At 63.7% G+C, this 53,157-nt stretch carries 46 protein-coding genes and 3 tRNA genes (1 of these 49 only partly in view); 31 read left to right on the forward strand and 18 right to left on the reverse strand.

Going from position 1 to position 53,157, the window contains the following annotated elements:
- On the reverse strand, positions 1–874 hold the 5' portion of the coding sequence (dnaA, locus tag CEY09_RS19220; protein ID WP_088589883.1) for a chromosomal replication initiator protein DnaA. Its footprint begins 578 nt before the window's first position; the window shows 874 of its 1,452 coding nt (coding positions 1–874); it begins with the start codon at positions 872–874; its stop codon lies off the left edge, out of view.
- A gap of 404 nt (positions 875–1,278) precedes the next feature.
- Here dnaA and rpmH point away from each other — a divergent pair, with 404 nt between their 5' ends.
- From rpmH to CEY09_RS19245, 5 genes are all read left to right on the forward strand, one after another.
- Positions 1,279–1,413 (forward strand): 50S ribosomal protein L34, encoded by a 135-nt coding sequence (gene rpmH, locus CEY09_RS19225; RefSeq protein ID WP_006228069.1) that lies wholly within the window; start codon positions 1,279–1,281, stop codon positions 1,411–1,413.
- Positions 1,414–1,524: 111 nt separating this feature from the next.
- Positions 1,525–1,896 carry a ribonuclease P protein component gene (locus tag CEY09_RS19230; protein ID WP_088589884.1) on the forward strand — a complete coding sequence of 124 codons (372 nt, stop codon included), beginning with the start codon at positions 1,525–1,527 and terminating at the stop codon, positions 1,894–1,896.
- Positions 1,896–2,168 (forward strand): membrane protein insertion efficiency factor YidD, encoded by a 273-nt coding sequence (gene yidD, locus CEY09_RS19235; protein WP_081534447.1) that lies wholly within the window; start codon positions 1,896–1,898, stop codon positions 2,166–2,168. The genes CEY09_RS19230 and yidD overlap by 1 nt, the downstream gene beginning before the upstream one ends.
- Positions 2,169–2,216: 48 nt before the next feature.
- Positions 2,217–3,896 carry a membrane protein insertase YidC gene (gene yidC / locus CEY09_RS19240; protein WP_006228066.1) on the forward strand — a complete coding sequence of 560 codons (1,680 nt, stop codon included), beginning with the start codon at positions 2,217–2,219 and terminating at the stop codon, positions 3,894–3,896.
- Positions 3,897–4,164: 268 nt separating this feature from the next.
- Positions 4,165–5,610: a catalase gene (locus CEY09_RS19245; RefSeq protein ID WP_088589885.1), complete on the forward strand. Its 1,446-nt coding sequence runs from the start codon at positions 4,165–4,167 to the stop codon at positions 5,608–5,610.
- Positions 5,611–5,827: 217 nt separating this feature from the next.
- On the opposite strand, the gene CEY09_RS19250 is transcribed toward CEY09_RS19245, so the two are convergent.
- The 10 genes from CEY09_RS19250 to CEY09_RS19295 all read right to left on the reverse strand — a co-directional run bounded on the left by CEY09_RS19250 (position 5,828) and on the right by CEY09_RS19295 (position 16,781).
- Positions 5,828–6,706 carry an ABC transporter permease gene (locus CEY09_RS19250; RefSeq protein ID WP_006228064.1) on the reverse strand — a complete coding sequence of 293 codons (879 nt, stop codon included), beginning with the start codon at positions 6,704–6,706 and terminating at the stop codon, positions 5,828–5,830.
- A gap of 16 nt (positions 6,707–6,722) precedes the next feature.
- Positions 6,723–7,565, reverse strand: a complete 843-nt coding sequence (locus tag CEY09_RS19255) for an ABC transporter ATP-binding protein (RefSeq protein WP_088589886.1) — start codon at positions 7,563–7,565, stop codon at positions 6,723–6,725.
- A gap of 1 nt (position 7,566) precedes the next feature.
- A complete protein-coding gene (locus CEY09_RS19260) occupies positions 7,567–8,610 on the reverse strand; it encodes an ABC transporter substrate-binding protein (protein ID WP_035214318.1) in 1,044 nt (347 codons plus the stop codon).
- 46 nt (positions 8,611–8,656) lie between these two features.
- Complete coding sequence (locus CEY09_RS19265; protein WP_088589887.1) at positions 8,657–9,565, reverse strand: TauD/TfdA dioxygenase family protein; 909 nt, start codon at positions 9,563–9,565, stop codon at positions 8,657–8,659.
- Between the two features lie 199 nt (positions 9,566–9,764).
- On the reverse strand, positions 9,765–10,964 hold the full coding sequence (locus CEY09_RS19270; protein WP_088589888.1) for a M20 aminoacylase family protein: 1,200 nt from the start codon (positions 10,962–10,964) through the stop codon (positions 9,765–9,767).
- Between the two features lie 278 nt (positions 10,965–11,242).
- On the reverse strand, positions 11,243–12,262 hold the full coding sequence (locus tag CEY09_RS19275; RefSeq protein ID WP_006228059.1) for an ABC transporter ATP-binding protein: 1,020 nt from the start codon (positions 12,260–12,262) through the stop codon (positions 11,243–11,245).
- Positions 12,259–13,269, reverse strand: a complete 1,011-nt coding sequence (locus CEY09_RS19280; protein WP_088589889.1) for an ABC transporter ATP-binding protein — start codon at positions 13,267–13,269, stop codon at positions 12,259–12,261. Before CEY09_RS19280 ends, CEY09_RS19275 begins: the two co-directional genes overlap by 4 nt.
- 11 nt (positions 13,270–13,280) lie before the next feature.
- Positions 13,281–14,201, reverse strand: coding sequence for an ABC transporter permease (locus tag CEY09_RS19285; protein WP_088589890.1), 921 nt, complete (start codon positions 14,199–14,201; stop codon positions 13,281–13,283).
- Positions 14,198–15,172 carry an ABC transporter permease gene (locus tag CEY09_RS19290; RefSeq protein WP_006228056.1) on the reverse strand — a complete coding sequence of 325 codons (975 nt, stop codon included), beginning with the start codon at positions 15,170–15,172 and terminating at the stop codon, positions 14,198–14,200. Before CEY09_RS19290 ends, CEY09_RS19285 begins: the two co-directional genes overlap by 4 nt.
- Before the next feature lie 22 nt (positions 15,173–15,194).
- A complete protein-coding gene (locus CEY09_RS19295; RefSeq protein ID WP_035214317.1) occupies positions 15,195–16,781 on the reverse strand; it encodes an ABC transporter substrate-binding protein in 1,587 nt (528 codons plus the stop codon).
- Positions 16,782–16,897: 116 nt separating this feature from the next.
- Here CEY09_RS19295 and mnmE point away from each other — a divergent pair, with 116 nt between their 5' ends.
- Positions 16,898–18,250, forward strand: a complete 1,353-nt coding sequence (mnmE, locus tag CEY09_RS19300) for a tRNA uridine-5-carboxymethylaminomethyl(34) synthesis GTPase MnmE (RefSeq protein ID WP_006228054.1) — start codon at positions 16,898–16,900, stop codon at positions 18,248–18,250.
- Positions 18,251–18,360: 110 nt separating this feature from the next.
- Here the strand turns inward: mnmE and CEY09_RS19305 are convergent, their stop codons facing one another.
- Positions 18,361–19,737, reverse strand: coding sequence for a ClcB-like voltage-gated chloride channel protein (locus tag CEY09_RS19305; protein ID WP_088589891.1), 1,377 nt, complete (start codon positions 19,735–19,737; stop codon positions 18,361–18,363).
- 489 nt (positions 19,738–20,226) lie between these two features.
- Between CEY09_RS19305 and CEY09_RS19310 the strand changes: the two genes are divergently transcribed.
- The 5 genes from CEY09_RS19310 (at position 20,227) to CEY09_RS19330 (ending at position 25,571) form a co-directional block, all read left to right on the forward strand.
- On the forward strand, positions 20,227–20,904 hold the full coding sequence (locus CEY09_RS19310; RefSeq protein WP_088589892.1) for a response regulator: 678 nt from the start codon (positions 20,227–20,229) through the stop codon (positions 20,902–20,904).
- Positions 20,894–22,378 (forward strand): sensor histidine kinase, encoded by a 1,485-nt coding sequence (locus CEY09_RS19315; RefSeq protein WP_377785529.1) that lies wholly within the window; start codon positions 20,894–20,896, stop codon positions 22,376–22,378. Before CEY09_RS19310 ends, CEY09_RS19315 begins: the two co-directional genes overlap by 11 nt.
- Positions 22,379–22,517: 139 nt before the next feature.
- Positions 22,518–23,492, forward strand: a complete 975-nt coding sequence (locus tag CEY09_RS19320; RefSeq protein ID WP_234818348.1) for a Bug family tripartite tricarboxylate transporter substrate binding protein — start codon at positions 22,518–22,520, stop codon at positions 23,490–23,492.
- 118 nt (positions 23,493–23,610) lie between these two features.
- The gene (locus CEY09_RS19325) at positions 23,611–24,048 is read left to right on the forward strand and encodes a tripartite tricarboxylate transporter TctB family protein (protein ID WP_006227190.1); all 438 of its coding nucleotides are present in this window, start codon (positions 23,611–23,613) and stop codon (positions 24,046–24,048) included.
- Positions 24,045–25,571, forward strand: coding sequence for a tripartite tricarboxylate transporter permease (locus CEY09_RS19330; protein WP_088589894.1), 1,527 nt, complete (start codon positions 24,045–24,047; stop codon positions 25,569–25,571). Before CEY09_RS19325 ends, CEY09_RS19330 begins: the two co-directional genes overlap by 4 nt.
- A gap of 128 nt (positions 25,572–25,699) precedes the next feature.
- On the opposite strand, the gene CEY09_RS19335 is transcribed toward CEY09_RS19330, so the two are convergent.
- Positions 25,700–26,866, reverse strand: a complete 1,167-nt coding sequence (locus CEY09_RS19335) for a pyridoxal phosphate-dependent aminotransferase (RefSeq protein ID WP_088589895.1) — start codon at positions 26,864–26,866, stop codon at positions 25,700–25,702.
- An 84-nt stretch (positions 26,867–26,950) separates the two neighbouring features.
- On the opposite strand from CEY09_RS19335, the gene CEY09_RS19340 reads away from it, so the two are divergent.
- The 8 genes from CEY09_RS19340 (at position 26,951) to CEY09_RS19375 (ending at position 37,318) form a co-directional block, all read left to right on the forward strand.
- Positions 26,951–28,015 (forward strand): AbrB family transcriptional regulator, encoded by a 1,065-nt coding sequence (locus CEY09_RS19340; RefSeq protein ID WP_088589896.1) that lies wholly within the window; start codon positions 26,951–26,953, stop codon positions 28,013–28,015.
- Positions 28,016–28,249: 234 nt separating this feature from the next.
- A complete protein-coding gene (locus tag CEY09_RS19345; RefSeq protein ID WP_006216596.1) occupies positions 28,250–28,456 on the forward strand; it encodes a cold-shock protein in 207 nt (68 codons plus the stop codon).
- 2,638 nt (positions 28,457–31,094) lie between these two features.
- Positions 31,095–33,014, forward strand: coding sequence for a tRNA uridine-5-carboxymethylaminomethyl(34) synthesis enzyme MnmG (gene mnmG, locus CEY09_RS19350; protein WP_088589897.1), 1,920 nt, complete (start codon positions 31,095–31,097; stop codon positions 33,012–33,014).
- Positions 33,011–33,724, forward strand: a complete 714-nt coding sequence (rsmG, locus tag CEY09_RS19355) for a 16S rRNA (guanine(527)-N(7))-methyltransferase RsmG (protein ID WP_088589898.1) — start codon at positions 33,011–33,013, stop codon at positions 33,722–33,724. Before mnmG ends, rsmG begins: the two co-directional genes overlap by 4 nt.
- Complete coding sequence (locus CEY09_RS19360; protein WP_006227953.1) at positions 33,721–34,521, forward strand: ParA family protein; 801 nt, start codon at positions 33,721–33,723, stop codon at positions 34,519–34,521. Before rsmG ends, CEY09_RS19360 begins: the two co-directional genes overlap by 4 nt.
- Before the next feature lie 8 nt (positions 34,522–34,529).
- Positions 34,530–35,354 (forward strand): GNAT family N-acetyltransferase, encoded by an 825-nt coding sequence (locus CEY09_RS19365; RefSeq protein ID WP_088589899.1) that lies wholly within the window; start codon positions 34,530–34,532, stop codon positions 35,352–35,354.
- Positions 35,355–35,397: 43 nt separating this feature from the next.
- Positions 35,398–36,321 (forward strand): ParB/RepB/Spo0J family partition protein, encoded by a 924-nt coding sequence (locus CEY09_RS19370; protein WP_006227955.1) that lies wholly within the window; start codon positions 35,398–35,400, stop codon positions 36,319–36,321.
- Entirely contained in the window at positions 36,314–37,318 is a 1,005-nt protein-coding gene (locus CEY09_RS19375; RefSeq protein ID WP_088589900.1) for an asparaginase, read from the forward strand. Before CEY09_RS19370 ends, CEY09_RS19375 begins: the two co-directional genes overlap by 8 nt.
- Here CEY09_RS19375 and CEY09_RS19380 read toward each other — a convergent pair.
- A complete protein-coding gene (locus CEY09_RS19380; protein ID WP_006227957.1) occupies positions 37,312–38,205 on the reverse strand; it encodes a LysR substrate-binding domain-containing protein in 894 nt (297 codons plus the stop codon). The two genes, CEY09_RS19375 and CEY09_RS19380, sit on opposite strands and share 7 nt — an antisense overlap.
- A 117-nt stretch (positions 38,206–38,322) precedes the next feature.
- Between CEY09_RS19380 and CEY09_RS19385 the strand changes: the two genes are divergently transcribed.
- The 4 genes from CEY09_RS19385 to CEY09_RS19400 all read left to right on the forward strand — a co-directional run bounded on the left by CEY09_RS19385 (position 38,323) and on the right by CEY09_RS19400 (position 42,895).
- Positions 38,323–38,910: a cysteine dioxygenase family protein gene (locus CEY09_RS19385; protein ID WP_088589901.1), complete on the forward strand. Its 588-nt coding sequence runs from the start codon at positions 38,323–38,325 to the stop codon at positions 38,908–38,910.
- Positions 38,911–38,912: 2 nt separating this feature from the next.
- Positions 38,913–40,103 carry a cystathionine beta-lyase gene (gene metC / locus CEY09_RS19390; RefSeq protein WP_088589902.1) on the forward strand — a complete coding sequence of 397 codons (1,191 nt, stop codon included), beginning with the start codon at positions 38,913–38,915 and terminating at the stop codon, positions 40,101–40,103.
- Positions 40,100–41,698, forward strand: coding sequence for a rhodanese-like domain-containing protein (locus CEY09_RS19395; protein WP_088589903.1), 1,599 nt, complete (start codon positions 40,100–40,102; stop codon positions 41,696–41,698). Before metC ends, CEY09_RS19395 begins: the two co-directional genes overlap by 4 nt.
- 195 nt (positions 41,699–41,893) lie before the next feature.
- Positions 41,894–42,895: a Bug family tripartite tricarboxylate transporter substrate binding protein gene (locus tag CEY09_RS19400; protein ID WP_088589904.1), complete on the forward strand. Its 1,002-nt coding sequence runs from the start codon at positions 41,894–41,896 to the stop codon at positions 42,893–42,895.
- Between the two features lie 27 nt (positions 42,896–42,922).
- Here CEY09_RS19400 and CEY09_RS19405 read toward each other — a convergent pair whose 3' ends face one another.
- Genes CEY09_RS19405 through CEY09_RS19420 form a run of 4 tightly spaced genes read right to left on the reverse strand, consistent with a single transcriptional unit; the run spans position 42,923 to position 47,473 of the window.
- The gene (locus CEY09_RS19405; protein ID WP_088589905.1) at positions 42,923–43,684 is read right to left on the reverse strand and encodes a DeoR/GlpR family DNA-binding transcription regulator; all 762 of its coding nucleotides are present in this window, start codon (positions 43,682–43,684) and stop codon (positions 42,923–42,925) included.
- Between the two features lie 17 nt (positions 43,685–43,701).
- Positions 43,702–45,384, reverse strand: a complete 1,683-nt coding sequence (locus CEY09_RS19410; RefSeq protein WP_088589906.1) for an ABC transporter permease subunit — start codon at positions 45,382–45,384, stop codon at positions 43,702–43,704.
- A gap of 22 nt (positions 45,385–45,406) precedes the next feature.
- On the reverse strand, positions 45,407–46,414 hold the full coding sequence (locus CEY09_RS19415) for an ABC transporter ATP-binding protein (RefSeq protein WP_088589907.1): 1,008 nt from the start codon (positions 46,412–46,414) through the stop codon (positions 45,407–45,409).
- A gap of 48 nt (positions 46,415–46,462) precedes the next feature.
- On the reverse strand, positions 46,463–47,473 hold the full coding sequence (locus CEY09_RS19420) for an ABC transporter substrate-binding protein (RefSeq protein ID WP_208625070.1): 1,011 nt from the start codon (positions 47,471–47,473) through the stop codon (positions 46,463–46,465).
- Positions 47,474–47,622: 149 nt separating this feature from the next.
- On the opposite strand from CEY09_RS19420, the gene hisN reads away from it, so the two are divergent.
- From hisN to CEY09_RS32570, 8 genes are all read left to right on the forward strand, one after another.
- Entirely contained in the window at positions 47,623–48,429 is an 807-nt protein-coding gene (gene hisN / locus CEY09_RS19425; RefSeq protein WP_088589909.1) for a histidinol-phosphatase, read from the forward strand.
- A 58-nt stretch (positions 48,430–48,487) separates the two neighbouring features.
- Complete coding sequence (locus CEY09_RS19430) at positions 48,488–49,873, forward strand: glutamine synthetase family protein (protein ID WP_088589910.1); 1,386 nt, start codon at positions 48,488–48,490, stop codon at positions 49,871–49,873.
- 29 nt (positions 49,874–49,902) lie between these two features.
- A complete protein-coding gene (locus CEY09_RS19435) occupies positions 49,903–51,291 on the forward strand; it encodes an aldehyde dehydrogenase family protein (protein WP_088589911.1) in 1,389 nt (462 codons plus the stop codon).
- Positions 51,292–51,315: 24 nt separating this feature from the next.
- Positions 51,316–52,479, forward strand: a complete 1,164-nt coding sequence (locus CEY09_RS19440) for an iron-containing alcohol dehydrogenase (RefSeq protein ID WP_088589912.1) — start codon at positions 51,316–51,318, stop codon at positions 52,477–52,479.
- 112 nt (positions 52,480–52,591) lie between these two features.
- Positions 52,592–52,678, forward strand: a tRNA-Tyr gene (locus CEY09_RS19445).
- A gap of 144 nt (positions 52,679–52,822) precedes the next feature.
- A tRNA-Gly gene (locus tag CEY09_RS19450) sits at positions 52,823–52,896 on the forward strand.
- Between the two features lie 12 nt (positions 52,897–52,908).
- Positions 52,909–52,983: transfer RNA gene (locus tag CEY09_RS19455), tRNA-Thr, on the forward strand.
- On the forward strand, positions 52,974–53,157 hold a 184-nt coding region (locus tag CEY09_RS32570), incomplete at its 3' end, for a GTP-binding protein (protein ID WP_234818343.1). The genes CEY09_RS19455 and CEY09_RS32570, both read left to right, overlap by 10 nt.

Below are 53,157 nucleotides of genomic sequence, written 5' to 3' on the forward strand. Positions count from 1 at the left end.
CCGACAGTTCCTTCGGATACGTATCGCTGGTGATGATGATCTGCTTGCGCTGGGCCACCATCGCCTCGAACGCGTAGAAGAACTCTTCCTGCGTGCGGTTCTTGCCGGAGAAGAACTGGATATCGTCGATCAGCAGCAGATCCAGCGAATGGTAATAGCGCTTGAAGTCGTCGAATGCCTTGCGCTGGTACGCCTTCACCACGTCAGACACGTATTGGTCGGCATGCACATAGCGCACGCGCACCCCGGTGCCTGCCGCGACCATGGCGTTGCCGATGGCGTGGATCAGGTGGGTCTTGCCCAGGCCCACGCCGCCGTACAGGAACAGCGGGTTGTACGAGGTACCGGGGTTCTCGGCCACCTGCAGCGCGGCGGCGCGCGCCAGCTGGTTGGCCTTACCCGTCACGAAGTTCTCGAACGTCAGGTCCGTGTTCAGCCGCGAGCGCTCGTACACGATGTTGGCCGCGTCGGCCGTCACCGCCTGCGCCGCCACGGTCGTGGCGGGAGGGGCGGGCGGTGCCGCGGCCTGCATGGGCGGCGCGCCGCCTGAGGGCTGAGCAGCGGACAGGTGCGTTTGTTCCGGCGGCTGCGCACGCACGGGAGCGACCGGCATGCGCGGCGCGGCTCCGTGGGACGGCAACTCGAACAAGACCTGTACCGGTCGCTTGAACCACTCCGCGGCCAACGCTTCGATCTGGTGGGAAAAGTTCTTGCGCACCCAATCCAGCTTGAAGCGGTTGGGCGCGGCAACGCGCAGCACCGCCTGCGTTTCGTCGTACGCAAGCGGGACCAGCGGTCGTATCCACGCGCTGATTTGTTGGGGGGGGAGTTCCTGCTCAAGACGACTGACGCAGGTCTGCCAGAATTCTTTCATGTCGCTCTTATTCAAACCTCGATTCTACCTTGCCTGAGCACGGGTTATCCACAGGGTAGGACATAAGCGTCTACACTGCCCAGGCTTAACTGTTTGACAAGACAGGGAAAACTTGCTGAAATGGTGGGCTTTTCCGAATTCTGTCTGTCAGAAGGTTTCACAGAGAGCTTAGCCGGAGTTGTGGCAAGACCCCTCCTTTCATAGGTCGGGCGCTTTTCCGCACTGTCCGGTTTTTAGCTTTGCTGAATAGGTCGCCTGGGAAGAAATTCCCAGTCCAGAGCCCCGTCTACGAGTTGTTTTTGCACCTGTTGCAAAAATGCTCACTAGATACCCGCTTCTGAATGCGCGACCTGGAACCCTCCGGGCAGGTCCCTTCTGACTTTTGTTCTTTTTGTGGATCGTCCATGAAACGTACCTACCAACCTTCCGTTACCCGCCGCAAGCGCACCCATGGCTTTCGCGTGCGCATGAAAACCCGCGCTGGCCGCGCCATCCTGAGCGCCCGTCGCGCCAAGGGCCGCAAGCGTCTGGCCGTCTAAGTCCGGGATTTCCGGTTTTTCCGGAAACCTGACTATTTGCACGGACCGGCCATATTGCAAGACCTCTCGCAATCTCGTTCCGGTTCCGCGCAAACGCCTGACCCGCAGTCCATGCCGCGCTCCACGCTTCCCCCGGAGGCGCGGCTGCATCGCCCCTCCGAGTTCGCCGCTGCCCTAAAAGGCCGGCGTCTTGCCCGAGGGGCGTTATTCATTGTGACTTCAGCTCCCAATGATCTGCCCCCCGGCCAGGATGCCTGTGCGCGCTTGGGACTCATCATCGCCAAGCGGTTCGCCGCCCACGCCAGTACGCGCAACGCCATCAAGCGGGTCATCCGCGAAGCGTTCCGCCACCGGCGCCTGGCGCTGCCCGCCAAGGATTACGTCGTGCGCCTGCATAGCAAGGTCGCTCCCACCACGCTTACCTCGCTTAAACGCTTGGCTAGAGCCGAAGTGGATGCTCACTTTGAGCGGATCGCGCGATGATTTTCAAAGCACTGCTCATCGCCCCCATCCGGTTCTACAGGTTCTTCCTGAGTCCCTGGATAGGCAGGCAGTGCCGCTTCACCCCGACTTGCTCGGCGTACGCGATTGAAGCAATCGAACGCCACGGCGCCTGGCGCGGCTTCTGGCTGGGCGTCCGGCGCATTGGCCGATGCCATCCGTGGTCGCCCGGCGGCTGGGATCCGGTTCCACCGGCCCCGGGAACCAAAGGCACCCCGTGCTGCTCCCACAGCCACCGCACCGAGCACGATTGACGCTAAACTGGCGGGCTTTGCTGGCCCGTATTCACTTCAGTAGGCACCATGGATATCCGACGTACCGTCCTCTGGATGATTTTTTCCTTTTCGCTGTTGCTCCTTTGGAACAACTGGCAAATCCATAACGGCAAGCCGTCGCTGTTCGGGGGCCCCACGCCCGCGGCCAGCACGACGGATCCGCAGGCCGGCGCCAATAACGCCACGCCTTCGGTGCCTAGCGCGCCCGCAACCGCGGCCACCGCGCCGTCGGCGGTCCCTGGCGCCGCCACGCCCGCTGCCGCGCGCTCGGAAGAAGTCGTCATCACCACCGACGTGCTGCGCCTGACGTTCGACACGATGGGCGCCCAACTGGTGCGCGCCGAACTGCTGAAGTACCCGGCAACCGGCCAGCCGGACAAGCCCACGGTTCTGCTGGATCGTTCGGCCGGCCTGAACTACGTCGTGCAGTCCGGCGTGGTTGGCGCGCCTAACGGCCAGAGCTTCCCCACGCACCAGACGCCTTTCCGCCTGGTGACGTCGGAACGCCAGCTGACCGGCGACAACCTGGTCGTCTCGTTCGAAGGCGAATCGGGTGGCGTGAAGGTCACCAAGTCGTTCACCCTGCATAAGGGCCGCTACGACATCGACGTGCGCCACGACCTGGCCAACGTCGGTTCCGCCCCCGTGACGCCCGCGCTGTATCTGCAGCTTGAGCGCGACGGCAACGACCCGGCCGACACGTCCAGCTTCTATCACACGTTCACCGGCTTCGCCGTCTACTCCGAGCAGGACAAGTTCCAAAAGAGCACGTTCAGCGATATTGAGAAGAAGAAGGCCAACTACATCAAGCAGGCGGACAACGGCTGGATCGCCGTGGTGCAGCATTACTTCGCCACCGCCTGGGTACCGCCGCAAGGCAAGCCGCGCACGAACGAACTGCTGGAAGTACAGAAGAACCTGTACGCCGCCCGCAGCATCGAAGCCGTCGGCGAAATCGCCCCCGGCGCCGCGTCGCGCGTTGACTCGCACCTGTGGGTCGGTCCGCAAGACCAGAAGGCCATGGCGGCGCTTGCCCCTGGCCTGGAACTGGTGGTGGACTATGGCTGGCTGACCATCATCGCCAAGCCGCTGTTCACGCTGATGACCTGGCTGCATTCGCTCCTGGGCAACTGGGGCTGGACCATCGTTGCGCTGACCGTGCTGATCAAGGCCATCTTCTACCCGCTGGCCGCCGCGAGCTACCGCTCGATGGCCCGCATGAAGCAAGTGGCCCCGCGCCTGCAGGCCCTGAAGGAAAAGTACGGCGACGACAAGCAGAAGCTCAACGCCGCCATGATGGAGATGTACCGCACCGAAAAGATCAACCCGCTGGGCGGCTGCTTGCCGATGGTGGTGCAGATCCCGGTGTTCATCTCGCTGTACTGGGTGCTGCTGGCCAGCGTGGAAATGCGCGGCGCGCCGTGGATCCTGTGGGTGCATGACCTGTCGATCCGCGACCCGTTCTTCATTCTGCCCGCCATCATGATGGCCACCATGTTCCTGCAGATCAAACTGAACCCGACGCCTCCGGACCCCATCCAGGCCAAGGTCATGATGATCATGCCGCTGGTGTTCGGCGGGATGATGTTCTTCTTCCCGGCCGGCCTGGTGCTGTACTGGTGCGTCAACAACACGTTGTCGATCGCCCAGCAGTGGTCCATCACCCGCGCCATGCAGCGCAAGACGGAAGCCTTGGCGAACCGCTGAGCCTGACGTTGCAAGCATGAAGAACCGGCCCTCAGGGGCCGGTTTTTTTTCGCCCGCGGCGCCAGCGCGCCTCGCATCCTGCTGCCGCATCGAGCCGTTGATAATAGATAAATACTATTGAATTTGACGTATCAATCAACTTCACAAGTGCAACCATGACCCCTATGATGTGTCGGACATATTCCCCAGGCGGCAACGCGGGGGTATGCACGACACGGCGCGGGCCTACCAGGGCACGCGCATTCCAGAATCACGTAGGGAGTGTGCTATGACCGACAAGAAGCATCTGACCACCGCAGCAGGCGCGCCGGTGGCGGACAATAACAACACGCTGACCGCCGGCCCCCGCGGTCCCGCGCTGTTGCAGGACTTCTGGCTGATTGAAAAGCTTGCCCACTTCGACCGCGAACGCATCCCGGAACGCGTCGTCCACGCCAAAGGCTCGGGCGCTTACGGCACGTTCACCGTCACGCATGACATCACGCGCTACACGCGCGCCAACATCTTCTCGCAGGTCGGCAAGCAAACTCCGCTGTTTTTGCGCTTTTCCACCGTTGCCGGCGAACGCGGGGCGGCCGACGCCGAACGCGACGTGCGCGGCTTCGCCATCAAGTTCTACACGGATGAAGGCAACTGGGACCTGGTGGGCAACAACACCCCCGTCTTCTTCATCCGCGATCCGCTGAAGTTTCCCGACTTCATCCACACCCAGAAACGCGACCCCAAGACCAACCTGCGCAGCGCCACCGCCGCCTGGGACTTCTGGTCGCTCAGCCCCGAATCGCTGCACCAGGTGACGACCCTGATGAGTGATCGCGGCATCCCGGCCAACCTGCGCCAGCAGCATGGTTTCGGCTCGCACACGTTCAGCTTCGTCAACAGCAACAACGAACGCTTCTACGTGAAATTCCACTTCAAGTCGCAGCAAGGCATCGCCTGTCTGACCGACGAGGAAGCGGCGCAAGTGGTCGCTCACGACCGCGAAAGCTCGCAGCGCGACCTGTTCAACAACATCGCGCAGGGCAACTTCCCGAAGTGGACGCTGAAGGTGCAGATCATGCCCGAGGCCGAAGCCGAGACCTATCACATCAACCCGTTCGACCTGACCAAGGTCTGGCCACACGGCGACTACCCGCTGATTGAAGTGGGCGTGCTGGAACTGAACAAGAACCCCGAAAACTATTTCGCGGAAGTGGAGCAAGCCGCCTTTACGCCCGCCAATATCGTCCCCGGCATCGATTTCTCGCCGGACAAGATGCTGCAAGGGCGCCTGTTCTCGTACGGGGACACGCACCGCTACCGCCTGGGCATCAATCACCACCAGATCCCGGTGAACGCTGCGCGCTGCCCCGTCCACAGCTACCACCGCGACGGCGCCAGCCGCGTGGACGGCAACGCCGGCGGCACGCTGAACTACGAGCCCAACAGCGCGGGCGAGTGGAAGGAAACCCCGTCCGCCGGCGAACCGCCGCTGGCCCTGGACGGCCAGGCCGCCGCGCGCTGGAACCACCGCGTGGATGACGACTACTACTCGCAACCGGGCGCCTTGTTCCGCCTGATGACACCCGCCCAGCAGGAACTGCTGTTCGGTAACATCGGCCGCCACATGGCGGGCGTGCCCGAAGAAATCCAGCGCCGCCAACTGGAACACTTCAGAAAGGCCGACCCCGCCTATGCCGCCGGCGTGGCAAAGGCGCTGGGACTGAAGATCTAGGCGTCTCGTCGCTCGAAAGGAAAGCGGCCCCTTCTTGGGGCCGCTTTTTTTTTGGGTGGTTCGGGTGATGGGTTGCGCGCGCTGGGCGGCCGCTTGCGGGCAAACACTGCCGTGCGCTCCACCCATCCTACGACGCACGATCATCCTTCGTAGGATGGGTGAAGCGCGGCAATGCCGTCCAAAGCCGGCAAACGCCCAGCGCGCGCAACCCATCACCTCAACGCTGCATCCCCCAGCGCCTCACCGTCAAACGCTCCAGATTGTCGAATCCCAGGTTTTCCACAAGCAGGCCGATGATGACCACCGCGGCCAGTCCCGCGAACACGCGGTCTGTGTATAACTCGTTGCGGTTCTGGAAGATGTACCAGCCGAGACCTCCCTTGCCGCTGGACGCCCCGAACACCAGTTCCGCGGCAATCAAGGTGCGCCAGGCGAAGGCCCAGCCGATTTTCAAGCCCGCCAGGATGGCCGGCAGCGCGGCCGGCACCAGGATCTGCAGCACGTAGCGCAAGCCCGTCAGCCCATAGTTGCGGCCCGCCATGCGCAGGGTTTCCGACACGCCCAGGAAACCCGCATACATGTTCAGCGCCAGCGCCCACAGCACGGAATGGATCAGCACGAACACCAGGCTGCCTTCGCCCAGCCCGAACCACAGCAAGGCCAGCGGCAGCAGGGCGATAGCCGGCAGCGGGTTGAACATGGCGGTCAGCGTGGACAGCAGGTCGCGGCCAAAGCGCGTGGATACCGCTAGCGTGGTCAGTACGAACGCGAGTGCGACGCCGGCCAGATACCCCTGCACCAGCACACGCAGCGACTGTCCGGCGCGCGCCGGCAGTTCGCCATTGGCGATACCCTGCACAAAAGCCTGCGCCGTCTGCCAGGCGCCCGGCAGCAACAGGTCATTGTCGGTGTAGCGCGCCGCCAGCTCCCACAAGGCAGCCAGCAGCGCCAGGATCACCAGCTTGCGCAGGCTGGCGTGCTGCCACAGCCGTTCGTGCCACGGTAACGGCGTTTCCGCCGCCTGCGCCGGCAAGGGCGGCAGCTCGTACTCGACTTCGGGACGAATGGGGGGCGAGGCGGGGTAGGCGGTGCTCATGGGGGGATACTCATACTCAAGCCGCCGCGCGCTCGGGCTGTGCGGAATCGGACAGAGGCAGAGGCGACTCGAACAACAGGTCATGGATGCGCTTGGCCGCCGATTGGAAGGCGGCGGATCCCTGGCTGTGCAAGCCGAAGGCGTGCGCGTTCAGTTCGGCGCGCACGCGGCCGGGATGCGGCGACAGCAGCAACACGCGGCTGCCCAGCACCAGCGCCTCTTCGATCGAATGCGTGACGAACAGCAGGGTGAAGCGCACGTCTTCCCACAAGGCCATCAGCTCTTCCTGCATGCGGCGGCGGGTCAGGGCGTCCAGGGCGGCAAAGGGCTCGTCCATCAACAGCACGCGCGGCTGCATGGCCAGTGCGCGCGCAATCGCCACGCGCTGCTTCATGCCGCCGGAAAGCGTGTGGGGATAGGCGTCCGCGAAGGCGGCCAGGCCCACCTTGTCCAGATAGTGCATGGCGCGCTCATCCGCTTCACGCCGGCCCAGCTTGCGCGAGGCCAGCAGCGGAAACGCCACGTTCTGCCGCAGCGTCTTCCACGGCGGCAACTGGTCGAATTCCTGGAACACGACGATACGGTCCGGACCCGGGCCCTGCACCGTCTGCCCATCGATCGCGATGCGTCCTTCGGTGGGCGGCAGAAAGCCGGCCACTGCCTTGAGCAGCGTGGATTTACCGCAACCGGAGGGTCCAAGCAGGATGAAACGGTCTGCACCGTGGACTTCAAAACTGACCTGATGCGTGGCGCGAACCCGCCTTTCACGCGTCTTATATTCGATCGTCACCTTATCCACAGCCAGCAGCGGCGGCGCCTGGTCAACGTTATCCACAGGCCTGGCGGCGGTCACCGACATATCAGCTGCCTTGCGCCGTCAGCGGATCATCGAAGAAGTAGTCGCGCCAGCTGGCCGGCGCGTTCTTGATGGCGCCCACCTTGTGCATGAACTCGGCCAGCGCAAAGGTGTTCTGCGGCTCCAGCTTGAATTGCACGTCGGGGTTCTTGATTACCTTGATCAGGAAGTCGCGGTCCTGCTTGGCGCCGGTGACGCGCAGGTAGATGTCGGCGGCCTGCTCCGGATTGGCGGCGGCAAAGGCGGCGGCTTCCTTCAGCGCTTCCTGGAACGCCTTGTACGTCTTGGGATTTTCCTTGCGGAATTTCTCGGTCGCGAACAGCACGGTGGATGAACTGGGGCCGCCCAGCACATCGTACGAATTCAGCACGATGCGCGCCTTGGGGTTCTCGGCCAGTTCTTGCTCCTGGAACGGCGGATTGCCGAAATGGCCCGTGATTTCCGTGCCGCCGGCAATGATCGCCGCTGCTGCGTCCGGGTGCGGCAGCGCCACCGAGATCTTGTCCAGCTTGTTGAATTGCGCGTCGCCCCACAGCTTGGCCGACGCCAGCTGCAGCACGCGCGACTGCACCGACACGCCCACGGCCGGCACCGCGATGCGGTCCTTGTCCGTGAAGTCGGCAATGGTCTTCACATTGGGGTTGTTCGTGACGAGGTAATAAGGAAAGTTGCCCAGCGATGCCACGCCTTTCACGTTCTGCTTGCCGTGCGTGCGGTCCCAGATCGTCAGCAGCGGTCCGACGCCCGCCCCCGCGATATCCACAGCCCCCGACAACAGCGCATCGTTCACGGCAGATCCACCGGACAGCTTGGCCCACTCGACCGAGATATCCACACCTTCGGCCTTGCCGTGTTTTTCGATCAACTGCTGATCGCGCGCCACGTTCAGCAGCAGGTACACGATGCCGTATTGTTCCGCGATGCGGATGCGCCCTTCGGCCAAGGCGGGCGTGGGCGACGCCAGCGCCAACACTCCCAGAATCAACGCCAGGGCGGCGCCGGTAACGGTTTGGACCAATCGGTCCCGTAGTGCGGAGGACATACGCATGGTGTTCCCTGTGGATAAGTGCTTTGCGTCAGAAACCGCGTGCTTTTCAGAAAGGCGTATCGCCTTCGATGGTGGTCCGGTACAACTTGCGCCGCAGATGATCCGGCGTACCGCCGGCAAGATGGATCAGCGAACGGTTGTCCCAGAACACCAGGTCGTGCGGCTGCCAGCGATGGCGATAGATGTTCTCGGCGCGCACGCTGTGCGCGAACAATTCGGCCAGCAGCGCGCGGCTTTCGTCTTCCGGCACATCGACGATGCGCGTCGTGAAGCCTTCACTCACGAACAACGCGCGGCGGCCGTTTTCGGGGTGCGTACGCACAACCGGATGCACCACTTCCTGCACCTGCGCGATCTGCTGGGCGCTCAGGTTGGGGCGCCAGTTCCCTTCCTTCTGCAACTGCCCGTACTGGGCCAGATATGAATGCACGGCGCGCTTACCCGCGATCGCGTTTCGCAGCGCGGCGGGCAACGTGTCGTAGGCCAGATGCATGTTGGCGAACAAGGTGTCGCCGCCTTCGGCCGGCAGCTCCTGCGCGTGCAGCAGCGAACCCAAGCTCGGCAGTTCCTTGTACGAAATATCCGAATGCCAGTACTTGCCGGCGTCGCCCAAGCCGATCGGCTTGCCGTCTTCCACGATGTTGGAGACGATCAGAATTTCGGGGTGGTCGGCCAGGTGAAATTGGTGCAGCACGTGGATCATCAAGCGGCCAAAACGGCGGCTGAAATCGATATGCTGCTGCGGCGTAATGCGCTGGTCGCGGAACACCAGCAGGTGATGGTCCAGATGCGCCTGATGCACGCGGGCAAAATCGGCCGCCGTCAGGTCTCGCGACAGGTCCAGGCCGATGATCTCGGCGCCCACGGGGCCGGGCAGGGGGCGCAGTTCAAAGGACTGCGCGTGGGGGACGGGGGCGGCGTCTACTTCGCGCCGCAAGGCGTTGCTCTGGGACATCGATCGCTCCGGTTCGCCTTGCGGCATGTCTGGAACGATCGATTATGGAAAGCGCGCCTTGTATCTCAAACGAAGTTATTGGCGTTTGAACAAAGCTTCACGTCATATAGAAAAGGCCGCGAGGGAAACCCCCGCGGCCTCATGCCAAACACCTATAAGCAAATAGCGCATCGGTGTTAAGCGCTGGTTTCCAATGCCGTCAGGCAGCCGGCAGATAGGCCTCGACGAGCTTTACCCAATACGTCGCGCCCACCGGCAGCAGGGCGTCATTGAAGTCGTAATTCGGGTTGTGCAACTGGCAAGGGCCCATGCCGTGATAGCTCTCCATCCGGTGATCGCCGTCGCCGTTGCCCAGGAACAGGTACGCGCCGGGGATCGCTTCCAGGAAGAAGGAAAAATCTTCTGCGCCCATGAACGGCGGCATGTCGCGCAGCACGTTCTCGGCGCCGAACGTGTCTTCGGCGACCTTGGCCGCAAAGGCCGTTTCCTTTTCCCAGTTGACCAGCGGCGGATAGGCGCGCACGAAGTCCAGTTCGCCCGTGCCGCCGTACACCTGGGGCAGGGTGGTGGCGATGCGCCGCATGTCCGCTTCGATCTTGTCCAGCGTTTCCACGGAATACGTGCGCACCGTGCCGCGCAGCACCGCTTCGCCCGGAATCACGTTATAGGCATCGCCGGCATGGATCTGCGTGATCGACAGCACCGCCTGGTCCAGCGGGTTCTTGCTGCGCGAAATCACCGTCTGCAGGGCGTGCACCATGTCGGCCGCCACGATGATGGGGTCGACCGACGCGTGGGGCTGCGCCGCGTGGCCGCCCACGCCCTTGATGACGATGTCCCAGCGGTTGCTGGACGCCATCGTCGGGCCGGCGCGGAAGCCGAACTGGTTGACCGGCATGCCTGGCATGTTGTGGATGCCGAACACGGCATCGCAAGGGAATTTGTCGAACAGTCCGTCCTGCATCATGGCGCGCGCGCCGGCATTACCGCCTTCTTCGGCGGGCTGGAAGATGAACACAACGGTGCCATCGAAATTGCGGTGCGTGGACAGGTATTGCGCCGCGCCCAGCAGCATCGCGGTGTGGCCGTCATGGCCGCAGCCGTGCATCCGGCCGCTGATGGTGGACTTGTGCGCGAAACGGTTGTGCTCGGGCATGGGCAGCGCATCCATGTCGGCGCGCAGGCCGATGGTTGCCTTGCCGCTGCCGGCGCGCAATACGCCGACAACGCCGGTCTTGCCCAGCCCAGTGTGGACTTCCAGGCCCCATTCACGCAGGCGTTCGGCCACCAGGTTTGACGTGCGCGTCTCCTGGAAGGCCAGTTCGGGATGGGCATGGATATCCCGGCGCAACGCGGTCAGTTCCGGATGCGCGCGTTCGATTTCGGCGATAGTTTTCATGGCGTGGATAAAAAATGGAGTTCAGTGATGGCGAAAAACTTCACACGTAGGATGGGTGAAGCGCGGCAACATCCCAGCAAAAATATCAAGCTCCAGCGCGCGCAACCCATCAAGCAGCATTGAATCCTTAGCGAATTTCGCCACAACACAACCGTCGATTGATGGGTTGCGCGCGCTGGATCCTTGCGTTCTTACCCAGGGATTCTCGCGCTTCACCCATCCTACGTCCAGTGCCCACGCAACATCGACCAACCGTCCAGTGGCCCTGCGAATGACGCCTACGCCGCATCATTCAAATGGCAGGCGCTGTGCTGGCCCGGTGCGATCTCGCGCAATAGCGGCCGTTCCGTCTTGCAGCGCGGCATGGCGTGTGGGCAACGCGGGTGGAATGCGCAACCGGTGGGCGGGTCCAGGGGCGACGGCAGTTCGCCCTTGATCGGCTGGTAGTTGCGCCGCCCCGGCGTCAGCGTCGGCAGTTCTTTCAGCAGCGCCTGCGTGTAGGGATGGTTGGCGCGCTGGAACACGGTGTCGGTGGGCGCAAGTTCCACCACGCGGCCCAGATACATGATGGCCACGCGGTCCGAGATGTGGCTGACCACGCTCAGGTTGTGGCTGATGAAGAGATACGTCAGGTCCAGATCGTCGCGCAGCTGTTCGAAGAGATTCAACACCTGGGCCTGGATGGATACGTCCAGCGCGGCCACGGCCTCGTCGCAAACGATCACCGAGGGCTTCAATGCCAAGGCCCGCGCGATGCCAATACGCTGGCGCTGCCCGCCCGAGAATTGATGCGGATAGCGTTGCGCGAAAGCCGGGTCCAGCCCCACCTGACGCATCAGTCCCGCCACGTACTCCGCCTTGTCGCGCGCACGGATCAGGCCATGCGCCACCGGCGCCTCGCCGATGATCTCGCGCACCCGCATGCGTGGGTTAAGGGACGCGTACGGATCCTGGAAGATCATCTGCACGCCCAGCTCGTAGGCGCGCCGTTCGGCGCCGGTCATGGCCTTCACCGCCTTGCCCTGGTAGTGCACGTCGCCCGACGAAGGCGGCAATATGCCCGACACGATGCGGCCCAACGTGGACTTTCCACAGCCGGATTCACCAACAATGCCGATCACTTCGCCGCGCTGCACTTCCAGGTCCACACCGCCCACGGCGTGCACCACCTGCGTCTTCAGGCCCGCCCCCAGCAGGTTCGCAATGCGTCCGGCCAGGTCCACGGGCTGCACGAAGCGCAGTTCCACGCCTCGCAGGGACAGGATGGGGGCGGCCGCGCCGCGTTCTGCTGCGCTCATTTGATGTCTGGGTCTCCGGCATGCCAGCAGCGCACCCATTGCGCCGGGCGGACTTCAACAGGCTGCGGTTCGATCAGACAGGCGTCGGTGGCGCGCGGGCAACGCCCGCGGAACGCACAGCCCTGCGGCAGGTTCAAGAGCGACGGCGTCATGCCTGGAATGGGCACCAGCGGCCTGCCACGCGATTCCGGCGTGGGGATGGACGCAATGAGCCCATGCGTATACGGATGCATGGGATGGGTGATTACGTCGCGCGTGCTGCCGGTCTCGACAACGCGGCCGGCGTACATCACCGACACGCGGTCCGCCAGGCCCGCCACAACCGCCAGGTCGTGCGTGATCCAGATCAGGCCCGTGCCCGTCTCGCGGCACAGCTTCTGCACTTCAAAAAGGATTTGCCCCTGGATCGTCACGTCCAGCGCCGTCGTGGGCTCATCCGCGATGATCAGGCGGGGCGAATTCAACAGCGCGATGGCGATCGCTACGCGCTGCCGCATGCCGCCCGACAATTGGTGCGGGTAGGTGCGCAGGCGTTCCTGCGGCGACGGGATGCCCACCATCGTCAGCGTGTGCAAGGCGCGCTGGCGCGCCTGTTCGCGCGACACCTTATGGTGCGCCTGCACGGCCTCGATCATCTGCGTGTCCACACGCAGCACCGGATTCAACGTCATCATCGGGTCCTGGAAGATCATCGCAATCTCCTGGCCCCGCAACTGGCGCCACCGCGCCGGCGTAGCGCCGCGCAGGTCTTCGCCGTTTAGGCGCAACTGGCCGTCCACGATGCGGCCCGGCTCGTCCAACAAGCCCATCAACGAGAATCCCGTGATACTTTTCCCGGACCCCGATTCCCCCACCAGCCCCAGGATCTCGCCTTCGGCGAGCGTCAGGTCCACGCCGTCCACCGCCTTGACGATGCCGTTGCGCGTGAAGAAATGCGTCTTCAGGCCCTGCACTTGAAGAATGGTCGGCGGCGTGGCCAGCGGCTTGTCCACAACGGGCGTCTGCATCGCGTCCGCCCTCAATTCGCGTGGCGCGGGTTGAGCACATCGCGCAAGTGGTCGCCCACCAGGTTGATGGCGATGATGGCCAGCGCCAACGCGATGCCGGGAAAGAACGATATCCAGTACTGGCCCGACAACAGGTATTCGAACCCGTTGTAGATCAGCATGCCCAGCGACGGCTCGGTCACCGGCACGCCCACGCCCAGGAACGACAACGTGGCCTCCAGCGCGATCGCGTGCGCCAGGTCGATCGTGGCGATCACGATGAGCGGCGGCATACAGTTAGGCAACACGTGGCGAAACAGCACGCGCCCCCAAGACAAGGACATGCAGCGCGCGGCCTCCACATATTCCTTGCCGCGCTCCACCAGCGCCGCGCCGCGCGCCGCACGGGCGAAATACGCCCATTGCACGACGATCAGCGCGATGATCACCTTATCCACACCCTTGCCCAGAATCGCCAGCAACATCAGCGCCACAAGAATGGCGGGAAACGACAACTGGATATCCACAATCCGCATCAACAGTGCATCGATGCGGCCGCCGAAATAGGCGGCGATCAATCCCACGGTGGCGCCGATGCCAAACGCCGCCAGCACCGACACGGTGGCCACCAGCAGGCTGGTGCGCATGCCATAGAGGATGGCCGAAAACAGGTCGCGCGCTTGCCCGTCGGTGCCCAGCAGATAGTGCATGGAGCCGTCGCCGCTTTCGCTGCCCGGCTTGAGCTTGGAATCCATGATATCCAGCGACGCCAGGTCATACGGATTCTGCGGCGCGATCCAAGGCGCCAGCAAGGCGGCGCCCACGATCACGACAAGCATCACCAGGCCCAGCGTGGCCAGTTTGCTGGCGAAGAAATCCGATACGAAACGCCGCCAGGGCGTCTGTTCCTTGATGGCTGCGACAGGCGCGGCAGCAGTGGCAGGGCTGTTCATCGGCGGCTATCCAAACGTACGCGGGGGTCCAGCACCGTGTAGATGATGTCCACCACCAGATTCAACATGACCAGGAAGAACACGATCAGCAGCAGATACGCGACCACCACCGGACGATCCAGGTTGATGATGGAATCGATCAGCAGCTTGCCCATCCCCGGCCACGAAAACACCGTTTCCGTCACGACGGCAAACGCCATCACCTGTCCGAATTCCAGCCCGGCGACGGTCACCACCGGAATCAGGATGTTCTTCAACAGATGCACGCCCAGCACGCGCTTTTCCGACAACCCCTTGGCCCGCGCGAACTTGATGTAGTCCATGGGCAGCGCCTCGCGCGTGGCCGCGCGGGTCACGCGAATGATCATCGCGCACTTGGCAAACGCGATGGTGGCGGCAGGCAGGGCCAGGCTCAGCCAGCCGTTGAGCGTCAGGACGCTCAGCTCCAGCGAACCGATGCTGACTGTCTTGCCGCGCCCGCCGGCCGGCACCCAGCCCAGTATCACGGCGAACACCATGATCAGCATCAGGCCGACCCAGAAGTTGGGCAGCGAAAACCCCAGCACCGAGCCCGTCATGATGGCGCGCGAGCCCGGCGCTTGCGGCTTGAGCCCCGCCAGGATGCCCAGCGGCACGCCGATCAGCACCGACAGCAGCATGGCCACACAGGCCAGCTCCACAGTGGCCGGCATGCGCTCCAGGATCAGGTGCATGGCAGGCTCGCCGGTCAGGAAACTGTTGCCGAAATCACCGCGCACCGCCTGGCCCATGAAGATCAGGTACTGCCGCCACAGCGGCTGGTCCAGGCCCAGCGATGCGCTGATCGCGGCGCGCTGCGCCTCGGTCGCCTCGGGGCTGGCCAGCATCGACACCGGATCGCCCACCATGTAGATGCCTGCAAAGACCAACGCCGACATGACGAGCATGACGACGATGGTTTGCAGCAGCCTTCTTACGATTGTTGCCAGCACTAGGGACCGCCTGCGTTGCGCGTTACTTCTTCAGGGTTGCAAACTGCGCAAGCGTGACCTGGTCGGGGCGGCCCTGATAACGGATGTCGCCCTTCATGGCCCAGACCGACAGCTCGAAGTGCACCGGCAGCATGGCGTAATCGTCCATGGCGATATTGCTGGCCTTCGCCAGCAGGTCGGCGCGCTTGGCATCGTCCATCGTGGACGAGGCTTCCTTCACCAGTTCATCCATCTTCGGGTTGGAATAGCGGCTGCGGTTGGTGGTACCCAGGCCAGCTTCCGGATTGCGCGTCACCAGCAGGGAAGTCAGCGCGTTCGACATCTCGCCGCTGGTCACCGACCAGCCGGCCAGATAGGCCGAGAACGCGTAGCTGTCGCGGTTCTTGAAGAACACCGGGGGCGCCATTGCGTCCACGCTGGTCTTCACGCCAATGCGGGTCCACATCGATGCGATGGCCTGCGCCACTTTCGAATCGTTCACGTAGCGGCCCGAAGGGGAACCCAGCGTGATCGAAAACCCGTTGGGATAGCCCGCCTCCTTCAGCAAAGCCTTGGCCTTCTCAACATCCGCCTTCGGCGCCTTGGAATGTTCCTTGCTGGAGCCAACCATGGGGTAGGGCAGCAGGTTGCCGGCCGGCAGCGCCACCCCGCCCATCACGCGTTCGACCAGCGCGTCGCGGTTGATGGCCAGCGACAGCGCTTCACGCACCCGCTTGTCCTTCATCGGGTTCTTGTCCGTGCCCTGGATGCCGGGCGAAGGTTCCGCATACTGGTCCAGCGCCACGTACACGACGCGCACCGACGGCGTTTCCTCGACGTACAGCTTCTTGTCGCCCTTGAGCTTGGGCAGGTCGTCGGTGGGGGGATCTTCGATCATGTCTACGTCGCCGGCCAATAGTGCAGCCACGCGCGCGGCGGCATTGCTGATCGGGCGATAGACCACGCGGTCCCACTCGGGCTTCTTGCCCCAGTAATTGTCATTGCGCGCCAGCACGAATTCCGCGCCGCGCTTCCACGACACGAACTTGTACGGGCCGGTTCCCACCAACCCATCGCCGCTGTTCAGTTCAGTGGTGGTCTTGCCTTCCGCCGCGGGGCCGGAGGCGGCCTTCTTCGACATGATGGGCAACTGCGCCAGGTTTACCAGCAGGTTCGGCGCGACTTCCTTGGTGGTGATGCGCACGGTCATCGGGTCGACCGCTTCCGTCTTCGCTACTGAACCCAGATACAACGTGAACGGCGACGGGCTGTTCGGCACCTTGGGCACGCGGTCATAGGTGAACACAACGTCTTCGGCGGTGAACGGCGTGCCATCCGAGAACTTCACGCCAGGACGCAGCTTGAACGTCCAGACCTTGCCGTCCACGGTCCACGATTCCGCCAGCCCGGGCTGCGGCTTCAGTTGCGCGTCGGTGGCGACCAGCGTATCGAATATGGTTTGGGAGATCTGCGTATTCGGCGTCAGCGCGTGATACTGCGGATCCATCGATGAGGGCTCGGTCTTCAGGGCGATCACCAGATCGCGAGCCATTGCGGAACTGAATGTGCCAAAGGCCAACATCACCGCGGCTGAGCCGCAGGCCAAGACACGCGAAAACCGAGATGCCATCGTGATCTCCCAGAGTTGTTTCGGGTTTTGAACCTCTGGGGCACATTAACCAGCAAACAAGGAGCCGCGCAACAGTTATATTCCCCTATTGTTCTCGCATCTCCCCCCGTTCAGATATGTCCGCTTACTCCCCCATTACCGCCATTGCCACCGCCCCCGGACGAGGCGGCATCGGCGTCGTGCGCGTTTCTGGTGCGGACCTGTCCGAATTGGTGCGCCGCCTGTTCCAGCGCGAACTCACGCCACGCCACGCGCACTACCTGCCGTTCAAATCGGTGGACGGCGAACTGCTGGACGAAGGCATCGCGATCTACTTCCGCGCCCCCCATTCCTATACCGGCGAAGACGTGCTGGAATTGCAAGGCCACGGCGGCCCGGCCGTGTTGCGCCGCGTGCTCGATAGCTGCCTTGCCGCCGGCCGCGACCTGGGCTTGCGCCTGGCCGAACCCGGCGAATTCACACGCCGCGCCTTCCTGAATGACCGGATGGACCTGGCCCAGGCCGAAGCCGTCGCGGACCTGATCGAAGCCTCGTCGGTGGCTGCCGCGCGCGGCGCTGTCGCCTCGTTGTCGGGCGAATTTTCGGCGCGCGTGAACGACCTGTCCGACCGCATCATCCATCTGCGGATGCTGGTCGAAGCGACGCTGGATTTCCCCGAAGAAGAAATCGACTTCCTTGAGAAATACCAGGCCCGGCCGACGCTGGATGCGCTGACGGCGGACCTGTCCAACCTGATCGCGCAAGCGCGCCAGGGCGTCATCCTGCGCGAGGGCCTGCACGTGGTGCTGGCCGGCCAGCCCAACGTCGGAAAATCCAGCCTGCTCAACGCGCTGGCGGGCGACGATATCGCCATCGTCACGCCGATTGCGGGCACGACACGCGACAAAGTGGTGCAGGAAATCCATATCGACGGCGTACCGCTGCATATTGTGGACACGGCCGGCCTTCGGGAAACCGAAGACACCGTCGAAAGCATCGGCATTGCCCGCACCTGGCAAGAAATCGAACGCGCCGACGTCATCCTGCACTTGCAGGACGCCACCCAACCGGGCGACGAACTGGACGCGCAGATCACCGCGCGCCTGCCGCCGCGCACGCCGGTGCTGAAAGTGTTCAACAAGGTGGACCTGTTATCCACAGCTTTCACGCCGGCGCCGGGCGAACTGGGTATTTCCGCCAAGCGCGGCGCAGGCCTGGACGCGCTGCGCGCTGAACTGCTGAACATCGCGGGCTGGAACCCGGGCGCCGAATCGCCCTGGCTGGCGCGCGAACGCCACCTGCATGCCCTGCAGGACGCGGCCGAACATCTGGCACTTGCGGGCGAACACGCCGGCCAGGACGACCGGGTGCTGGACCTGTTCGCGGAAGAGCTTCGGCTGGCGCATGACAGCCTGTCCAGCATCACCGGAAAGTTCACCAGCGACGATCTGCTGGGCGAAATTTTTTCCAGCTTCTGCATCGGAAAATAAGGTGATACGGCCCGCCACGCCCGACGACGTGGCCGTATTTAACGGATCGTAGCAGATGCCTGTAGGCCGTACATCGCGTGCATAATCGCAACCTGATTAAATACGAGCCTTTACTCGCTTTTGTTTTTATCGCCTTCGGATACGACTTGCTGCGCGCGGCGGTTGTTCGCCAGTGATTTCGCATACACCGATTCCGGTCGTATTCGATGCGCGATCACGTAGCCGGTGATGCACGCGAGCATCAGCGGCAGCATCACTTCATAGCTCAGCGTCATCTCGAAAATCATCAGGATCGACATCAGCGGCGCATAGGTCGTGGCCGCCAACAGCGCCCCCATTCCCACGACGGCATAGCTGGAAATCGCCGACACGTCGCCCGCCGGCAGCACGGCCTGCAGCCCGCTTGCGTAAAGCGCGCCCAGTGCCGCCCCCACAAACAGCGTCGGCGTGAACACGCCGCCCACCGCCCCCGACCCGACGCTTGCGCCCGTGGCCAGGATCTTCATCAGCAGGATGGCGGCCACCGCCTGCCATGCCCACGGGTTGTGCAGCAAGCTGTTGACGACGCTATAGCCGTTGCCCCAGACCTCGGGGTTCAGCACCGACAGCGCACCGACGACCAATCCCCCCAGCGCCATGCGGATCCAAAGGGGGAGGGGCAGCCGGGAAAAGGCAGCGCGCGACACATCCAGGAAACGCAGGAATTGCGGCGCGACCAGGCCGGCGGCCACGCCCAGCCCCAGGTAGTTCACGACTTCCCAACCGGACACGAATTCGAAGTGCGGCATATGGAACACCGCGTCGTAGTGCAGGATCTGGCGCGTGACGATGTTGGCCACCACCGATGACACCACCAGCGGCACCAGCGTGGCCGACGAAATCACGCCAAAGACGATTTCCGAGATGAACAGCGCGCCCGCGATCGGCGCGTTATAGGCGGATGTGATGCCCGCCGTGGCCCCGCAGGCCACCAATAGCCGCAAATGGCGGGGCGGCAACAGCAGGAATCGCCCGGTCAGCGAGGAAAACATGGCCGCCAACTGCACCATCGGGCCTTCCCGGCCAATGGAGGCGCCCGAGCTGATGGAAAAAATGGACGACAGGCTGCGCGCAAGCGTCTGGCGCAGGCCGATGACGCCCCGGCCGACCGATATCGCTTCCATATAGTCTGCCGCGCCCCGTTTCGGCAGCCATCTTGCAGCCATTTGCAGCACAACGCCGGCTATCGCACCGCCAACAGCGGGCATCAGCAAACGCTGCCAGGGGTCCAGGCCACGGGCCAACGACACCATGCCGTGGGGAACGTCTTCCCCGGCCAGCAACATTTGTGTCCATCCCAGCAGTTCCCGGAACACCACCGTCGCCAGCGCGCCGAACAGTCCCATCAGTGCCGCCGCGCACAAGGTTGCGGGCAGGTTGTCGGCCAACAAACGGCTTCTCAAGCCCTTCGCCCAGCCCAATTTCCTGATTCTGATTTCTGTAGCCATGGCCGGATTCTACGGCGGAAGTTGCTCACTTTTTGTTCAGTCCCCTGTCAAGAAAGCCCGGTGACGGCCCCTCGAATCCCTGGTTTCGCGAACGCCTCAGAGGGCGTTTTTGGGCCTCTGCAAGGGCAAAAAACCGGGTAGGCAACAGGCGTTTTTTCGGGGTAAAAGTGCCGCTTTCCCACCCCGTTTCCAGAAATCGCCCTGTGGATAACTCCTAAGTAGCCAGGTTGTGCACATTGTGTGGAGGCAAGTTGAACAAGCGGGGGTTTTTGGGGGTGGCCGAAATGTTGTCCAACTTCAACTTTTTTCCCACACAGAGTTCTTGCACAGGCAAAAACGGCTGCAAGCTGATGAAAAGAATGAGGTTTTCAAGGTTAAGGTAGTTATCCACAGGCCTTATTAATCATTAGTCTTTATATAAAGAGAAATAAAGGAAAAGCCAAACATGCTTTCCCATTCCGTCCAGCCACTCCCCCCCGGACTCCGTCCATGCGCATCCTCCTGATAGAAGACGAAGCCGAACTTGCCCGTTGGCTTTCCAGAAGCCTGGCCAGACATGCGGGCTTTGTCGTTGAATGGGCTGACGACGGACTTGTCGCCGAAAGAAGGTTGGCAATCGAAGAATTCGATGCGGTCATCCTCGATTTGGGACTTCCCGGCATGGATGGCCACACTTTGCTGGCGAAGATTCGCGCGCGAGACGACCGTACGCCGGTCCTGGTCTTGACCGCGCGCGATTCACTAGCCGAAAGAATCGGAACACTTCACCAGGGAGCGGACGATTTCCTGCCGAAACCGTTTGTTGTGGAAGAGTTGGAAGCGCGTTTGATCGCACTGATTCGGCGTAGCCGTGGACGCGAACATCCGCGTTTGGCTCTGGGAAACCTGGTTTTCGAGTCTGCAGCGCAAAAATTCACGGTCTCGGGACAGACTTTGCAGTTATCCCCACGTGAACACGCGGTACTTCGGGTGTTGATCCAGAAAAGTGGCGAACCCATCAACAAGCAGCAGATCCTTGACCGCATCCTGACCGACGATGCGGACATCAACCTGGAAGCCATCGAGGTCCTGGTTCACCGTTTGCGCAAAAAATTGGCGGAAACCGGTGTGCAGATCGTGACCATGCGAGGCATGGGCTACTGCCTGGAGAACCTTGTTGACAACTAGAAGTCCAAAAAAAATCGCTTTTTTCACCGCAAAAAAACGTAATCGGACGCTGAAAACGCAGTTGCTCTGGTGGCTGATCCCCACCCTGGTATTCGTGATGATGGCTGCGCTGTGGCTGTCGAACCACCAGCTGCGCAACCAGGTCGACATTGCGTACGACCGCTCGCTCTCCGGCGCGCTTCGCGCGATCGACCACAACATATCCACAGCCAGCGGTGGATTAGCCATGGAACAGCCCTACCTGATGCTGGAATTTTTCGAGCTGACGGCCAATGGCAGTGTGTTCTACCGAGTGGCCACCGAGGACGGGCTGGCGGAAATCGGGCATCCGGAGCTGCCCATGCCGGACCAACCGCTTGTGTCTGGCGAACCGCGCTTTTTCTACGCAACCTATCAAGGGGCGCCCGTCAGGGTTGCGGCGCTGGCGCGCCCGATGGATCCCCCGCTGTACGCGAATAAAGGGGGACGCGTTATCGTGCAGGTCGCCGAGGGCCTGGAAAGCCGGCAGGCCTTCCTGCACAAGGTGCTGGTGCGCTCGGTAGAGCGCGACCTGGCGGTGATCCTCATCAGCGTGCTGGTGATCATCCTGGGAGTTTTCATGGCCCTGCGCCCCCTTGTCCGGCTGCGCCAAGAGGTGGAAGGGCGTTCTGGAGACGATTTAAGCCCCGTCAGCGCGTCGGAGATGCCAGGTGAGGTCCTGCCCCTGGTTGCGGCAGTAAACCTCCACATGGCCCGTTTTGCGGCTCAGGCGAGGGTGCAGAGCCAGTTCCTGGACGACGCCTCCCATCAATTGCGCACCCCGTTGTCGGTTTTGCGGACCCAGACGGCCTATGCCTTGCGCGAAACAGACCCCCAGGAGGTCCGTACAGCCCTTCTGGCGATGCAAGAGGGGTTGGACAGGGCTGTGCGCACCACCAATCAGATGCTCGCTCTGGCGCGCGCTAAGGACGCTTCCCTGGCCGAAGGCGGGTTTACCGCCGAAATGGTCGACCTGGTGGACCTGGCCGACGGGGTGATCCGGGGCTTGTTGCCCACCGCCCGTGCCCGCCAGCTGGACATCGGCTTGGAGGCGGCGGTTCGCCCGGTCCTGGTCAGCGGCACCGAGTGGTTGCTGCGCGAAGCCGCCACCAACCTGGTCGACAACGCCATCCGCTACGCCTCGCCGGCGGGCGAGGTCACGGTGACCGTGCAGGCAGGCGACGGCCTGGCCCGCCTGATCGTTGAAGACGACGGTCCCGGCATGTCGGCCGAGGACATCGCCCGGGCCTGCGTCCGCTTTCGGCGAGGCGCGGCAGGCAAGAACAAGCCCGGCGCAGGCCTGGGGCTGGCCATCGTGGGCACCATCGCCGATATCCTGGGGGCCAGGCTGGTCCTGGAGAACCGCGCCCCCTTGCCCGGGCTGCGGGCGGCGTTGGTGTTTTCCCTTGAACCCATGCCGGATGCTGCGCCGCATCACGAAAACGGCCGATTTTGAAAGGTGTTGGAAAGCTTCGGTTTTGTACGGTAGCGTCCGCTGGGCCCGATCAGGCGTCACCACGCCGCGCGGCGACCCAGCCAGACCAAGACCTATAAAACTCGGAGACGCAAGAATGCAGACCAGCCTGAAGCTGCGCATGGCCGCCTTGGCGGCGCTTGGCGCGATTACCCTTTCCCTGGGCGCCGCCCACGCGGCCGACGAGCCGCGCCGCCCGGAATGCATCGCGCCGGCCCAGCCCGGCGGCGGTTTCGACCTGACCTGCCGCCTGGCCACCGAGGGGCTCAAGCAAAGCGGGGCGCTCAAGAGCACCATGCGCATCGTCTACATGCCCGGCGGCATCGGCGCCGTGGCCTACAACAACATCGTCGCCCAGCATCCCAACGAACCCGGCACCATCGTCGCGTTCTCGGGCGGGTCGCTCTTGAACCTGGCCCAGGGCAAGTTCGGCAAGTACAACGTCGACGACGTGCGCTGGCTGGCCGCCATCGGCACCGACTACGGCGTGGCCGTGGTGCGCAACGATTCCCCCTATACCGACCTGAAGAGCCTGATGGACGCCTTCAAGCAGGATCCGACCAAGATCGTGCTGGGCGCCGGCGGCACCGTGGGCAGCCAGGACTGGATGAAGGCCGCGCTGACTGCCAAGGCCGCCGGCGTGGATTTCAAGAAGATGCGTTTCGTGGCGTTTGAAGGCGGCGGCGAAGCCGTCACCGCATTGCGCGGCGGCCATATCCAGGCCTACATGGGCGATGCGGCGGAAGCCTTCACCATGCTGGAAGGCGGCGCGCCCATTCGCGTGCTGGCCGTGTTCAACGATCAGCGCCTGCCGGGCAAGCTGGGCACCGTGCCCACCGCCAAGGAGCAGGGCTACGACATCGTCTGGCCGATCATCCGCGGCTTCTATGTGGGCCCGAAGGTGTCCGACAACGACTACCTGTTCTGGGTCAAGGCGTTCAACACCGCCACCGCCTCGCCCGAGTTCGACAAGCTGCGCCAGCAACAGGGCCTGTTCCCGTTCAACAAGACGGGACCTGAACTGGATGCCTACGTGAAGAACCAGGTGAAGGTCTACGGCGAACTGGCCGATTCCTTCGGCCTGGTCAAGAAGTAAGCCGGCCGCAAGGCTTTCCTCCCGATCGCGCCCGCCCGGGCACCCCTGCCGCCGGCTTGCGCCGAGCGGCGGCGGGGACGGTTGCGCCGCGCGGTCCCACCACAACGGAAGACGGATCATGAATGATCGAATCCTGGGCGTAGGCGCGCTGGCGCTGGCCGCCTTCATGACGGCGGCGGGGTGGGGCATCGAAGCCCCCTTCGCCTACGAACCCGTGGGCCCGCGCGCCTTTCCCCTGCTGCTGGCCGGCATCATCGGCCTGTGCGGCCTGTGGCTGGTCTACAAGGGCGGCCATGCGGTCGAAGCCAACCCGCCGGGCGCCAACGGTCGCATCGCGCTGATGATGGCGTTTACCGTGGCCTACGCCTTCCTGTTCCAGTGGCTGGGTTTCGTGATCGCGACATCGTTGATGACGGTGTTCGTCGGCCGCCTGTTCGGCGGCGGCTGGGTGAAGTGCGCCATCGGCGGCGTCGTCATGAGCCTTTTCTTTTTCGTGCTGTTCGACAAGGTGCTGGACGTGGTCCTGCCGGGCGGACTGTTGGAGGTCCTGATATGAGCAGCATTCTCGATCATCTGTCGATCGGCTTTGGCGTTGCCTTTTCGCTGACGAACATCCTGGTGGCCATGATCGGCTCGTTCATCGGCACCATGGTCGGCGTTTTGCCGGGCCTGGGTCCCGTGAACGGGGTCGCGATGCTGATCCCGATCGCCTTCGCGATGAACCTGCCGCCGGAGACGGCGCTGATCCTGCTGGCGGCCGTCTACGTGGGCGCCGAGTATGGCGGCCGCATCACGGCCATCCTGCTGAACGTGCCGGGCGAGGCCAGCGCCATCATGACGACGCTGGACGGCTACCCGCTGGCGCGCCAGGGCCTGGCGAACGTGGCCTTGTCGCTGTCGGCGTGGTCGGCGTTCTTCGGCGCCATCGTGTCGGTGGTGGGCATCATCCTGCTTGCGCCGCTGCTGGCCAAATGGGCGCTGGCCTTTGGCCCCGCCGAATACTTCGTGCTGATGATCTTCGCGTTCTGCTGCCTGACCAGCCTGCTGGGCAAGCAGCCCGTCAAGGGCGTTCTGGCCGCGATGATCGGGTTGTCGATCTCGGTGGTCGGGGTGGACGCGAACTCGGGCGTATACCGCTATACGTTCGAATCGGTGCACCTGGCCGACGGTATCGATTTCGTGGTGGTGGTGATCGCGTTGTTCGCGGTCAGCGAAATGCTGGAGATGCTGGAAAAAGTGATGGCGGGCCACAGCGTCGAGGTCAAGCCCAGCGGCCGCAAGCTCTTCAACCTGAAAGAGATGGCGTTCACGTGGTGGAGCGTGGTGCGCAGCGCGTTGGTGGGTTTCGGCGTGGGCGTGCTGCCGGGCGCGGGCGCCAGCGTGGCCGCGGCTGTCGCGTACTCGCAGGAAAAGCGCATCATCGAGGCCAAGGATCCGAACGCCAAGTTCGGCAAGGGCGACATGCGCGGACTGGTCGCGCCGGAAGCCGCCGCCACCGCATCGGCCATCGGTTCTTTCGTGCCCATGCTGACGCTGGGCGTGCCGGGTTCGGGCACCACTGCGGTCATGATGGGCGCGCTGACGCTCTACAACATCACGCCGGGCCCGGTGCTGTTTGAAACCAAGCCGGAGCTGGTGTGGGGTTTGATCGCATCGCTCTTTGTCGCCAACGTGCTGCTGTTCATCATGAACGTGCCGCTGGTTCGATTCTTCTCGAAGGTGCTGTCAGTTCCGGGCTGGTTGATGGTGCCTGGCATCCTGTGCATCAGCTACATCGGCGTCTACGCCATCAACGCGGGTACGTTCGACCTGTTGCTGGTGGCCGGCATCGGCGCGCTGGGCTACTTCCTGCGCAAGTTCGGCGTGCCGATGGCGCCGCTGGTGCTGGGCGTGGTCTTGGGCAACATGATGGAGCAGAACTTGCGCCGTGCGTTGTCGATGACTGATGGCGATGTGGGTGTGTTGTTCGCAAGCCCGGTGTCGGTGTCGATGTGGATAGGCGCCGCGGCGGTGGTGGTGGTGCCGCAGTTGATGCGCCGGGTGCGCCGCGCCAGGAAGGTTGCCGCTGGTCCGGCTTGACGCTGCGGTGAGGGGCGGGCCGAAAGGTCTGCTGCCCACAAGTGGCTTGGCCGGAAATTGCAAGGGGCGCTTTGCGGCGCCCCTTTTTTTATTTATATGAGTAAATACTCATATTCTGTTCTTGGGTGCTAGACCTGCGCCAAGCGCTCCAGCGCGGCGTCCAGCGTCGCGTCTTTCTTCGCGAAGCAGAAGCGCACGATGCGATGGTTGGATTCCGCGGCGTCGGGCTGGCGGTAGAAGGCCGACACGGGAATCACGGTCACGCCATGGTTGACGGTCAGGTCGCGCGCGAAGTCGGCTTCGTTCTGCTTGGATATCTGGCTGTAGTCGGCCAGCAGGAAGAACGTGCCGGGGCTGGGCAACGGACGGAAGCGCGTCTTGGCCAGCCCTTGCGACAGGCGGTCGCGCTTGGCCTGATAGAACGCCGGCAGGTCCAGGTAAGGTTTGGGATCGCGCATGAATTCGGCCAACGCGAACTGCATGGGCGAGGGCACGGTGAACACCATGAATTGGTGCACCTTGCGCAGCTCGGCGCTCAACTGGCGGGGGGCGCAGCAATAGCCGATCTTCCAACCGGTGGTGTGATAGGTCTTGCCGAAGGACGAGATCACGAAGGCGTGTTCGGCCAGCAGGGGGCGGCGCGCCACGCTGGCATGCGGCTTGCCGTCGAAGACGATGTGTTCATAGACCTCGTCGGACACCAGCAGCACGCCGGTGTCGCGCACGATGGCTTCCAGCGCGTCCAGGTCGCTTTCATCAAGCACGGCACCGGTGGGGTTATGCGGGAAGTTCAGCATCAGCAGTCGCGTCTTGGACGTGATGGCGTCGCGCACACGCTGCCAGTCGATGCGGTAGTAGGGGTCGGCTTCGGTGGGGGCGCGCAGCGGTACAGGCACCGCCGTGCCGCCTGCCAGGCGGATGGCCGGCAGATAGGAGTCGTAGCAGGGTTCGATGACGACCACTTCGTCGCCGCTGTTCACCGCGGCCAGCACCGTGGCCATCAGCGCTTCGGTGGCGCCGCTGGTGACGGTGATTTCGGTTTCGGGGTCGTAGGCATGGCCGTACAGTTCGCGCGTCTTGGCGGCGATGGCTTCGCGCAGCGGCGCCACGCCAGGCATGTACGGATACTGATTATGGCCCTCGGCCATTGCGCGGGTCACCAGCGCGCACAGCGCGGGATCCGGATCGAAGTCCGGAAAGCCCTGGCCCAGGTTGATGGCCTTGTGTTCGATGGCCAGGCGGCTCATCACGGTGAAGATGGTGGTGCCGACGTCGGGAAGTTTGGATCGGATCATGGTGGACGCGAGGATGAACGCTGGTAGGCAAAGAAAGTTTTCGTAAGTATCCCACTAACTCATAATTCGTTTTTCGTATTAGCTATGCACGTGGATGGGATCGTGGGTCAAAACATGTTGTTGAGGGTGCTGGGTGGTTTGTCTATTGCGTTGGCAGGTGCCTTGCTGGCGGTATGGGCGCACATGCCCCTGCCGTGGATGTTGGGCGCGTTGCTGGTGACGGCGGCCACACGGATCGCGGGGTTGGGCACGGTCTGCCCCAGGCCCGCGCGCAATGGCGGTCAGTGGGTGATCGGCACGTCGTTGGGGCTGTACTTCACGCCGCAGGTGCTGGGTCATATAGGCGCCAACGCCGGGCCCATCATCGTGGGGATGCTGTTCGCGCTGGCGCTGGCCTTCATGGGCACCGCGATGCTGCGCCGCTTCACGGACGCCGATTTCAAGACGGCCTGGTTTTCGTCGGCCATTGGCGGCGCCAGCGAAATGGCCAGCCTGGCGGAACGGCATGGCGCGCGGATTGATCGCGTTGCCACGGCGCACAGTGTGCGCGTGCTGCTGGTGGTGGTGACGGTGCCGTTCATCTTCCAATGGTGGGGCGTGGCGGGGCTGGACCCCACGGTGCCGGGCCCGAAGACCGTGGATGGCGCAGGACTTGCCGCGTTGGTGGCCCTGACCTGCATCGGCGGCCTTTTCTTCATGAAGCTGCGCCTGCCGAATCCCTGGGTGTTGGGCCCGATGCTGGTGGCGATGCTTCTGACCACTTCGGGCGTGGAACTTTCGGCCTTGCCGGACTACGTGCCGAAGGTCGGACAGCTGTTCATCGGCTGGTCGCTGGGCGACCGTTACCGGCCGGATTTCTTTCGCGCCGCGCCTCGCTTTATCGCCGTGGTGGCGACATTCACGGTCGTTGCATTGGCGTTGGCGTTCGGGCTTGGCGCGCTGCTGTCGTACTGGTCGGTGGCGCCTGTACCGACGTTGATCCTGGGGACGACGCCGGGCGGTATCGCCGAGATGGCGATCACCGCGAAGGTGTTGCAGTTGGGCGTGCCCGTGGTCACCGCTTTCCATGTCACGCGCATGGTGTTCGTCGTGATCGTCACCGGTCCGATCTACGCGTTTCTGGCGCGCAGGCAGGCAAATTCCGCCTAACGGGACTTCGCTTCCAGTCAGAAAAAAGCGACATTGGGGTAAACAACAATATGAGCGGGTAATGGGGGGTGAGTATGCTGATTCCGCAGTTGATTCAAGCAGCGCGCGGACTCGTTCTGTTGCTTGGCGATGAGCGGGAACGCAGCAGCAACGCAGGTATTTCTACCGGTCGTTCAGTTCTCACGGCGTCCTTGATTCATTGCAATTCGATTCAATTACAGGACGCTAGAAAAAATGGCTCAGAAGGGCAAAGTTAAGTGGTTCAACGCTGACAAGGGTTACGGTTTCATTACGCCGGACGTTGGTGGCACCGACGTTTTCGCACACTTTTCCGCCATCCAAGGCCGCGGCTATCGCAGCCTGAACGAAGGGCAGGAAGTCGAATTCGAAGTTAAGGATGGTCCGAAAGGACCTCAAGCGGCCGAAATTCGCCCGCTCTAAATCGGGAAATCCCAATTTCCCGTCCGCCAGGTCCGACCTGGCTACAACGCCCCAAGACTTCCGAGTCTGGGGCGTTGTTTCATTTGGGCCGGAATTTTTCCGTTGTCATCGCTTCCGTTTTCGGCCCGCACAGGCACGATAGTTAGTGTTCACTAACATATCCTCCAGCCTTGGATAAGTCTGTGGATAATTATTTTTGGGAATTTGAATTTCGGTGCGCAGTAATGAAGCACGCGCGTCTTGGCGTGCAAGGTTTTGCACAGATTTTCAGTTTTGCGGGGGGGCAATTCAAACTGGCTAAATTGACGGTGGCCAGCAGGAACCGAGCGCGACCGCTCTACGTGAAACAGGGCTCTTTCCCAGGGAATACGGGCCTTTCAAGCGATTTTTCAGGCCACTCCCCAGCCAGATAGGCGAGCATGCCGATTATCGGATGGCGGCGGCCTCAGCCTTTTTGGGGCCCGAATCCGATGGTTGTTCACAAAGATATCCCCATGCCGGTTATGCACAGATGCACCCCTTGATTTGTCCAAATCGAGGGATGTTTGCCTGTGGATAGAAATGGGGATAGCGATTATTCGACGGACGATTTGGGCCGCTTTAAAGTTGCGGTTCGTTCCGGACCTATCGAGCTTCGTCGTCGCTCGCGAAAGGGTTTCCCGATTCCGTTTCGGTGGAATTCGCTCTTGAAAACCGGATATCAAGTTTTCCACAGGGATTCACATGGAATCTGCCGCCTCAGCCAAATGGATGATGGCGCGCCGCCACGGGCTCGAGCAAGATAGTTGTGGTGTCAATGGTCCCGGTGTGGCATAGGCGATGTGCTGCGGTAACTACGCGGGTCACGATGGGCGCAGACGATGCGGGATAACTATGTTGATAAACCGCCGCATCGTGAATCGCGGCAATTTGACTGGCCGAAGGCGTGGGAGTTCCCTTGATCGGCGGGCCGGGTTTTGGGGTGATTAAGTAAGGGTTATGGACCCGATAGTCGAATCTTATCCACAAAGTTTTCCACGCCTTTTTGGCGATCTCTGCAGTGCTTGAAAGTGGCACCGCCTAGTCCCTTTCAGATGACCACGGAATTGGACGTCAGGCGCTTTTCTCCTATGAGACGCGTTGGATATTTGTGGGTTTTCGAAGATCTGGGCGATTAGCCTGAGGACTTATTTTCGCGGCATTCTTGCCCGGCCGTTGATGCCGGTTTTCTGAGTTATCCCCAAAGTTGTTCCACGTGAATTCGGACGTACGGCCTAGCGTGGATGACGGTCGGATGTTGATAACTTGAAAGCGCTTCTGGCCGGAGAAAATCACGGCGTTTTGGTCTTCACCAAGATATCCACTGCATGCTGTGAATAAACACGAGCGTGTGCAAGCTTGGAATATTTCGGCGGGTGCCGCGCAATGATTGCCGGGCGTTGATTGCTGGCTTGTGTGCGCTCCGAGTCGATCCTGGATGCTCGACGAACTTAAACGCTGGCGGGCCTTTCACGTGGAACGGAAAAAATTAGCGATATTTCCGTCAAGGGGTAGGGTAGGGGTTGGAAAATCGTTTTTTTTACCTGTCTTCGGGTTCTTAAAGTTTCCGCATTTGCCGTGTTTCTTAGAGCCGAGTCGTCCGCATTCAGTAAATCATGAAGAGAGAGGAACAGATTTCTGGCCGCGAGACTCGACATCCGTGTCCCTAAATTTGGTGTGTTTCACGTGGAACGTGCTCAATACGGATCTTTGGCGTGTTTCACGAACGACATGCGGGACATGTTTCACGTGGAACAGTATGCTCGAACGTGGAGTAACGGTCGCTTCGAGGCGGGCGAATCGTAGAGTCGCGGGGCACTGACGGGATGTTCCACGTGAAACATCCGGTGCGTGCACCATAGGCACTGTCAGGCCCATGCCAATGTTCCACGTGAAACATTACTCGTCATGCTCGTAAGAGAGGGATGCGGGTCCCCCTGGCGGATTTGCGCAGCGTTTCACGTGGAACATATCGCCGATAGACACGGGGATGGGCTCGCGCTTCGTTTGCAATCCTAGCTGCCATCGGGATGTTCCACGTGGAACATTTGTTCCTGGCAGGCACCTAGCCCGGTACGGACGGCCTGGGATCAACCGTTCCAGTCGGGTTGAGTTTAGGGGCTGAGCGATTAAAAGGGTGCGACGTTTCACGTGGAACATCCCGTAGGGAGTAAACCTCGCTGTTCGCGACGCTCTATTTCGCCATCGACCACACCAGGTGCCGCTGATCGGATTTCGCACTAATAGTCGGCAGATTCCGATTTTCGCGTCGTGTACGGAGGAGGGCGCTTGTGGATCCCTGCTCTACCGCTCAAGCGGAGGTAGAACTCAGGCGCAGGATGTTCCACGTGAAACATGCGCATGCCAAGAAGCAGCGAAGCGCACAAAATGGCCACCCGACGACTCCACGCTCCAGTCTGTTCCACGTGAAACATGACACGCAAAAACACCGGCAGATGCCGACATATTCGCCCCGTACCCTGGACCTTCGTTGCCAAATTCCGACGCGAAGCGGGCAGGGCAGGAAGGTCATCTGCACCCCTATCCATGTTTCACGTGAAACATGCCACCCCTGCCTCTATAATGAGCACCGAACGCTCTCTTATCTCCCCTCCCCATCATGGACTATCCCCGCGAATTCGATGTCATCGTCGTCGGTGGCGGCCACGCCGGCACTGAAGCGGCACTGGCTGCGGCCCGCGCTGGCGCCCAGACGCTGCTGCTGACGCACAACATCGAGACCCTTGGCCAAATGTCTTGCAATCCCTCCATCGGTGGGATCGGCAAGGGCCACCTTGTCAAAGAAGTCGACGCCCTGGGTGGCGCAATGGCTTTGGCAACGGACGAAGCCGGGATTCAGTTCCGTATCCTGAACGGCTCGAAAGGCCCGGCGGTTCGCGCTACCCGCGCTCAAGCCGACCGCGTGCTTTACCGTCAGGCGATCCGGGGCCGCCTCGAGAACCAGCCAAACTTGTGGCTGTTCCAGCAAGCGGTCGAAGATCTGATGGTGGAAGGCGACCGCGTCGTTGGCGCGGTAACCCAGGTAGGCCTGAAGTTTCGTGCCCGGACGGTGGTGCTGACCGCCGGCACGTTCCTGAATGGCTTGATCCACGTGGGCCTGCAGAATTATTCGGGTGGCCGCGCCGGCGATCCTCCGGCGATCTCGCTGGGGCAGCGCCTGAAGGAACTGAAGCTTCCGCAAGGCCGCCTGAAGACCGGCACCCCGCCGCGCATCGACGGACGCTCGATCAACTACAGCATTCTGGAAGAGCAACCCGGCGATCTCGATCCCATCCCCGTGTTTTCGTACATGGGTAACGTGGCCATGCACCCGCGCCAGTTGCCGTGCTGGATCACGCACACCAACGCCCGCACGCACGACATCATCCGCGGCGGCCTGGACCGTTCGCCGATGTACAGCGGCGTCATCGAAGGGGTGGGGCCGCGCTACTGCCCGTCCATCGAAGACAAGATCCATCGCTTTGCCGACAAGGAATCCCATCAGGTGTTCCTGGAACCGGAAGGCCTGGATACGCACGAGGTCTATCCCAACGGCGTGTCCACCAGCTTGCCTTTCGATGTGCAGCTGGACTTGATCCATTCCCTGCGGGGCTTGGAAAACGCGCACATCATGCGCCCGGGCTATGCCATCGAGTACGACTACTTCGATCCACGTGGATTGAAGAGCACGCTCGAAACCAAGGCGATTGCCGGCCTGTTCTTTGCCGGCCAGATCAACGGCACGACGGGATACGAAGAAGCCGCCGCTCAAGGCTTGCTGGCTGGCGTCAATGCCGCGCTGCAGTCGCTGGGCCGCGATCCGTGGACGCCGCGTCGCGACGAAGCCTATCTGGGCGTGCTGGTCGACGACCTGGTCACCCGAGGTGTGACCGAGCCCTATCGCATGTTCACCTCGCGCGCCGAATACCGCCTGAGCCTGCGCGAAGACAACGCCGATCTGCGCCTGACCGAAGTCGGCCGCCAGCTGGGCATCGTCGACGACGCACGCTGGGACGCGTTCAACCGCAAGCGCGACGCGGTGGCGACGGAAGTCGAACGCCTGAAGTCTTCGTGGGTCAATCCGCGGATTCTGCCGGCCGAGATCGCGGAACCGCTGCTGGGCAAGGCAATTGAACGTGAGTACTCACTAGCTGACCTGCTGAAACGCCCGAATGTTTCCTATGAAGCATTGATGGCCACGCGTAATGCCGACGGCTCGCTGCTGGCCGGCCCGGGCGTGGTGGAAGACGAGGTCTTGGCCGAGCAGGTTGAGATCCAGGTGAAGTACGCCGGCTATATCGCGCGCCAGCAGGACGAAGTCCAAAAGCAGATTTCGCACGAGCAACAGCCCATCCCCGCGGATGTGGACTACGACGCCGTGACCAGCCTCTCGTTTGAAGTGCGCCAGAAATTGAAGACGCATCGCCCGGAGACCGTCGGCCAGGCCGCACGCATCTCCGGCGTGACCCCCGCTGCAATCTCGTTGCTGCTGATCCACCTCAAGCGCCTGCACTACGGCTCGCGCAAGCAAGCCGCATGACCGCCCGTATCGATCAGGCCGGCGCTGACATGGCCGGCCGCCTCTCTCGCGCATGCGAGCAGCTGGGGCTGCCTGCCGATGCCGCCGCGCACGACAAGCTGCTGAACTACCTGTCCCAGATGCAGCGCTGGAACCGGACCTACAACCTCACCGCCATCCGCGATCCCCAGCAGATGCTGATCCAGCATCTGTTCGACAGCCTGGCCGCCGTGGGGCCGTTCAGCGAGGCGCTGGGCGCCGCTGGCGCTCCTGCCAAGGTCTACGACGTCGGCTCGGGTGGCGGCCTGCCTGGCGTCGTTCTCGCGATCATGCGGCCCATGTGGTCGGTGACGTGCATCGACGCCGTTGAAAAGAAAACCGCATTCGTGCGCCAGATGAGTGGCGCGCTGGCTTTGCCCAACCTGCAGGCGCGCCATGCGCGCATCGAAACGCTGGAGCCGGCCGAGTGCGACATCGTCACGTCCCGCGCCTTCGCGTCGCTGGACGATTTTGCGCAGCTCGCGGGTCGCCACGTGCGCATCGATGGTACCCTCGTCGCCATGAAGGGCAAGGTCCCCGATGAAGAGATTCAGGCGCTGCATGCGCGCGGGGAATGGCAAGTCGACCATATTCAGCCGCTCCGGGTACCGGAGCTGCAAGCAGAACGCTGCCTGATCTGGATGCGCCGCGGCGAAGAGCGCGGTGAAGGACGCAGTCAAGGAACCCTATGAAGAACTTACCCCCCAGCACAACCGCCCGCGTCTTCTGCATCGCCAACCAAAAGGGTGGTGTGGGCAAGACGACGACCGCCATCAATCTGGCGGCGGGCCTTGCCACGCACAATCAGCGCGTGCTGCTGGTGGACCTGGACCCTCAAGGCAACGCCACGATGGGCAGCGGCATCGACAAGAATGCGCTGGAATCGAACCTGTACCAGGTGCTGATCGGCGAGGCCACCATCGAGCAGGCTCGCGTGAAGTCGGAATCCGGCGGCTATGACGTGCTGCCCGCCAACCGCGAGCTGTCCGGCGCCGAGATCGATCTCGTGCAAATGGACGAGCGCGAACGCCAATTGAAGGCCGCGCTGGACACGGTTGCCGGCCAATACGATTTCGTGCTGATCGATTGCCCGCCGACGCTGTCCTTGCTGACGCTCAACGGACTGGCCGCCGCCCACGGCGTCATCATTCCGATGCAGTGCGAGTACTTCGCGCTGGAAGGTTTGTCCGATCTCGTCAACACCATCAAGCGCGTCCATCGCAATATCAATGACGACTTGCGCGTCATCGGCTTGCTGCGCGTGATGTTCGACCCGCGCATGACGTTGCAACAGCAAGTGTCCGCGCAGCTCGAGGCCCACTTCGGCGACAAGGTCTTCAAGACCGTCGTGCCGCGCAACGTGCGCCTTGCCGAAGCACCCAGTTACGGCATGCCGGGCGTCGTGTATGACCGAGCGTCACGCGGCGCGCAGGCCTATATCTCGTTCGGCGCCGAAATGATCGAGCGCGTCAGGAAAGATCTGAAGTAAGCCTTGCCATGTCTGTCGCAGCGCTCTTTTCCCCGACCGCAACGCATGTCCCCCGCACGCCGCCTGCCGACGTGCGCGACAGCCTGCGCGCGCGGCTGGAAGAGGCCGCGCTGAACGCGACGGCGGTCGGCGCGCAGGTGCTCTATGATGGTTGGCTGGTGCGCTTTGCGCACTCGGAAGCCAAGCGTGTGCGCAGCGTCAATGTGCTGGGGTTATCCACACGTCCGCTGGACGAGCGGCTGGCGTATTGTTCTTCGTTGTATGCGCGCCATGGCTTGCCCATGGTGCTGCGCATTACCTCCATCGGCCCAGATTTTTCGCTGGACGCCGAACTGGAGGCCCGCGGCTATACCTTTACCGGTGAGACCCGAGTCATGAGCATGTCGCTCGCCCCCAGGCCCAGCGTCCGGGGCGGCCTGCATTTCAGGAAAGTCGACACCGGCCGCTTCGCGCAGGCGGTCGGGGCCATGCGTGGCTCGGCGCCCGGGCATATCGGGGAACATGAAGCGCGTCTGCAAGGACTGGCTGTGGATAAGCTGCCGGTGCTCGCATTGGACGCGGCGGGTCAGTGTGTTGCCGCGGGCCTGGCCGTCCGCGACGATGACCTCGTGGGCCTGTTCGACATCGTTACCGACCCGGGGCAACGGCGTAAAGGCTACGCCGACGCCCTGGTGGATTACCTATTGACCGAAGGCGCCGCCGGCGGCGCCACGACGGCGTACCTGCAGGTCGAGCCGGAGAATACAGCCGCGCGGGCCCTGTATGGCCGCTACGGTTTCAAAGACTGTTACGCGTATTGGTACCGTCTGCCCGCCGAGCAGACGGACGCCTGAGCCTGGCTCGGGATACAAAAACAGAAGGAAAGAGGATTTAACTATGGCCACCAAGAAACCCAAGGGATTGGGTCGCGGACTGGACGCCTTGCTGGGCGCAGACGCGCCGGCGATCGACAACATCGGCAAGGCCGTCGCGGCCAAGCCCGAGGGTCCGCCATCCACCTTGCCCATCTCGAAGATGCGCGCCGGCAAGTATCAGCCGCGCACGCGCATGGACGAGGGCGCCTTGGGTGAGCTGGCCGAGTCGATCCGCACGCAAGGCATCATGCAACCCATTCTTGTGCGCGCGCTGGGCGAAACCGCGCCCGGCAATTACGAGATCATCGCAGGCGAACGACGCTTTCGCGCCGCCCAGCTGGCCGGCTTGAAGGAAGTGCCGGTGCTTGTGCGCGACGTGGCCGACGAAAACGCGGCCGTCATGGCGCTGATCGAAAACATCCAGCGTGAAGACCTGAACCCGCTGGAAGAGGCGCACGGCGTGCGCCGCCTGCTGGACGAATTCGGCCTGACGCACGAGCAGGCCGCGCAAGCGATCGGCCGCTCGCGTTCCGCCACCAGCAACCTGCTGCGCCTGCTGAACCTGGCGGCGCCCGTGCAGACGATGCTGCTGGCCGGCGACGTCGACATGGGCCATGCCCGCGCATTGCTGGCGGTCGATGCCGCCACGCAGATCCAGCTGGCCAACCAGATCATCGCGCGCCGCCTGTCGGTGCGCGAGGCCGAAAAGCTTGTCGCGAAGACCGCCAAGGAAACCGAATCCGCGGCATCGCCCCGCAAGAAGGCCAACGGCGTCTCGCGCGACCTGACGCGCCTGGAAGAGGCCCTGTCCGATCACTTGGGCACGCGGGTCGCCCTGAAAGTGGGCGCCAAGGAAAAGGGCCAGATCGTCATCGACTTCCACGGCTGGGAACACCTGAATTCGCTGCTGGAACGTCAAGGCCTGTCCGGAGTCGTGGATGCCTGAGCACGCGCTGCCGGTCGTCGCGGTGCTGGCCACCGGCGGCACCATCGCAGGTGCGCAGGCGGACGCGACCTCGGCGGGCTACAAAGCCGGTTCGTTCTCCGTCAACGATCTGTTGGCGGCGGTACCGCAGCTGGCCGGCATTGCCGAGATCCGCGCCGAGCAGGTCGCCAACGTCGGCAGCCAGAACATGACGCACGACGTCTGGCGCGCGCTGGCCGAACGCGTGGACACGCTGTGCCAGGACGCCTCGGTGGCCGGCATCGTCATCACCCACGGCACGGATACGCTTGAAGAAACCGCGTACTTCCTGAGCCTGGTGATTCAGCACGACAAACCCGTCGTGCTGGTGGGTGCGATGCGTCCGGCCACGGCGCTGGGCGCCGAAGGCCCGGCCAACCTGTACAACGCGGTGGCGCTGGCGCGCCATCCCGACGCGCGCGGCCGCGGGCCGCTCGTCGTCATGAACGAAGACGTGCATTACGCACGCGAGATCCAGAAGATCGCCAGCGCGGGCCTGTGCGCCTTCGCATCGCCCAATCGCGGCCGCGCCGGCGTCATGCATGGCGGCGAGCCGTGCTTCTATTCGCGCAACACCACCACGCACACCACACAAAGCGAGTTTTCACTCGCATTATTGGAGAAGGCCGGCTGGCCGCGCGTGGATGTCGTCTACGCCCATGCCAACCTGCAGGCGGACCTGATCGATTTCCTGGCCGATGTGGCTGACGGCATCGTGCTGGCCGGGGTGGGCGACGGCAACGCCACCGATCTGGGCATCGACGCCCTGAGCCGGGCGGTCACCGACGGCACGGCCGTCGTGCGCGCCAGCCGCACGGGCAGCGGATTCGTGGCCCGCGACGTGGAACTGGACGACGCCAGCCTGGGCTTCATCGCCGCAGGCGACCTGAATCCGCAAAAGGCGCGCATCCTGCTGATGCTGGGCCTGTCCGTCACGCGCGATCCGGCTGCCCTGCAGGCGATCTTCGACCGCTACTGATCGCGCGGCGGCGCGCTTGCCGCGTCGCCTTGCTGCGCCAGACCGAGGTTTGCCCGCAGCATATCGTAGACCTGCCGCGTCAGCGGATTGATCAGATCACGCCTTATCCACAGGAAGTAGGTTACGTCCGGCAAGGGCGGCAGCCCTTCCTTTTCCCCCAGCACCCGCATTTCCGGCCCCAGCAGTTCCACGCTGCGGGCCGTCACGCCCAGCCCGGCGCGCAGCGCGGCTTTGATCCCCACCAGATTCGGCGCCACATAGTTGGTGTGCCACCGCACGCGCGCCTGCTCCAACGCGTTCAGGGCCAGCCGGCGGAAGATGCTGGGCTCGTCGGCCAGCACCAGCGGCACCGGCGCGTGCACGTCATGCACGTAGTCGGCCGAGGCCAGCCAGACGGTGGGGGAGGTGCGCAGCGCGACGCCTTCAAAGTCCTGGTCGAAGCGCGTGGAGATCGTCAGGTCGATTTCACCGGCGCGCAACGCATCCATCAGGAAGGGGCTGCGGTCCACGCGGATCTCCAGCTTCACGCGCGGCGCTGAGCGCGCGATGTGCGTCAGCAGGGTGGGCAGGATGGTGTCCGCTACGTCCAGCGGCGCACCCAGTCGCAGGTCCCCCTCAAGCGGGCCGTCCTGCAGGGCGCGCAGCGCCTCGTCGTTGATGGCCAGCATGTGGCGCGCGTACTCCACCAGCCGGCGCCCGTGCGACGACAGCACCTTGTTGCGCCCCTGCTTTTCGAAGAGAGGCAGGCCGATGGTGGATTCCAGCCGCTGCATCTGCTGCGTGATGGCCGACTGTGTCTTGTGCAGCCGGTTGGCGGCTTCGGAAAAGGTGTCGTGCTGGGCGATGGCCGTCAGCGTGCGAAGAAGATCCAGATCCAGATTGCGCATGGCGGGCTCTAAAGTATTAGCGTTGCTAATGGAATGTTAAGGCAATTTAAATTGTTGGCGCGGGATGCGGGCGATACAGTAAGTGCAATAACTCATGAAACAAGAGGAAAAGACAAAGTGAGCACCGCGCATCCCCATCAGGCCGGCATCGATGCCGCCATCGGAAATATTAAAAAAACTGTAGGAAATAAGGGGCTGAACCGCGACAGCCTGGATGAGGTGCTGCAAGAGCTCGTGGGCTTGGCCAGCCACACCGACTGGTGGGCGGGTGATCGATACGCCGCTCCGGAAGACGGTGAGCGCCAGGCGCGCTACCTGATCGCCGAAGACGACGACAAGAGCTATGCCCTCTATCTGAACGTCATGCGTCCCGGCAACAAGATCGTGCCGCATAACCACACGACCTGGGCCTGTATCGCTGCCGTGGAAGGCGTGGAATACAACTATGTCTATGACCGCACCGACGACGGTTCGGTGCCGGGCGTGGGCCGCCTGGCGAAGACGGGCACGGTCGTGGTCGGCCCTGGCGCCGGCATCGCCTTGATGCCCGACGACATCCACGCCGTCGAGATCCAGGGCGACAGCGTCATCCGTCACCTGCACATGTATGGCCGTGCGCTGGAAACGCTGAACGAACGCCTGGGCTTCGACCTGGAAGCCGGCACCTGCAAGATCATGCCGATCGGCGTGAAGACCCGCCGCTGAACATGAACAAGCCCTACCGGTCCGCAACGCGTTTGCTGCGCGCAGGGCGTCCCCATCAAGGATGGGTGAACACCCCCGTCACGCGCGCCAGCACCTATGTCTTCGACAGCGTCGCCGCTTGGCGCGACACGCGGGAACGCCGCGAACAGGAACGCCTGCCGTCCTACGGCGCGCGCGGCACCGACAGCACGCATGCGCTCGAAGATGCGCTGGTCGAGCTGGAACAGGGCTATCGCGCGGCGCTTTATCCCACCGGCCAGGCCGCCATCGCGACAGTGCTGCTGGCGTATCTGCGGACCGGCGACCATGTTCTGGTGACCGATGCCGTGTATGAACCGGTACGTCGCTTTTGCGTCGAGCATCTGACGCGGATGGGAATCGAATATACGTTCTACCGGCCCGACGGCGCCGGCATCGAAGCCCTGATCCGGCCCAACACCCGCATGATCTATGCGGAGTCGCCCGGGTCGCTGACGTACGACATGCCGGACCTCACCGAGTTATCCACAGCTGCGAAAAAACACGATTGCTGGCTGGCTGTGGATAACACGTGGGCGTCGGGTTTGATATACAAACCGCTGACTTTGGGCGCCGATATCTCCCTGCTGGCGGCAACCAAATACCTGGGCGGCCATGCCGATGTGATGATGGGCGCCGCCGTCGTCAACCGCCGCGCCTGGCGGGCACTGGAACGCGCTTCCATCGATTTTGGCCAGACGGTCGGGGCCGACGACGCATTCCTGGTGCTGCGCGGCATGCGTTCGTTGCCGCTGCGCATGGCGCAGCACGCCCGCCATGCGTTGCGGGTGGCGCAATGGCTGCAGGGCCGTCCCGAGATTGCGCGTGTTCTATGCCCCGCCTTGCCCGGCGATCCGTCGCACGCGCGCTGGCAGCGCGATTGCACGGGCGCCAATGGCCTGTTGACGGTCGAGCTGGCTGACGCGTTCGATACGGCGGATGCCGAGCGGCTGATCGACAGTCTGCGCCTGTTCGGCATCGGCGCGTCGTGGGGCGGCTTCGAAAGCCTGGTGATTCCGGTGCAGCTGAACACGCGCTCGCTGCCGGACCCGACCCCGCGCGGCGCCATGCTGCGCCTGCATATCGGCCTGGAAGATCCCGAAGACCTGATCGGCGACCTTGAACAAGGCTTGTCCGCACTTACCCAATCCCCCCGTTCTCTCCGGATTTCATGATGCATCCCCATTCCGCCCCTTCCGCCGCAGACGTCGACTCGCACACGCTCAAGCAATGGCTGCACGACGGCCGCGAGATCGCCTTGCTGGATGTGCGCGAACACGGTCAATACGGCGAGGCGCACCTGTTCTATGCCGCGCCCGTGCCCTACAGCAGGCTCGAGATCGACATCGTGCGCCTGGCGCCGCGACGCGACGTACGCGTGGTGGTGTATGACAACGGCGGCGGCGATACCACCGCCGAACGCGCCACCCGCGCATTGGCAGCGCTGGGCTATCGCCATGTGCATCGCCTGGCTGGCGGCATCGCCCAGTGGCAGCAGGACGGCTACGCCGCGTTTGCCGGCGTGAACGTGCCCAGCAAGACGTTCGGCGAATTGGCCGAAGAAGTTTTCCATACGCCGCGCATCGGCGCCCGCGAACTCGCAGAACGCCAGCGGCGCGGCGACGATCTGATCGTCCTGGACGGCCGACCCTACGCCGAATACCAGAAGATGAGCATTCCCGGCGGCATCTGCTGCCCGAACGGCGAACTGGCGCTGCGCGCCCACACGCTGGCCAAGGACCCCAACACCACGATCGTCATCAACTGCGCGGGCCGCACGCGCAGCATTATCGGCGCGCAGACCCTGATCAACCTGGGCGTGCCCAACCCTGTCTATGCGCTGGAGAACGGCACGCAAGGCTGGTACCTGGAAGACCTGCAACTGGAGCACGGCGCGCGCCGCCGCTATGACGACGGCGTCGCGGCCGACGAGTTGCCGGCGCTGGCCGCCCGCTCGGCGCAACTGGGCGAACGCCACGGCGTGCCGGTGGTTGATGCCGGCACCGTGCAGGCCTGGTTGCAGGATGGATCGCGCAGCACCTTCCTGTGCGATGTGCGCAGCGCCGAGGAATTCGCCGCGGGCTCCTTGCCCGGCGCGCAGCACACACCGGGCGGTCAACTGGTGCAGGCCACCGACCAATACCTGGCCGTGCGTGGCGCCCGCATCGTCGTGTTCGACGCCGAAGGCGTGCGCGCGCCCGTGGTCGCCAGCTGGCTGCGGCAAATGGGTTGGGACGCGTGCGTGCTGCAAGAGGGCGTGCGCGCCCCGTTGACGAACGACGTGACGGCTGCGCACACGCCCGCCCTCCCTGCGCTGTCCGATGCCGGGCTGGCCGCCGCGTTGGCGCAAGGCGCGCAGGCCGTCGACCTGCGCCCGGGCATGCGCTATCGCGCCAGCCACATCACGGGCGCTGCGTGGTCGATCCGCCCGCGCCTGGACCGCCTGGACCTGGATTCCACCCGCCCCGTCATCCTGCTGGCCGAAGAGGCCGCCGTGGCCGCGTGGGCCGCCGAAGACCTGCGCGCGCAGGGCGTGACGGATATCCAGGTCAACACGGGCACGCCCGCCAGTTGGTCGGCAGCGGGCATTCCCCTGGAATCCACGCCCGCCGTGCCGGCCGACAGCGAGTGCATCGATTACCTCTTCTTCGTGCATGACCGCCACGACGGCAACAAGGCGGCTGCCCGGCAGTACCTGTCCTGGGAGACCAATCTGGTCAAGCAGATCGACGAACGTGAACTGGCGGGCTACCGCTTTCCGGCCGGCTGACGCCGCGCATTGACCCCGCCCGTCAAGGGCGCAAGCGCCAACGCGGCCCGCAGAGGCCGTGTGGCGCGACGACAGACGCATCAACCCGATCAATACGCCCCGTCGGCACGTGCCGACGGGGTGCGGACGGTTCATGGCGAACCGGAATGCAAAGGACGGCCGAGTATCCGGCCGCCGACACAAGGGGAAATTCAGATGAAGCACCATGCATTGCACGCTTGCGGGACGGCCGCTCTGGCGATTGCCGGTTTGATGGGGAGCGCCAGCGCAAGCGCCCAGACGTTGAAGGCGCCCGCCGACTATCCCAAACAGGCCATCACCGTGGTTTCGCCGTTCCCGCCCGGGGGCGGCAACGATGGCGTGGCGCGGCTGATCGCGCAGGAACTGGGCGCCATCGTCGGCCAGAGTGTCGTGGTGGAAAACCGCTCGGGGGCGGGCGGCAACGTCGGCACCGCGCAGGTGTCGCGCGCCAAGCCGGACGGCTATACCCTCGTGATGTCGCAGACCAGCGTCATGGCCGTCAACCCGCGCCTGTACAAGAACGTGGGCTTCGATCCGGTCAAGGACTTCACGCCGATCTCGCAGATCACGTCCGCGCCGCTCGTGCTGGTGGCGCGTACGGAAAGCCCGTACAAGACGCTGGGCGACTATCTGGAGGCCGCGCGCAAGCAGCCGGGCATCGTCACCTACGCCACGCCGGGCAACGGCACCATGAGCCATCTGATGGGCGCGCTCGTGTCGAAAAAGGCGGGCGTGAACTTGGTGCACGTGCCGTACCGCGGCGCCGCGCCGGCCATTACCGATCTGATGGGCGGCACGGTGGATATGCTGATCACCTCTCCCGCATCGGCCGAACCGATGGTGACGGCGGGCAAGTTGCGCATTCTGGCCCTGAGCCATGAAAACAGCATCGGCGTCTTCAAGGGCGCGCCCACGCTCAAGCAAAGCGGCCTGGACGGCATTACCGCCGACGACTGGTATGGCCTGTTCGCGCCCGCCGGCACGCCGCCCGAGCGCGTCGCCTACCTGGCGCAGGCCGTGGCCCAGGCCATGAAGTCGCCCAATGTGATCGCCAAGATCAACAGCGGCGGCAGCTGGCCGGTGGGCAGCCAGCCCGACGCGTTCAAGACGCGCCTGCAGGAAGACACGGTGTACTGGGCGGACATGGTGAAGACCGCAGGGGTGTCGCTCGACTGATGCGTCCCGGCCGGCGGGGGCGCCGGCCTACACCGCCAGCACGTTGCCGACGGCGCTCTTCAGGGCCGCAAAGGCGGGGGACTTCTGCGCGCTGGTGTTGGTCACCAGATGGCCGATGCGGTCCGCGCCGCAAAACGACACGCGGCTGCACAGGCCGATCTTGCTGAAGTCGGCCAACAGCACCAGCTGCTTGGCGTTGGCCGTCATCGCGCGCGCCACTTCGGCCTCGCGCAGGTCGTAATTGGTGGCGCCGCACTCCGCATCCACGCCGACTGGCGACAGCAACGCCAGGTCGGCGCGGTAGCGGTGGATCTCCGCGATGGTGATGTCGCCGGCGGTGGCGCAGACCGGGCCGCCCACCGCGCCGCCCAGCATGATCAGCTGGTTGGCGCCATTGCCCGCCGCACCCACTTTCAGCGCGACATCGAACGAATTCGTGATGATGGTCAGGCCGGACAGCTTGGCCAGTTCGTCCGCCAGCACGCTGGTGGTGCTGCCCGCGTCCAGGAACAAGGTCTGTCCGCTCGCCACGAGGCCGGCCGCCGCGCGCGCGATGGCGCGCTTGTATTTGACGCGCGTGTGCACGCGCTCGGCGATCGGCGGTTCGCTATGTACCGGCACGGCGCCGCCGTGCACGCGGCGCAATTCGCCCATCGCCTCCAGCTCAAGCAGATCGCGCCGGACGGTCTCGCGCGACACACCGAGTTCGCCGACGATGCGGTCGGTCGATACCTGCTGCAATGACGACAGCAGGGCGCGGATTCTCTGATACCGCTCTTCTTGCCACATATCCGATGCTTCCTAATCTATCTCCGCCGCCGCGCCGCACCGGCGATCAACGCGCGCATGGCCAGCAGAGAGCCTCCAACGACCAGCATGATAAGCGTGGAATACGCCGCGGCCTGCGAAACGAACCCGGCCTCGTCCAACCGCAGCACCGATACCGGCGCCACGCTGACGGTGGGCGTCACCAGGAATATCACCGCGGACAGCGTCACCATCGACCGCATGAACAGGAAGAAGAACACGCCCAGCACGGTGGGCGCGATCAGCGGCAGGACCGCATCGCGCAGCACCTGCACCGTGCCTCCGCCCAGGCAGCTCACGGCTTCCTCCAGGGCCTGCGGCACCGCGCGCATCCCCGTCATCATCGTCAGGAAACCTTGCGTGTGATAGTGGTAGAAGTTGCACAGGGCGATCAGCGCCGCGCTGCCGTACAGCGCATATAAGGGCGTGCCGGGCGCATTGAACGCGAAGATGTAGGACAGCCCCAGCACCAGGCCCGGCACCCCGACGGGCAGCACGGAAAGCAGATACACGATCTTGGCCCAGCCCCGTCCGATGCGGCACACGCCAAAGCACAGGAAGAACAGCAGCAGCACGCCGCCGCCGGCCGCGGCCAGCGACAGGTACAGCGAAGTCCACAGGGGCGTGTAGCCGCCGCTGACGGTGATGTCGTAGTGCTTGAGCGTCCATTCCATGCGGTACGGCCACAACCGCATGAAGCTGGCGAACACCACAGTCGCTACCGTCAGGATGATCGTGCCGCAGGCCAGCAGCACGCCAATGCCGAACGCCGCATCGCGCGCCCGCGCAGGCTGGGGTGCCACCCGCAGGCCGCTGGGCGACGCCGACCCGAACTGGCGCTGCGAGGCCACGCGTTCGATCTGCACCGAAATCAACGACGGCAAGAGCAGCAGGATGCCCACCACCGAGCCCATCCCGAAATTCATCTGGCCAGACACCTGGCTGTAGATCTCCGTGGCCAGCACGCGGTAATTGCCGCCGATCACCGCCGCGTTGCCGAAGTCGGTGATGGTGATGACGAACACCACGAAGGCGGCGCTCAGCAAGCCGAACTTGCAGTTGGGCAGGGTGATGTCGAAGAACTGCCGCGTGCCCGAGGCGCCCATGACTTCGGCTGCGTCGTAGTAGCGGGCGTCCATGTTGCGCAACGCGGCCTGCAGGATCAGCACGGCCTGGGGCAGGGCGTAGAACACGTTCGAGATCAGCAGCCCCCAGAAGCCGTAGATGTCGATCTCCCAGCCCGTCCACCGGTGCACCAGCCCGTTGCGCCCCAGGATGAAGATCAGCCCCAGGCCTTGCACCAGCGACGGCGCCAGCAACGGCAGCACCAGCGCCAACCGCACGATCGCCTTGCCGCGCATGCAACTGCGGTCCAGGCCATAGGCGATGGCGAATCCCAGCAAGATACTGACGACGGTGGTCGCGGCGCTCATCGCGAGGCTGTTGACGGTGGCGGTCAGGATGCCGCGGGTGGCGAACACTTCGGCATAGTTGCCCAGCCCGATCGAACCGTCCTTTTCTACGAGGCTGCGCCACGCCACGGTGGCCAAGGGGTACAGGAAGAACAGCGCCAGGCCCGCGAGCGGAACCGCCACGCAGGTCCACAGCAGCAGCCGGTCGGCCGACCAGGGGGCGCGCCCGGCGGGCGCCGCCACGGCCGCGCCCGCATCCAGCGTGCTCATCGGCAGGCCCTACGCGCGCCGCTCATACGCTGACCCAGGCGCATTGCCCGGGTTCCATGTCCAGCCGCACTGGGGCGCCGCGCGACAGGCCTGCCGCGCCGTGCTGTTCCACTACCAGCTCGCGTCCCAGCCACGCGATACGCAAGCGCGTCAGATTGCCCATGAAGGTCATGTCCTGCACGCGCCCCGCCCCTTGCGCGTCGGCAGCGATGCGCAGGTTTTCCGGGCGCAGGCAGGCCTCATAGCGTTCGCTGGCGCCTTCGGGGCGTGTCGCCATCAGATGGGGCATGGCCTCGCGCACCCAATCGGTGGGCAGCAGATTGCTCAAGCCCACGAAGTTGGCCACGAAGCGCGTGCGGGGCCGCAGGTACAGGTCGGACGGCGATCCCACCTGTTCGATCCGCCCATCGTTCATGCAAACGATCTTGTCGGCCAGCGTCAGCGCTTCCTCCTGGTCGTGCGTGACCATGATCGTGGGGATCTTCAGCCGGCGCTGCACCTCATGGATTTCGGCACGCATATCGGTGCGCACGCGCGCATCCAACGCCGACAACGGTTCGTCCAGCAGGATCAGCGCCGGGTCCACGGCCAGCGCGCGCGCCAGCGCCACGCGCTGCTGCTGCCCGCCGGACAGCTGATGCGGATAGCGCGACGCATAGTCGGGCAGCTTGATCAGCGTCAGCAGGTCGGCCACGCGTGCAGCAATGCGGTCCCGCGACTCGCCGCGGATGCGCAGGCCATAGCCCACGTTCTCGGCCACCGTCATGTTGGGAAACAGCGAGTACGACTGGAACACGATGCCGAATCCGCGCTTGCGGGCCGGCAATCCGCTCAGGTCGCGCCCGCCCAGGGTGATGGTGCCGCGGTCGAAAGGCAACAGGCCCGCCACGATGCGCAGCAAGGTCGTCTTGCCGCAACCGCTGGGGCCAAGCAGGCAGACGAATTCGTGTTCGCCGACCGACAGGTCGATGTCCTCCAGCGCCACCGACGCGTCGAAGGTTTTCCGTATCCCGCGCAGTTCCAGATACATGGCGTCTCCCGGACGCTGTGACGGCGGGCCAGGCCCGCCGCGCCAGCCTCAACGCTTGATGGTGTCTTGCCAGGTCTTGATCGTGGCGTCGCGCTCGGCCGCGGACTTCTGGAAGTCCACCGGATACAGCACGGCGGTCAGGTCCTTGGGCAGACCCGCGGCCTCGGCCGCCTTGTTGGGGGCGGCGCCGGGCAGGGTGACCAGTTCCTTGTATTTGCTGTAGAGGCCCCCCGCCTGCGCCGACAGCGTCCAATCCAGGAAGCGCTTGGCGTCCGCGGGGTTCTTGGCCGTCTTCATCAGGCCCGAGGCCTCAAGCTCGTACCCCACCCATTGCTTGGGGATCACCATCTTGACGGGGTAGCCTTCCTCGATCGACTGCATGGCGGGGAAGGCGAACGAGACGCCAATCGCGTATTCGCCGGCGCGCGCCATCTTGCAGGGGCGGGACCCTGACGGCGTGTACTGCGCCACGTTCTTGTCCAGGTCCTTCAGCAGCGCCCACCCTTTTTCCTTGCCCAGGCCCTGCAGCAGCGCGACGATCTGCAGGTAACCCGTGCCCGAGGCGGCGGGGCTGGGAATGACGATCTCGCCCTTGTAGGCGGGGTTGGTCAGGTCTTCCCACGAGGTGGGCATGGGCAGGTTCTTGGATTTCAGCCGGTCGGTGTTCACACAGAAGGCGGCGACGTAGCCGGTGGCGGCGAACCACTTGTTGTCCGCGCCCTTGTACTGGGCGGGCAGGGAGTCGATGCCCTTGGCCGCGTAGGGCTCCAGCAGGTTCTGCAGGCGCGGGTCCAGCATGTTGCTGACGGCAAAGCCCCAGATCACATCCTGCTGCGGGTTCGCGGCCTCGGCAATCAGCCGGGCGCCCAGGTCGCCGGTCGACAGGCGCAGCACGTTGACCTTCACGTCCGGCATGGCCGCGTTGGCCGCCTTCAGGTACGCCGCGATCTCGTCTTCCTCCAGCGCGGTGTAGACCGTGATGGGCCCGGCCTGGGCAGCCTGTGCATAACTTAGGGAAATTACTGCAACCACAACGCTAAGCTTCTTCATACATTGCATGATGGGACTCCGGTGGGAATACGCGGCAACGGTGTGAGCTACTGATGCGGACGGCGACCTTCCTGGATAAGGGTCAGGTTGCAGTTTTAGGTATATTTGCAAATTTGGGGCAACGTGTCTAGACTGGAAAAACCCCTGGGAGCACTGTGATGCAAACCTCCGCCGCGCTGCCGGCGCAGCAATTGGCCGAATATTCCTCGTTCGCCCAAACCCTCGCGGACCGCGTCCGGCCCTTGTCTCGCAAATGGTTCCGGCACCCGCTGTCCATCGATACCAAGGCGGACGAAAGCCCAGTCACGCAGGCCGACCGCGAAGTCGAGGCCGCGCTGCGCGAGGCCATCGCGCAGCACTACCCCCAGCACGGCATCTTCGGCGAAGAGTTCGGCGCCTTGCACACCGAGGCCGACCTCGTCTGGTCGCTGGACCCCATCGACGGCACGCGCGCGTTCATTTCGGGCAACCCCTTGTGGGGCACCTTGCTGGCGCTGCTTCACCGGGGCCGGCCCGTGCTGGGCCTGATCGATATCCCCATGCTGCAGGAACGCTGGATCGGCGCGGCCGATTCCCCGGCACGGCTGAACGGCGAGATCTGCCAGGCCAGCGGCTGTACCGAGCTTCGCAACGCCATCCTGTACGCCACGTCGCCCGACATCTTCGAAGGCGCCGAGCTGGCCGCCTTCGACGCCTTGACGGATGCAGCGCGCATGCGCCGCTACGGAGGCGATTGCTACAGCTATGGACTGCTGGCCAGCGGCCACGTCGACCTGGTGGTCGAGGCCGGCCTGCAACCCTATGACTACCTGGCGCTGATGCCCGTGATCGAAGGCGCGGGCGGCGTCATAACCGATTGGTCGGGGCAGCCGCTCAGCCTCGAATCCCAGGGCCGCGTCGTCGCGGCCGCCACGCCGCAGCTGCATCGCCAGGCGATGCGGGTGCTGGGGGCGGCCATGACCTGAACGCCGCGCCGCCCGCCCGCAGGTCAACGCAACGCTTCAGCCACAAAGGTGAAAGAGCATGCATGCACTAGGGGTAGCAACGGTGGAAGACGCAGAGCGGCTGGTGCAAGCCAGCCCGCTCTCGCATATCAAGGTGGGCTTGTCCGACGTCGACGGCGTCATGCTGGGCAAGTACCTGCGGCGCGACAAGTTCCTGGGCGCGCTGCGTTCCGGCCTGGCGTTCTGCGACGTGGTGTTCGGCTGGGACCTCGATGACCAGCTCTACGACAACACCAAGTACACCGGCTGGCACACCGCCTACCCCGACGCCAAGTTGCGCATCGTGCCGCAGACCGGGCGCCGGTTGCCGCTTGAGCAGGGGCCCGGCGGCGAAGACATGCTGCTGTTCCTGGCGGAATTCGAGGGCGACGCGGGCGCCATCTGTCCGCGCCGGCTGCTGCACCGCACGCTGGACCGGGCCGCAGGCATGGGCTACGACGTCTACGCGGCGCTGGAGTACGAGTTCTTCATGTTCCGCGAAACGCCGCATTCGGTGCGCGCGAAAAACTATCGCAACATGGAAAACTGGACGCCGGGCAACTTCGGCTATTCCATGCTGCGCAGCACGGTCGAGGGCGACTTCTACCGCAAGCTGCTGGGCATGTGCGAACGCATGGACATGCCCATTGAAGGCCTGCATACCGAAACGGGGCCGGGCGTGCTGGAAGCGGCCATCGCGGTGGACCAGGAGGCCGCCGCCGGCGACAAGGCTTTCCTCTTCAAGACCTTCACCAAGGCGTTGGCGCAGCAAAACGGGCTGATGGCCACCTTCATGGCCAAATGGTCGCACGACCATCCTGGCCAAAGCGGCCATATCCACCTGTCGCTGCGCGAGAAGAAAAGCGGCCGTTCGGCGTTCTACGACGAATCCCAACCGCACGGCATGAGCGCGGCGCAGACGTCCTTCATGGCGGGCGTGCAGCGCTACCTGCCCGAGTTCATGGCGCTGTACGCGCAGACGATCAACAGCTATTCGCGTCTGGTGCCCGGCTATTGGGCGCCGCTGGACGCCACCTGGGGCATGGAAAACCGCACCACCGCGCTGCGCCTCATCCCGGGCAGCGACAAATCGCAGCGCGTCGAAGTGCGCATCGGCTCCGCAGACGCCAATCCCTACCTGGCGCTGTCAGCCGCGCTGGCCTCGGGCCTGTACGGCATCGAGCAAGGGCTCAAACCCGAACCCATGGTGCAAGGCAACGCCTACACCCAGAAATTTCCAGCGCATCTGCACCTGCCCACCACCTTATGGGAGGCCGCGCAGCGTCTGCGCGAATCCGAGGCGGCCCGCCACCTGTTCGGCGACCCGTTCGTAGAGCACTACGCCGCGACCCGCGAGTGGGAAGAACGCCAGTTCCGGCGCCACGTGACCGACTGGGAGCTGGCGCGTTATTTCGAAATCATCTGATTCCGTCCAACTGCTTGCATAGGGCCACCATGACCCAGGAACTCATCACCATCAGTCCCATCGACGGGCGCGAGGTCGTGCGCCGCGCCTATGCCAGCGAAGCGCAGATCGCCCAGGCACTGGCCCAGGCTCAATCCGCGCAAGCCGCCTGGCAGGCGCTGGGCGTGGGCGAACGGGGGCGCATCGTGTCGGCGGCGGTCGACCGTTTCGTCGCGGCCAAGGACGAGATCGCGCGGGCCATCACGATCCAGATGGGACGCCCCTTGCGCTACACGCCGGCCGAAGTCGCTGGCTTTGAAGCGCGTGCGCGCCATATGATCTCGATCGCCGACGCGGCGCTGGCGCCCATCCGCGTGCCCGACCAGGCGGGCTTCACTCGCTTCATCAGCCGTGAGCCCATCGGCGTTTCCCTGACCGTCGCGCCGTGGAACTACCCGCTGCTGACGGCCGTGAACAGCATCGTCCCGGCCTTGATGGCCGGCAACACCGTCATCCTGAAGCACTCCGACCAGACCCCCTTGTGCGCCGAGCTGCTTGAACGCGCATTCCGCGACGCCGGTGCGCCCAAGGGCGTGTTCCAGTACCTGCATGCCAACCACGACACAGTCCAGCGGCTGATCCGCGCACCCGAGATCGGCTACGTGTCGTTTACCGGATCGGTGCGCGGCGGACGCATCGTCGAGGAAAGCGCGGCGGGGCGCTTTATCGGCGTAGGCCTGGAGCTGGGCGGCAACGATCCGGCCTATGTGCGTGCCGACGCCAAGTTGGACCACGCGGTCGACACCCTGGTCGATGGCGCCTTCTTCAATTCGGGCCAATCCTGCTGCGGCATCCAACGCATCTACGTCGCACGGCCGCTGTACGACGAGTTCGTCGAACGCGCCGTTGCCCTGACGAACGGTTACGTACTGGGCAATCCGCTGCACGCCGATACGACGTTAGGTCCCGTCGTTCGTGCGCGCGCGGCGGCGGATATCCGCGAAGTCATCGCCGAATCCGTAGCGGCCGGCGCCCAAAACCTGATTGATCCCTCGCATTTCGATAATGCGAGTGAAAGCTCGCCTTATGTCGCGCCCGCATTGCTGACGCGAGTAAACCATCGCATGCGCGTCATGAACGACGAATGCTTCGGTCCGGTTGTCGGCATCATGCCGGTCGATACTGACGGTGAGGCCGTCGCGTTGATGAACGACAGCCCCTACGGACTGACGGCCGCGGTCTTCACGCAGGACGAAGACGCCGCGTTGGCGCTGGGCCGGCAAGTGCGCACGGGCACCTTCTTCATGAACCGTTGCGACTACCTGGACCCCGCGCTGGCCTGGACGGGTGTCAAGAACACGGGGCGCGGCGTGTCCTTGTCGGTCGTCGGCTACGAACAGCTCACGCAAGCCAAATCTTTTCATCTTCGCAGCGTCTGACCCGACGCCTTCAGGAATCGAATCATGACTGTGCCAAGCGTCAACTGGAACTTTCCCACCGCCATCAAGGCGGGTCCCGGCCGCGTCAAGGAGCTTGCCGATTGGTGCGCCGAACTCGGCATGCGGCGGCCCTTGCTCGTCACGGATCCCGGCCTTGCCGCATTGCCGATGGTGAGCGACGCCGTGCGCGCCTGCCGCCAGGCAGGCCTGGAGTGCGGCCTCTTCCACGAGGTCAAGGGCAACCCGACGGGCCGCAATGTCGAAGACGGCGTGGCGGCGTACAAGCAGGGCAGGCATGACGGCGTCATCGCTTTCGGTGGCGGCTCGGCGCTGGACGCAGCCAAGGCGATTGCGCTGATGGTGGGCCAGAAGCGGCCGCTGTGGGACTTCGAGGATATCGGCGACAACTATCAGCGCGTGAACGTCGGCGGCATGGCGCCTGTGGTCGCGGTACCCACCACGGCGGGCACCGGGTCCGAAGTGGGCCGCGCGTCGGTCATCACGGACGAGGCCGCACAGGTCAAGCGCATCATCTTCCATGCGCGCATGTTGCCGGCCATCGTCATCCTGGACCCGGAGCTGACGGTGGGGCTGCCGCCGAAGATCACTGCGGCAACCGGCATGGACGCGCTGTCGCACAACCTGGAAGCCTACTGTTCGCCGTTCTTTCATCCGATGGCAGCCGGCATCGCCATCGAAGGCATGCGCCTGGTAAAGGAATATCTCCCGCCAGCCGTGGCCGATGGCAGCGACCTGCAAGCCCGTCAACAGATGCTCGTGGCTTCAAGCATGGGCGCCACGGCCTTCCAGCGCGGGTTAGGCGCTATGCACGCGCTGGCGCATCCGCTGGGTGCGCTGTACGACGCGCATCACGGCATGCTGAACGCGATCCTGATGCCGTATGTGCTGAAAGCCAACCAGCACGCGGTGGCACCCCGGCTCGAGGCGCTGGCCCGTTACCTGGATTTGCCCGCCACGGGCCCCGGGGCGGTCCTGGACTGGGTGCTGCATCTGCGCGAGGCCGTGGGCATTCCCCATACCCTGGCCGAAATTGGCATCGACGAGGGCCAGGCCGAGCGGGTGGGGCGCATGGCCAGCGAGGATCCTTCAGGGGGAACCAACCCCATTATTTTCACGGCCGACGACTATTCACAACTTTTGCGTGCATCAATTCGCGGAAACCTGTAAGCTTCGCCCCCTCTGCGCGGAAACGCGTGTGGTTGAACGAAAGTTTTGAATATTTTCATCCGAAGGGTTTGACACCGGATTCGAAAGTGTTCATAATCTCAAGTTCTCCGCTGGAGGGGTGCCCGAGTGGTTAAAGGGGGCAGACTGTAAATCTGTTGGCCTTGCGCCTACATTGGTTCGAATCCAATCTCCTCCACCAGAGACCCAACTCTGAATCCAGGCGATGTCTGCCTGGATTTTAAAATTAGGCCTAGGGAACTGGGCGACCTTCGCAAAGAAGGTTGTAAGGTTCCCCAGGCCTTGATTTTGAAAGGTTTGGGAAAGAGAAGGTGATGGGTATGCCGCGGGTGTAGCTCAATGGTAGAGCAGAAGCCTTCCAAGCTTACGACGAGGGTTCGATTCCCTTCACCCGCTCCAAGATTTTTAAATGCCCATGTGGCTCAGTGGTAGAGCACTCCCTTGGTAAGGGAGAGGTCGCGCGTTCGATCCGCGCCATGGGCACCACAAATTTCCAAGTTCTTTTCTTCAGTCTGAAGCGCAATCCAGGTCAGGAGTCAGCCATGGCAAAAGGCAAGTTTGAACGTACCAAGCCGCACGTGAACGTGGGTACGATTGGTCACGTTGACCACGGCAAAACGACGTTGACGGCAGCTATCACGACCGTTCTGTCGAACAAGT

The sequence above is a fragment of the Achromobacter marplatensis genome, assembly GCF_002209535.1.
In the GTDB taxonomy this organism is placed as follows: Bacteria; Pseudomonadota; Gammaproteobacteria; order Burkholderiales; family Burkholderiaceae_B; genus Achromobacter; species Achromobacter marplatensis.

Excerpts from the sequence above, each read along its gene's own strand:
- rpmH (WP_006228069.1), top strand. The coding sequence starts at position 1,279 with ATGAAACGTACCTACCAACCTTCCGTTACCCGCCGCAAGCGCACCCAT.
- CEY09_RS19230 (WP_088589884.1), top strand. The coding sequence starts at position 1,525 with ATGCCGCGCTCCACGCTTCCCCCGGAGGCGCGGCTGCATCGCCCCTCC.
- yidC (WP_006228066.1), top strand. The coding sequence starts at position 2,217 with ATGGATATCCGACGTACCGTCCTCTGGATGATTTTTTCCTTTTCGCTG.
- CEY09_RS19245 (WP_088589885.1), top strand. The coding sequence starts at position 4,165 with ATGACCGACAAGAAGCATCTGACCACCGCAGCAGGCGCGCCGGTGGCG.
- CEY09_RS19250 (WP_006228064.1), bottom strand. The coding sequence starts at position 6,706 with ATGAGCACCGCCTACCCCGCCTCGCCCCCCATTCGTCCCGAAGTCGAG.
- CEY09_RS19255 (WP_088589886.1), bottom strand. The coding sequence starts at position 7,565 with ATGTCGGTGACCGCCGCCAGGCCTGTGGATAACGTTGACCAGGCGCCG.
- CEY09_RS19260 (WP_035214318.1), bottom strand. The coding sequence starts at position 8,610 with ATGCGTATGTCCTCCGCACTACGGGACCGATTGGTCCAAACCGTTACC.
- CEY09_RS19265 (WP_088589887.1), bottom strand. The coding sequence starts at position 9,565 with ATGTCCCAGAGCAACGCCTTGCGGCGCGAAGTAGACGCCGCCCCCGTC.
- CEY09_RS19270 (WP_088589888.1), bottom strand. The coding sequence starts at position 10,964 with ATGAAAACTATCGCCGAAATCGAACGCGCGCATCCGGAACTGACCGCG.
- CEY09_RS19275 (WP_006228059.1), bottom strand. The coding sequence starts at position 12,262 with ATGAGCGCAGCAGAACGCGGCGCGGCCGCCCCCATCCTGTCCCTGCGA.
- CEY09_RS19280 (WP_088589889.1), bottom strand. The coding sequence starts at position 13,269 with ATGCAGACGCCCGTTGTGGACAAGCCGCTGGCCACGCCGCCGACCATT.
- CEY09_RS19285 (WP_088589890.1), bottom strand. The coding sequence starts at position 14,201 with ATGAACAGCCCTGCCACTGCTGCCGCGCCTGTCGCAGCCATCAAGGAA.
- CEY09_RS19295 (WP_035214317.1), bottom strand. The coding sequence starts at position 16,781 with ATGGCATCTCGGTTTTCGCGTGTCTTGGCCTGCGGCTCAGCCGCGGTG.
- mnmE (WP_006228054.1), top strand. The coding sequence starts at position 16,898 with ATGTCCGCTTACTCCCCCATTACCGCCATTGCCACCGCCCCCGGACGA.
- CEY09_RS19305 (WP_088589891.1), bottom strand. The coding sequence starts at position 19,737 with ATGGCTACAGAAATCAGAATCAGGAAATTGGGCTGGGCGAAGGGCTTG.
- CEY09_RS19310 (WP_088589892.1), top strand. The coding sequence starts at position 20,227 with ATGCGCATCCTCCTGATAGAAGACGAAGCCGAACTTGCCCGTTGGCTT.
- CEY09_RS19320 (WP_234818348.1), top strand. The coding sequence starts at position 22,518 with ATGGCCGCCTTGGCGGCGCTTGGCGCGATTACCCTTTCCCTGGGCGCC.
- CEY09_RS19325 (WP_006227190.1), top strand. The coding sequence starts at position 23,611 with ATGAATGATCGAATCCTGGGCGTAGGCGCGCTGGCGCTGGCCGCCTTC.
- CEY09_RS19330 (WP_088589894.1), top strand. The coding sequence starts at position 24,045 with ATGAGCAGCATTCTCGATCATCTGTCGATCGGCTTTGGCGTTGCCTTT.
- CEY09_RS19335 (WP_088589895.1), bottom strand. The coding sequence starts at position 26,866 with ATGATCCGATCCAAACTTCCCGACGTCGGCACCACCATCTTCACCGTG.
- CEY09_RS19340 (WP_088589896.1), top strand. The coding sequence starts at position 26,951 with ATGCACGTGGATGGGATCGTGGGTCAAAACATGTTGTTGAGGGTGCTG.
- CEY09_RS19345 (WP_006216596.1), top strand. The coding sequence starts at position 28,250 with ATGGCTCAGAAGGGCAAAGTTAAGTGGTTCAACGCTGACAAGGGTTAC.
- mnmG (WP_088589897.1), top strand. The coding sequence starts at position 31,095 with ATGGACTATCCCCGCGAATTCGATGTCATCGTCGTCGGTGGCGGCCAC.
- rsmG (WP_088589898.1), top strand. The coding sequence starts at position 33,011 with ATGACCGCCCGTATCGATCAGGCCGGCGCTGACATGGCCGGCCGCCTC.
- CEY09_RS19360 (WP_006227953.1), top strand. The coding sequence starts at position 33,721 with ATGAAGAACTTACCCCCCAGCACAACCGCCCGCGTCTTCTGCATCGCC.
- CEY09_RS19365 (WP_088589899.1), top strand. The coding sequence starts at position 34,530 with ATGTCTGTCGCAGCGCTCTTTTCCCCGACCGCAACGCATGTCCCCCGC.
- CEY09_RS19370 (WP_006227955.1), top strand. The coding sequence starts at position 35,398 with ATGGCCACCAAGAAACCCAAGGGATTGGGTCGCGGACTGGACGCCTTG.
- CEY09_RS19375 (WP_088589900.1), top strand. The coding sequence starts at position 36,314 with ATGCCTGAGCACGCGCTGCCGGTCGTCGCGGTGCTGGCCACCGGCGGC.
- CEY09_RS19380 (WP_006227957.1), bottom strand. The coding sequence starts at position 38,205 with ATGCGCAATCTGGATCTGGATCTTCTTCGCACGCTGACGGCCATCGCC.
- metC (WP_088589902.1), top strand. The coding sequence starts at position 38,913 with ATGAACAAGCCCTACCGGTCCGCAACGCGTTTGCTGCGCGCAGGGCGT.
- CEY09_RS19395 (WP_088589903.1), top strand. The coding sequence starts at position 40,100 with ATGATGCATCCCCATTCCGCCCCTTCCGCCGCAGACGTCGACTCGCAC.
- CEY09_RS19400 (WP_088589904.1), top strand. The coding sequence starts at position 41,894 with ATGAAGCACCATGCATTGCACGCTTGCGGGACGGCCGCTCTGGCGATT.
- CEY09_RS19405 (WP_088589905.1), bottom strand. The coding sequence starts at position 43,684 with ATGTGGCAAGAAGAGCGGTATCAGAGAATCCGCGCCCTGCTGTCGTCA.
- CEY09_RS19410 (WP_088589906.1), bottom strand. The coding sequence starts at position 45,384 with ATGAGCACGCTGGATGCGGGCGCGGCCGTGGCGGCGCCCGCCGGGCGC.
- CEY09_RS19415 (WP_088589907.1), bottom strand. The coding sequence starts at position 46,414 with ATGTATCTGGAACTGCGCGGGATACGGAAAACCTTCGACGCGTCGGTG.
- CEY09_RS19420 (WP_208625070.1), bottom strand. The coding sequence starts at position 47,473 with ATGCAATGTATGAAGAAGCTTAGCGTTGTGGTTGCAGTAATTTCCCTA.
- hisN (WP_088589909.1), top strand. The coding sequence starts at position 47,623 with ATGCAAACCTCCGCCGCGCTGCCGGCGCAGCAATTGGCCGAATATTCC.
- CEY09_RS19430 (WP_088589910.1), top strand. The coding sequence starts at position 48,488 with ATGCATGCACTAGGGGTAGCAACGGTGGAAGACGCAGAGCGGCTGGTG.
- CEY09_RS19435 (WP_088589911.1), top strand. The coding sequence starts at position 49,903 with ATGACCCAGGAACTCATCACCATCAGTCCCATCGACGGGCGCGAGGTC.
- CEY09_RS19440 (WP_088589912.1), top strand. The coding sequence starts at position 51,316 with ATGACTGTGCCAAGCGTCAACTGGAACTTTCCCACCGCCATCAAGGCG.